Genomic DNA, 55441 nt, shown 5'->3' on the forward strand with positions numbered 1-55441 from the left:
CAACAGCCCGGACCAGGCGCTTGCGCAGGTCCTGCGACAGAGGTGCCGTCATCTCCAGCCTCGCTGCTCAACAACAGCGTCGAATCAGAACCCGCGAGTCTGTGCAAGCCGGAAATGCTCTAGCCTCCTGGCGGTGGTTCAGGGGGCGGGGCCTCCTGGGATGCCGCCATGGCCGGCACGCCACTGTTCCGGACCAGGTTGTGGATGAACTCCATCTTCTGGATCACGGCCGGCGACAGCACGAAGGGGTAGAGGTCCGGCTGGCCCATGGAGCGGTTCATGCTGTTCACCGCGAAGGCGAGCGGTAGCCAGTCCTGGATGATCCGCTGGAAGTCCCCTTCCTTGTAGGGATCGAAGTCGATCACGGCGTGCAGGTCGCCGGAGCTGTCGATGCGCGGATTGACGGTGAGGCCGAAGGCGGCAGCGGTTCCCAGCGTGTCCACGATGTGCAGGTAGTGCGCCCAAGTCTCCGCGAAGTCCTCCCAGGGATGGGTGGTGGCATAGGCGCTGACATAGTGATCCTGCCAGTCGGGCGGCGGGCCTTCGTTGTAGTGGCGCTGGAGCGCGGCCTCGTAGCTCTGGCTGTCGTCGCCGAAGACCGCGCGGCAGGCTTCCAGCTGGCCGCCGTCGCGCACCAGCCTGTCCCAGAAGTAGTGGCCGACCTCGTGGCGAAAATGGCCCACCAGGGTGCGGTAGGGCTCGCCCATGTTCTTGCGCATCCGCTCGCGCTCGGCGTCGTCCGCCTCCTTCAGCGCGATGGTGATCAGGCCGTTGTCATGGCCGGTCATGACCTTCGGGCCGCTGGGGTCGGCGGAATCCGCCAGGAAGTCGAAAGCCAGTCCCTCCGGGTCCTCGTTGCGCGTGGGCATGGGCAGGCAGAAGCGGACGAGGCTGTAGAACAGGCGGTGCTTCGCCAGTTCCAGCAGGCGCCAGGCCTGCATGTTCTCCGGCACCGAGGTATCGGGGATGAGATGGTTGTGGCGGCAGGCCGCGCAGTAGCTGTCCGGCGAGTCCGCGGGGATGGTCCAGTTGCAGACGTCGAATTCCGCGTTCGCGCAGAAGCGGCGCTGCGTCTCCGGCGCGGCAAGGGGCTTCCAGTTGTCGCCCTCCGGCTCCAGCGCGGAGAGGATGGCACCGTCCGGCAGGTAGCCAAGGCGGTACTTGCACCGTTCGCAGTGCGTGTTCTCGAAGTAGAGGAGTTGTTCGCAGTTCTGGCACTTGAACAGCCGCATGCGCCGGGCCCCCGGGAAAGGATCGCGTGCGGTGCAACGCGGCCCTTCCCCTTCTGTTGCAGGATTTACAGGCGGCGCAGCAACTCGGCCTTTTTGGCAGTGAATTCCTCGTCCGAGAGGACGCCCTTCCCGCGCAGATCGGCCAGCCGCTCAATCAAGGTGAGCGGGTCGCTGGTTTCGGAGGGCGCGGGCGAATGGGGCGGGGCGCTGGGCGCCGGGGCAGGAGGCGCCGAGGCGGCACCTTCCGAGGCTTGCAGCCGGCGAAGGTCCTCCAGGCGCACGGGGCCGCGGTCCGACGAAAGGGTGAGGACCTGGCTGCCGCCCTGTTGCTGCGACACGCCGCCGATCCGATGCTCCGCCGTGTCGTACAGGGCGACCTGCCCGCCCGCCGACACGGCCAGCCGGTTGGAGGCGGGAAAATAGGCGTAGCGCATGTCGTTCTGCGCCCCGCTCCAGGCCGGGCTGCCGAGTTCGGCGGGCCACCAGGAGGATGCAGCGGGCGTGCTGCCCGCCTGCCACGGGCCGTTGCCGCCGAAGAGCGCTGATAGCTCCGTGCAGAGCGCGTCCACGCGCGCCTTCAGGGCGGTGTTGAACATGTCGCCCACCATGATCATCCCGCCGCGGGACCACTGGCCCATGCCGCCCAGCTCGGGGTGGCTGAACTGAGCCATGGTGCCGCCGCCGGCGGAAAGGGCGCGCAGGAGGGTCATGGCGGCGTCGGGGCTCACGCCGTGCCGGGCGGCGATCTCCTGCACGCGTTCCTGCGCCTCGGGCGTGATGTCCTGCATGATGGGGCCTCGAACCGGGTGGTGGTTCCCCCACAACGCCGGTTCAGGCCAGCAGGTCGCGCTCCTCGGGATGCCGCTCGATATAGGCGGCGACGAAAGAGCACTCGGGCACCACGCGCAGGCCCTGCGACCGGATCATGGCCAGGGCCCCGCGCACGAGCCGCGACCCCGCGCCATGGCCGGAGGCCTCCTCAGGCACGATGGTATGGACGAGGGTGATGCGGCCGCCGTCCCGCCGATAGGCGATGAGGGCGGGTTCGCTCGTGCCCACCTCCAGCTCGAAGCGGTGGCGGGCGGTGTTGTCGGTCACGTCGCTCATCTGTCAGGCCCGGTCATTGAGGAAGGGGTTGGACCGGCGCTCCTCGCCAAAGCTCGAGCCGGGGCCGTGGCCGCAGAAGAAGCGGATCCCGTCGCCGAGCGGCAGCAGCTTGTCCCTGATCGCGGCGATCAGCGCGGCACCGTCGCCATAGGGGAAGTCCGTGCGGCCGACCGAGCCGCGGAACAGCACGTCCCCCACCACCGCGAAGCCGAGATCGGCGGAGACGAAGGCCAGGTGGCCCGGCGTGTGGCCGGGGCAGTGCAGGACGGCAAAATCCTGCCCGGCGATGGAGATCGTCTCGCCCTCCGCGAGCCAGCGGTCGGGAGTCACGTTCTCCAGCCCTTCGATCCCCAAGCGGGTGCCCTGCTCGGCCAGGCCCTCCAGCAGGAAGGCGTCGCGGCTGTCCGGGCCCTCGATCGGCACGGCCGTGCCCTGCCGCGCCTGGAGCTCCCGCTTCAGCGCGGCGGCGCCGCCGGCATGGTCCAGATGGCCGTGGGTGAGAAGGATGCGGTCCACCGTGAACCCGGCCTTGTCCAGCGCGGCGAGGATCTGCGGCACGTCGCCGCCGGGGTCGATCACCGTCCCGCGCCCCGTCTCCGCATCCCAGATCAGGGCGCAGTTCTGCTGGAAGGGCGTGACCGGGATCTGGGCGGCCTGGAGCTGGGGCATGGCACCGGGCGTGCCATGCGTGGCCATGGGGGTCAACGGCCGGCGATCGCCGGCCGGGTGTCAGGCGCGGCGCGTCAGGCCGCCGCCTCACGCCGCGCGCGCATCTTGCGGAACAGGGCGATGATCGGCGTCACCGTGAGCGCCAGCAGGATCCCGCCGCCGATCAGCAGGGTGATGGTGCGGTTCCACAGCATGTTCAGCGCCATGTCCGTCGTCGCCAGCTCCGGGCGCGCGGGATCGGACAGGACGGTGACGGTGTAGTTGCCGGAATGCACGTCGGCGAAGATGTAGTTCACGTCGCGGGAGACGCGGCCCGACTTCGTCATGATGGAGAGGGTGGCGTCGCAGATATTGAGCATCAGGCGAGAGCTGCAGGAGCCTTCCGTCACGCGCCCGTCGGCCACCGGCTCCGCGGTGCTGCGCACCTGCCAGTCCGTGACGAGGTTCGGCACGGTGTAAATGGAGAGCGCGACGAGCATCGCGCCGAACATCACCGTCCCCAGGAGGGAGAAGAAGGTCTCCCGCCAGCCGCCAGTGGCGGGTGGCAGGGTGAGCTGGCGCGGGGGTTCGGTCTGAGTCTGCATGGGGCGATCCTAAACGGGGCGTGGAGGGTGGAAAGTCACACGCCGGTTACACGTGCCGTCTCGTTTCGCCCTGCCGTCTCCTCGGCGAGAAGGCGGCGGGCAAGGTCCGCCTGCCGGTAGCGGCCGATCAGCTCGGCCAGCCCCTGCGCCTTCAGGCCGCGCGGCAGGCCGGAGCGGAGGGTGACGATGCGCTGCTTCACGTCCAGCTTCACGCGGCGGCCGGCGCCGGGGAGGCGGGCGGGGAAGGGCGCCTCCGGCGGCAGGAGGATCCGGGTCACGATGGCGCCGCGGTCCAGCGTCATGTCCAGGTCCGCGATGTCGGCCCAGGCGATTGGGCGGTCCAGGCCGGGGATCTCCATCGTCTCCGGCCGCAGGACGAGGAAGGGGCGGTCGTGCCGGCGCAGCATGAGGTATCCGGCAATGCCGAAGCCGAGGGCCAGGACGCCCGCCGAGCCGCAGATGATTCCCTTCTCCTGGGTGCCGAAGCCCGGCACCTCCACCGCCATCACGAAAAGGATTGCGGCAAGGAGGATGGCGCCGAAGCAGAGGAGGAAGATGCCGCCGCCCCGGGTGTTCTCGCCCAGCACCGCGGCCTCCGGTGCCACGCCCGCCGCCGCCTCCTTCAGCGCGTCCTGCCGGGCGCGGAGGTTGCTGTGGACCGCCGCGAGGAAGTCCTCCGTCGCCGCGCGGCAGAGGGCTTCCGGCGCCGCGAAAAGGGCGCCGAGGCGGTCCATCGCCTCGGGCGGAGGAGCCGCCGAGGCCTCGGCCAGCAGGGCGGCATCCGGCTCCCGGCCCAGCGCGGCGATGCGCTGGCGCGTGGGTGGGTGGGTATCGGTGGGGTGGGGCTGCTCCTCCTCGAGGTACTTGGCGGAGTCGTCCAGACCCCTCTCGGCCGCGAGGCGGAAGGTGGCGTCGACCAGATCGAGCGGGGCATGGGCGGGCGCCTCCGCGGCGGCGTCCAGCACGGCCTCGATCCTCGGATGGACCGCCGAGGTGCGCAGCAGGGCGCGGGCCGCGGCGTCGGGCGAGGTGACGCCCGCCCCCGCCGCGTCGGCCGCGAACTCGCGCAGCCGGCTCCAGTAGCGGACCGCGTGATGGAATTGGTCCATGACGAAGACGCCCAGCCGCAGCGCCGGCCGGATCAGGGGCGAGACGGAGCCGTTCACGTCCGCCCCGGCGGCCACCACGGCATCCAGGGAGCGGGAGACGCCGGCATAGATCGGCACGAAGCGCAGGCTGTACTCCGTGTCGCCGCCGGAGAAATGGGCGAGTTCATGCCCGATGATGGTGGCCACCTCATCCTCCCGCAGCAGGGGGAGGTAGGGCAGAGGCAGGTAGAGGGTGCGGCCGCCCAGCGCCGCATTGGAGGGTTCCAGCAGCTTCGGGCCGGAGCTGACGAAGAAGCCGCCGGTGAGGCCAACCACCACGTTGTCCGGCCGCAAGGCGCCCAGCCGGCCGGCGAGGTCGTCCAGCAGGCGCCAGAGGCCCGGCGCTTCTTCAGGCGTGACGGGGCGGCCGAGGATCGGCAGGGGATCGGGGGTGAAGAGGTCCAGCGCCCGGCGCAGTTGCATCACGGCCTTGCCCGCCACCCAGAGGCTGGCCCCGACGACGAGGGCAAGGATGCCCAGCAGCTTCGCTTCCCCGGAGGAGAGGTTGCCGGCTTCCAGGATGCCCAGCGCCTCGAAGCCGGTGAACGCGACGACGGCGAGGGCGACGAGCACCACCTGCGCGCCGAGCACCCCGGGCAGGGCGCGGCGGATCACGGAGAAGCCGCGTAGAAGGGCTTCCCGCGAGGCCCGGCCGGCCCGGCCCAGCAGCGTCGCAGCCAGGAGAACGATGACGGAGAGGGCGGCGGCGAGGCCGCCGGAAAGCATCACCACGGGCGGCAGATAGGCGCGGATGCGGGAGAGGGTGACGGCCCGCTCCGCATCGCCCAGCGCGTCCCGTGCCTGGTCCAGCGCCAGGGGGCCGACATAGGTCTGGCCGTTGCGGCGGAACTGCATGCCCATGTCCAGGCGGCCATTGGCCGGGGCAGGGCGCGATTCCAGCACCGAGACGGCCTTGGCGGCGCGGGCGCGATCCAGCTCGACGGCCGCGCCATCCGCCTCGGCGCGCACCGCCTCCCAGTAGCCGAGCCCCAGCACGGCCAGGGGCAGAAGCACGGTGGTGACAAGGAGGCTCAGCGCGGCGCGGGCGCGCCCTGTCGTCGTCGAAATAGGCCCGTTCCTCCCTGCCGGCGCGCCGAGGCGCTTGCTGCAGGTTAGAACCGCCGAATCCCCGGCCGGAAAGGCCCCGCGGCGCTGACCAAGGAGACGTGATCGCCCCGGGCGAAAAGGCCGGGCCCTGCGGCCTTTCCGCGCGCGGGCTGTCCGGACGCCCTACCGCCCGCCCGGGGTCGCGGCCTCTGCCCGGGAGGCGACGAGGATGGGCGTGACCGCGACGGGCGCGGTTCCGCCGGCCATGCCAAGCTGCAGGGCAACGGCGGGGCTGAGGTCCATGATCCGGCGTCCCCGGTTGGGCCCGCGGTCGCGCACCTGCACGACGACGCTCCGCCCGTTCCGCAGGTTCGTCACGCGGGCATGGCTGCCGAGCGGCAGGGTGCGGCTGGCCACCACGCTTGCGCCGGGATCAAAGCGGGTGCCATCGGCCATGGGCCGCCCGGCGAGGCTGCGGGCGTAAATGGAGGCGTGCCCGCGCTGCGTCGGCGCGCCCGCCTGCGCCGCGGCGTTGCGGGAATGGTGCCGCGCCGGCCGGTGAGCCGCGTGGCGGTGGGTGTCACGATGTCCCGCCGCATGGCGACCTGACGCATGGTGATCGGCCGCGCGCTTCTGCCCGTGATGGGCGGGGCGGGCCGCTGCCGTGCCCGCGGTGGCGACAAGCATGGCGGCGAGGCCGACGGCACAGACCAGGCGAACCCGCAGTCCTCTCAATCTCAATCCTACTCTCCCCGGCTCAGACCCGATCCAGTTCGCGCCATGGCGCGCCGCCGGCCCGGAAAGGGGGAGGGCCGCGGTGATCGGGCAGCGGGAAGATGCGGGAATGCGTGGCGGCCGGGGATCACGATCGCGCTTCCGCCGGATGTGTTGATCCGGGCTGGCGGCGGGTGCGGCCGGCCGCCGCGGGCTCTCAGCCCCCGCCGTCCTCTGCTGTCCCGGCAAGGAAGGCCCTGTTCTCCGCCCTGATCCGGGCCGCTTCCTCGTCGTAGAGGAAGGGTAGGGTCGCGTAGCGGCGGCCCCGCGTCACCCGCGTCGCCTCATGCAGGAGGGAGCAGGAAAAGACGACCGCGCCGCCGATCGGCGCCCGGAAGCGCCGGCTCCCGAATTCCGGGAACCAGAGTTCGCCCCCTTCGAAATCGTCGTTGAGGTTGATCGTCACCGCGAAGCGCCGGTGGGCGGTGCCCTTCGTCGTGTTGTCGCGATGGGCGCGGAAATGGCCGCCATCGGCGGCGTCGTAGCAGGCGACGATGTAGCGCTCGATCCGGGTGGCCTTGAACTGGAAGGCCCGCTCGATCTCCGGCAGCAGGCGCCGCTGGATCCCGCCGCGCAGGGCGGCGCGCACGGGTTCCTCCACGATCTCGTGGTCGCGCCGGCGCTTGTGGGAGGCGTCCACCATGCCGACGGTGCGCCCGCCCACCTCCCGCATGAAGCCGCTCTCCTCGCCGCCGTGCCGTTCGTAGAGGGCGATCAGTTCCTGGCAGAATTCAGGGTCGAGCACGCGCGGCAGGGTCAGGACGGGCGCCATCATCTCCTCCCCGGCGTGCCGGTCCGGCGGGGGAAGGCGGCGCAGGCCGTCGAGCAGCCCGGCCATGAGGTGCAGGGGTGCGGCGGAGAGGACCCGCAGGGCCGGGTCCAGCAGCAGGGCGAAGCCATGATAGTTCACCCGCCCCTCGCCCGCCGGCACGCAGGCCCCGAAGAGGCCGCTGACGGCCAGGTCCCGGTCCCGGAACACCCGCAGCCCCGGGTAGTGGTCGCGGACGGCGCCGGGCAGGGTGCTGCCGGCATCCGGCGGGGGCGGGTCGGCGGTGATGACGAAGGCACAGGCGCGGTTGTCGTCCAGCAGGCCCTCCGCCTGGGCGGACCGCAGCGCGCCCCAGGCCGCTTCCGTTTGGGCATGGGCCCGGACGGAGCCGAGGAAGGCCAGGACCACGTAGCGCCCGGCGACGCTGTCGAAGGCGTAACGGGGATTGCGGTCGGTGGCCGCATGGAACCGGGGCACCGGGTCGCCCGGGCGGAAGCGCTGAAGGGGGGAGAGGTCCGGGGGCATTGGGGACGCTTCGGGCATGGCGGGGGAGATTCCTGGCCGGCGCTTGCCGTCGTTGATCGGTCGAGGTGCCAGATATCCGAAATGGGGCCATTCGCCCCGGGGGGTCTGGCGGGAACGGGATAGCGCCGTCCCGATGCCTGGCGCCTGGCGCGCCTCCTCGAAGTGGCGTGCCCGGAGGAAGGGTGGCGGCGAGCTCCAGCTGGTACGTCTCCCGGTCTGGCCGGACGAGTGAGACGTCGCGCCGGAACGGAAAAGAAAGGTGGGTGGTGTCCCCGACGGGATTCGAACCCATGGCCCCGGGATTAGGAATCCCGTGCTCTATCCTGCTGAGCTACGGAGACACGCCCCGATACCCTAGCGTCCCGCCGGCACCGGGCAAAGCCCCGGACGTACCCCTTGAGGTGCGCCGGGAACCGCCCTCAACTGGCCGCATGCCGCAAGACCCCCGCCTGGATCCCGAAATGGCCGCCTTCACGGCGATGATGGCCGAGCGTGCGGCGGGCTATCCGCCGCAGCGGCTGGAGCGCCCCCTGGATGCCTCCCGCGCCGTGAACGACGCGCTGAACATGACCCTGTTCAGCCCCGAGCCCCGCATGGCCGAGAGTGTCGACCGCTGGGTGCTGGCGAATGGCCGCCGGGTGCTGTGCCGCCTGCACCGCCCCCGCACGGACACCCCTCTGCCGGTGCTGGTGTACCTGCATGGCGGCGGCTGGGTGTGGAACAGCGTGGACACGCATGACCCGCTGATGCGCAGCTACGCCGAAGCCGCCGGTTGTGCCGTGGTCGGCCCGGACTACGCGCTGAGCCCCGAGGCGGCCTTCCCCCAGGCGCTGGAGGAGATGGCGGCGGTGGTGCGCTGGCTGGCCGCGCATGGTGGGGAGTGGGGGCTGGACGCTTCGCGCATCGTGCTGGGCGGGGATTCGGCGGGCGCCAATGTGGCGTTGGGCGCGGCGCTGCTGCTGCGGCAGACCGATCCTGCCCTCACGCTTCGCGGTTTGCTGCTGAACTACGGCGTCTTCGACGACCGCATGGCCACCCCCAGCTACGCCGAATTCGCCGACGGCTACGGGCTGACAGCGGAGCGGATGCGCTTCTACTGGGACTGCTACGCACCCCGCCTGGCGGACCGGGCCTCGCCCTTCGCGGCGCCCATCCGCGCCGACCTTCGCGGCCTGCCACCCTGCCTGGTGCACATCGCGGAACTGGACGTGCTGCGCGACGAGAACCGCGACATGGTCCGCGCCCTGCGCGACGCCGGGGTCGCCGTGGAGGACGCGACCTTTCCCGGCACGCTGCACGGCTTCCTCCGCGCGCGGAACCATGTCTCGGCGGCACGGCGCTCGATCGCGGCGGCGTCGGACTGGCTGCGGCGGACGGCCTGAAAGGTCCGGCACCAGGAGCCTGAGGCTCCTGGACCGCATCGGATCAGGGAGTGCCGGCGACGGGAACCTCGTCGGTCTGCACGGCAAAGGTGCTGAGCAGGTTCGGCCCGAAGGTGGTGGTAATTGCCACGTCCGTGGCATCCCGCCCGCGCGCCAGGAGGATCCGGCCGATCCGCGGCACGTTGTTGCGGGCATCGAACACGTGCCAGGCACCGCCGAGATAGACTTCGAACCAGGCGGCAAAGTCGGGCACGCCCCAGGGCGGCGGCGTGCCCATGTCGCCGAGATAGCCCGTGCAGTAGCGGGCGGGGATGTTCAGGCAGCGGCAGAAGGTGATCGCCAGGTGCGCGTAGTCGCGGCAGACGCCCGTCCCCTCATGGTAGGCCTCGGACGCGGTGCGGGTGGAGCGTGCGGCCTGGTAATCGAAGGCGATGTGCTCGTGCACGTAGTCGCAGATCGCCTGCACCCGGTCCCAGCCGGGCGCGAGGTGGCCGAAAAGCCGGAAGGCCGTCGCGGACATCAGGTCCGTCTCGCAGTACCGGCTGCCGAGCAGAAACCCGACCGCCTCGTCCGGCAGGTCTTCCACCCGATGCTGGATCGCGCCGGGGCTCAGCTTGTCAGGCAGGCCGGTGTCGCGGACCAGGGCGCTGCTGGAGAGGGTGAACTGGCCGGGCGGCGCGAGGAGGCGCGTTCCGACATTGCCGAAATTGTCCCGGTACGCGGCCGCCTTCACGGGCGGATCGAAGACGGGGGCTTCGGCCACGAGGATGTCGTCCATACGGCTCGGATGTATGGTCAGCATCAGGATCATGGGCGTGACTTGGGGGAGCTCGAAGACGAGCTTGTACCCGACCTGGATGTGCAATTTGGGTCTTTCACATGGCTTGACCGCGCAGGTTCTGCGAGACACGGGCGCGGGCAACGCGTCGGCACGGGCGTAGATTTCGTTTAGCCCGATCACCGGGCCTGCGTCGAAGACTTTAGAGGCAGGCTTGTCCGGCTGCGGGGCGGCAGCCTGTCGGGCCGGTCATTCGGCCGCGACAACGGCGGCTGAGAAATGCCGGTCCTGTTGGGGCTCGATCCCGACTTCTATTTGTCCCGTGGATTGCAGGCATCCACCACCTGCGTTGGAGTTCGCGGTCACCCAGGGTCATCTTCTGGTCAAGGGAGAGCGGCACCCCGCCGCCCCATCCACCCAGGACATGCCATCATGATGAACTTCCGCACCCTCGCCCTCGCCGCCGCGCTGATCGGCTCCCTCGCCGCCCCGGCCTTCGCCGACCAGGACCGCGTGCCCGAGGGCGCCACCGCCTCCCGCCGCTGGACCGCCGCCGAGAGCCGCACTCCGCTCGCCAGCCCCGCCGCCAACCCCCAGCAGAATTTCCTGGCGCTGAGCGGTGCGACCGGCGGCTTCGGCCAGCACAGCTAATTCAGGAGCCCAGGCGAGGCCTGGGCCTTTGGTCCGAGAGGGGCCGCCGGAGACGTCCGGCGGCCCCTCTTCCGTTTCAGGCCGGACAGAGAATCCCGTTTGCCCGCGATCCGGCCAGTGGCTGCGGGCCTGGAGAAAGCCGCGCCTCAGAACCCCGGCGGCCGCCGCCGGAACCGCTCCACAGCGGAGACCAGCGCGGTTCGCACGCCCGGTTCGAGGGCGGAGTGCCCGGCATCCGGCACCACGGTGAGCCGCGCCATGGGCCAGGCCTCCGCGAGCTCGAAGGCGGAAGTGGGCGGGCAGACCATGTCGTAGCGGCCCTGGACGATCTCGGCCGGCACATGGGCAAGGCGGTCCATGCGGGCCAGCAGGCCTTCGGGCGGCAGGAAGAGATCGTGGGCGAAGTAGTGCGCCTCGATCCGGGCGAGGCCGAGAGCGGAACGGTCCTGCGCGAAGGATGCGACCGTCTCCGGGCTTGGCAGCAGGGTGCTGCACAGGCCCTCGTAGTTGCTCCAGGACCGGGCGGCTGCGAGGTGCACCGCCGGGTCCGGGTCCGTCAGGCGGCGAAGATAGGCGGTGAGGAGATCGCCCCGCTCCGCCGGCGGCACATGCTCCGCGAAGGAGGCCCAGGCATCGGGAAAGACGCGCCGCAGGCCGTAGAGGAACCAGTCCACCTCGTCCGCGCGGCCGAGGAACACGCCGCGCAGCACGCAGCCCGCCACGCGGTCCGGATGCGCCTGGGCATAGGCCAGGGCGAGGGTGGAGCCCCAGGAGCCGCCGAAGAGCAGCCAGCGGTCGATCCCGAGGAAGCGGCGCAGCGTCTCGATATCCTCCACTAGCTTCGGGGTGGAGTTGTCGCGCAGCTCGCCCAGGGGACGGGACCGGCCGGCGCCGCGCTGGTCGAAGATCACCACGCGCCAGTGCAGCGGGTCGAAGAAGCGGCGGTGGACGGCGCCCGCCCCGGCGCCCGGGCCGCCGTGCAGGAAAAGCACGGGCTGGCCCCGCGGGTTCCCGACCTGCTCCCAGTACATGACGTGCGCGGGCCCGCCCGCCCCGGAGTGGGAAAGGGGGAGAAGGCCCGTCTCATAGGGCGCGATGTCGGGGAAAAGGTCGCCACGCGGCATGGGCCCTGTTTGGCGCATGGCGCGGGCGGGATGCAACGGGGCTGCCAGGGGGTTGCGGGTGCAACCCCGGCGTTTTCCCGCGCGCGCGCCCTTCGCGCGGCGCCCTCCAGCGCCTATTTTGGAGGATCATGTCCCGCCCCACCCCTGGCCCTCCCGTTGGCCGCAACGGTCCGCAGCCCGCCTCCCGCGCGGGTGGGTCCCGCAGCGCCGACGTGCGCTGCGCCGTCTGCGGCACGGAGAGCCGGCAGTCCCGTTTCCGCCCCGTGCCGCCGGAGGGGGCGCCGGACCTCGACCTGCGCCCGGGCGAGCCGCTGCGGGGCACCATGGCCGCCTGGCTGCAGCAGTGCCCGCATTGCGGCTACGTGGCGCCGGAGATCGCGCGCGCCCATCCCGCGGTGATCGAGGCGGTGGGCACCGCGCCCTTCCGCGCTCTGATCGCCGATGCGACCCACCCGCCGCTGAGCCGCCGCTTCCTCGCCTATGCCTATGTGCTGGAGGAGACGGGAGCGCTGCACGCGGCGGCGGAGGCCACGCTGCAGGCGGCCTGGGCGGCCGACGACGCCCGCAAGCCGGAACTGGCCCGCGCCTGGCGGGGGGAGGCGGTGGCGCTGTGGCGCGCCGGCCCGCCGCTGGACACGGAGCAGACGGTGCGCGTGGTGGACGCGCTTCGGCGTTCCGAAAACTTCGAAGATGCGGGCGCCACGGCGGAGCAGCTGGCCGCATCGCACCCGCCGGAGGCGGTGGCGGGGGTGATCGCGCTGGAGCAGCGGTTGATCGCGCTGCGGGATTCCGGCCGCCACACGGTGGCCAGCGCCTTGCCGCCCCCTGCGCGGCGGCCGCACGCCACCCAGTCCAACATCGCCCGCAGGGACGGGGCGGGATGGTGGGAGCGGCTTCGTCGGATCTTCCGGCGGAAATAGCGCCGTTTTCCACCTTGCGACGGCTTCATCGGGATGCTCTACGTTATGTTATAACGTAGTGAGTTCCTGATGCAGCGCCGCATGCTCCTCGCCGCCACCCTGGCACTTCCCGCCATCCGCACCGCGGCGGCGCAGTCTGCCCTGCCGGTCGTGGCGAGTTTCTCCATCCTCGGCGACATGGTGCGGCAGGTGGCAGGGGAGCGGCCGCTCGCCCTTTCCGTTCTTGTCGGGCCGGACGGGGACGCGCACGATTTCCAGCCCCGGCCTTCCGACGCCGAAGGACTGCGCGCCGCCGCGCTGCTGGTCCGCAACGGGCTGGGCTACGACGACTGGCTGAACCGGCTGGTCGGCGCGGCGGGGTTCCGGGGCGTCGGTACGACGGCGGCCGAAGGGGCGGCCACCCGCGCCGCGGGAGCGGGAGGGCACGCGCATGGCGGGCGGAACGGGGCTTCCCGCGCGCCCGATCCCCATGCCTGGGGCGACCCGCGCAACGGCCGGATCTACGCCCGCAACATCGCGGCCGGGCTCGCGGCGGCGGATCCGGGGAATGCCGCGCTCTATGCCCGCAATGCGGAGGCCTTCTCTGCCCGCTTGGCGGCGCTGGACGCCGAGGTGAGGGCGGCGGTGGGCACGGTGCCGGAGGCGAGGCGCCGGGTGATCACCAGCCATGATGCCTTCGGCTACTACGGCGACGCCTACGGCATCACCTTCCTGGCGCCGCAGGGAATGAGCACCCATTCCGAGGCCTCGGCCTCCGGCGTGGCCCGGCTGATCCGCCAGGTTCGGGCCGAGGGCATCACCGCGGTCTTCCTTGAGAACATGGCCGAGGGCACGACGCTTGAGCGCCTCTCGCGGGAGGCGGGGGTGCGGGTGCGCGGGCGGCTCTACTCCGATGCCCTCTCCCCGCCGGGTGGTCCGGCCGCGACCTATGAGACCCTGATCCGCCACAACACGGACCTGCTCGTGCCGGCCATGCGCGGCGAGGGGTAGCTGGCCGCCTCGGAAGGCGGAGGCAGCACCGGCCGGCGTTCCATCGGGGGATGAGCAGGCGGGCGGAAAGTTACGTTATTACATTACGTTCTCTTCGGTGCCGACCTTCTGGCGGGCGCCGGGATGCAGAGGGTTCCATGACGATCTCACACCGCGCAGCACTCCTGGCCACCGTCGCGGGGCTTGCCTGGATCGGGACAGGGAAGGTGGCGCCGGCGCAGGAGGCGGCACCGGCAGCCGTGCCTTCGACCGCCACGGCGCCAGTCTCCATCCCATCCGTCTCGGTCACGGCCAGCCCGATCGACACGGACCAGCTCGGCAGCTTCCTGCCGGTGACGACACTCGATCAGCAGCAGATCACGGCCGGGCCCGCCCGCAACCTCGGCGACGTGCTGTTCACGGAGCCGGGGATCACCGCCAGCACCTTCGCCCCCGGCGCCAGCCGGCCCATCATCCGCGGCCTGGAGGGTGTCCGCGTCCGGCTGCAGGAGAACGGCTTCCTCTCCGGCGACGTTTCCACCCTCGGGGAGGACCATGTCGTGCCGCTGGACCCGCTCTCGGCGGAGCGGATCGAGGTGGTGCGCGGCCCGGCCTCCCTGCGTTGGGGATCGCAGGCGATCGGCGGCGTGGTGAACGTCATCAACAACCGCATCCCCACCACCCTGCCGGACCGGGCCGTGCAGGGCCGCGTCTCCGGCGGCTGGAACAGCGGCACCCGCGGCTGGGATGGGGTGGGCACCACCGATGTCCGCGTGGGCAACTGGGTGGCGCATTTCGACGCCTTCGGCCGCTACGACAGCGACTACCGCATCCCCGGCGGCCGCCGGCAGGAGAACAGCGGCGTGCGGACGGACGGCAAGTCCGCCGGCCTTAGCTACATCTTCGACCAGGGCTTCATCGGCACCTCGGTCTCCCATTTCCGCAGCCTCTACGAGATCCCCGGCGGGGAGGAGGCCGAGGCCCGCACCGCGATCCGCGCGGAGCAGCTCCGCTGGTCCAGCCGCGGCGAGTATCGCCCAGGCAGCGGCCCCATCCAGCGCATCAGCGGCTGGCTCGGCTTCACCACCTATCACCACGAGGAGATCGGGGCGGAGCACGACCACGATCATGACCACGACCATGGCGAGGAGGAGATCGACCCCGCGGGCGGCCGCGTGGTCCATGGCGGGTTCCGCAACCGCAGCTGGGACGCCCGGCTGGAACTGCAGCACGTTCCCATCAGCACGGGCATCGGCCCGCTGAACGGCACTTTCGGGTTCTCCTTCGAGCAGGAGCGGCTGCGGACAATCGGCGAGTTCCTGGAATTCCTCCCGCCCGCCCGCACCAACCGCTACGCCGGATATCTGTTCGAGGAGCTGACGCTCACGCCCCGCGTGCGGCTGCAGGCCGCCGGGCGGGCGGAGTTCGCGCGCATCACCGGCTCCACCGCGAGTTTCCCCGGGGACAACCTGCCCATCGATCCCGACGCGGAACTGGAGAACACGGGACGGTGGCGCAGCTACACGCCCTTCAGCGTCAGCCTCGGCGCGCTCTACGACCTGCCCTGGGCGGTGCAGGCGCGCGTGACCGGCCAGTACGTGCAGCGCGCCCCGAGCGCCGCCGAGCTCTTCTCCCGCGGGGCGCATGATGCCTCCGGCACGTTCGACATCGGCGATCCCGGCCTGCGGAAGGAGCGGGCGGCGACGGCGGAGCTGGGCCTGGCCCGCACCGCCGGTTCCTTCCGCTTCGACACCAGCGCCTTCTATTCGCACTTCGACGACTTCATCTTCCGCTCCCTCACCGGCAATAGCTGCGGCGAGGAGTTCGGCTCCTGCGCGGCGGGGACGGGCGGGGAATTCCTCCAGACCGCCTATGGCCAGCGCGATGCCCGCTTCTACGGCGTGGAGGCGAAGGCGGAGAGGGACCTGTTCCAGCTCTGGGACGGGACCGTGGGCGTCTCTGGCCGGTATGACTTCGTGCGGGCGCAGTTCGAGGGCGGCGGCGGAAACCTGCCGCGCATTCCGCCGCACCGCCTGGGCGGCGGCGTGTTCTGGCGCGACGGCAGCGCACAGGGCAGCGTGGACTACCTGCACGCCTTCGACCAGAACCGCGTCGGCGAGAACGAGACGCCGACCAAGGGCTACGAGCTGCTGAACGCCCGGATCGGCTACACGGCCCGGCTGGACGATCTGCGGAGCGCGAACTTCTCCCTCGTCGGCACGAACCTGCTGGACTCCGACATCCGCAACGTCGCCTCCTTCAAGAAGGACGAGGTGCTGCTGCCCGGGCGGACCGTGCGGCTGCTGATGACCGTCTCCTTCTGAGCCACGGGGCGGCGGGCCCTTCCCAAACGCCGCCCCGGCCCCAGATGCGCGGCAGTTCAGGGAGTGCCGCGCATGCCTATCTTCGCTTCCCTTGCCCTGTCGCTGACAGGGCTGAGCATCGGTGTCCCGCTCGGCATGGCCGCGGCGGGCGGGCTTCTCCTCGCCGGCAAGGCGGCGCGGATGGCCGGGGGGCGGATGTGATGCTGCTCAACCCGTTCCGCCCCGCGGTGCTCGGCCTGCACGCCGGTGCGGTGCTGGCGACCCATGTCATGGCCGGCGCCCTTCTGGGCGCGCTGACCGTCGCGGCCCTGGCGGGCGCGGCGGGCAGCGTGATGGCGAAGAAGGGGATGCGCTAGCGGATCGGCGGTGCGTAGAGCAGGCCCCCCTGGCTCCACAGGGCGTTCAGCCCGCGCTTCAGGCCGATGGGGCTTCTCTCTCCGAGATGCCGCTCGAAGATCTCGCCGTAATTCCCCACGGCGCGGATGGCAGTGAGGGCCCAGCGGCGGTCCAGGCCGATGGAGGGGCCGAAATCGCCGGTCACGCCGAGCAGGCGGCGGATGTCGGGGTTGGGGCTTTCCAGCATCGACTCCGCATTGGCCTGGGTCACGCCCAGCTCCTCGGCCAGGATCAGCGCGTAGATCGTCCAGCGCACCACGTCGTACCATTGCTGGTCGCCCTTGCGGACGGCGGGGGCGTGGGGCTCCTTGCTGATGACGTCCGGCAGGATGATGTGCTCGTTCGGGTCCGCGAAGGTCGTGCGGAAGCCCGCGAGCTGGCTGGCATCCAGGGAATAGCTGTCGCAGCGGCCTGAGGCATAGGCCTTGCGGGTGTCCTCGTTGCTCTCGAAGACCAGGGGGCGGATGGCGATGCGGTTGGTGCGCGCCCAGTCCGCCAGGTTCAGCTCGTTGGTCGAGCCGGCGGAGACGCAGATCGTGGCGCCTTCCAGCTGCGACGCGCGCTCGATCCCGGTGGCGCGACGGACGATGAAGCCCTGGCCGTCATGGAAGGTGATGGGGCCGAATTGCAGGCCGGAGGATGTCTCCCGCGCCATGGTCCAGGTGAAGGTGCGGGCCACCACGTCCACCTGGCCGGACTGCAGCGCGGGGATGCGGGACTGGCTGGTCAGCACCGTGAAGCGGACCCTGGACGGGTCGCCGAGCACGGCGGCGGCGATGGCGCGGCAGAAATCCGGGTCCATGCCACGGTGTTCCCCCCGGCTGTCCGGCACGCCGAAGCCGGCGGAGCCGGGATTGGCGCCGCAGTCCAGGTAGCCCTTGGACCGGATGGAGGAGAGCATGGGGCCCGGCGAGACCTGGGCCCCGGCCGCCATGGGCAGGAGCAGGCCTGCCGCGGCCAGGGCCGCCCCCATCCAGCGCCGCGCACGATGCTTCGCCATCCCGCCTCTCCCCATACCCCGGGCGGAAGGTTCCGCCGGGGTTACGGAAGCAAGCGTCGCGCCGCGCCTCAGCGCAAGCTCTGGCAGAACTCCTGGACCCGCGCGCAGCCCTCCCGCAGGTCGTCGGGGTTGATGGCGTAGGAGATCCGCACATGCGGGCTCATGCCATAGGCAGCGCCGTAGACGGTGCCGACATGCGCTTCCTCCAGCAGGGCCATGGCGAACTCGGCGTCCGTGGTGATGCGGCGCCCGCCCGGCGTGGTGCGGCCGATGCAGCCGGAGATGTCGGGGAAGACGTAGAAGGCGCCTTCCGGCTTGTGGCAGGTAACGCCCCGCGCCTCGTTCAGCAGATCCACCACCAGGTTGCGGCGGATGCGGAAGGATTCGGCCCGTTCCGCCAGGAAATCCTGCGGCCCGTCCAGCGCCGCCACCGCCGCGGCCTGCCCGATGGAGGAGGCGCCGCCGGTGGACTGGCCCTGCATGTTCGTCATGCCCTTGATCAGGGCGCGGGGGCCGCCGCAGTAGCCCACGCGCCAGCCGGTCATCGCGTAGGTCTTGGACACGCCGTTCACCGTCAGCACCCGGTCGCGCAGGGCGGGCTCCACCTGGGCGATCGTGCAGAACTCGAAGCCGTCGTAGAGCAGGTGCTCGTACATGTCGTCGCTCAGCACCATCACCTGGGGATGGCGCAGGATGACGTCGGCGATGGCGCGCATTTCCGCCCGTGTGCAGGCGGCGCCGGTGGGGTTGTTGGGGAAGTTCAGCACCACCCAGCGCGTGCGGGGGGTGATGGCGGCCTCCAGGTCCTCGGGCCGCAGCTTGAAGCCGTTGGATTGCGGGCAGTCCACGGGCACGGGGGTGGCGCCGCCGAGGCGGGCCATGTCGGCGTAGCTGATCCAGAAGGGGCGGGGGATGATCACCTCGTCGCCCGGGTTCAGCGTGGCCATCATGGCGTTGTAGAGGATCTGCTTTCCACCATTGCCGACAAGGATCTCGTCCGCCTCGTAGTCCAGCCCGTTCTCCCGCCGGAACTTGCGGCGAATGGCCTCCTTGATCGGAGCGGTGCCGGCGAGAGGCGGGTACTTCGTCTGCCCTTCCAGCGCGGCGCGGTGCGCCGCCTCGATGGCGTGGGGTGGGGTGGGGAAATCCGGCTGGCCCTGGGTGAGGGCAATCACCTTGTTGCCGGAGGCCGCCAGTTCCCGCGAGCGCTGGGTCATCACCACCGAGGCGGAGGGGGCGACGGCGTCCAGGCGGCTGGCGAGGGTGATCATGGCGGCGGCGATCTTCCGGGCAGGGAGGGTAAGGGGATAGGAGGCGGCCCGGTGCCCCGCAAGCGGCGTGCCTCCCTTCGGGCAGCGGGTTCTGCTAATCCTGGGGCATGTCACGTCTCTTCATCGCGGCCGGCGCCCTGGCCGGGCTGCTCGCCGTCGGCCTCTCCGCTTATGCGGCGCACGGGCTGGCGCTGGACCCCGCCCGCACGCGGATGATCGACAACGCTCTGACCCAGCAGGGCTGGCACGCCCTGGCGCTGATCGCCGCCGGCATCCTGGCGGAACGCTGGGGCGGCTGGGCGATCAACGGCGCGGGACTGGCTTTCCTGGCGGGGATGATCCTGTTCTGCGGTGCCGTCTGGTACGTCGCCACCACGGGCCGCAGCCTCGGGCCGGTGGCGCCGACAGGTGGAATGCTGCTGATGCTGGGCTGGCTGCTGCTGGCCGTGGCCGCGCTGTTCCAGCGGGCATGATCCGCTCCGCCTACCTCGCGGCCGAAGGCTTCGAGCCGGAACTGACCGAGGACCTGCGCCGTGCAGGGCGCCGGATCGATGGCTGGCACGGTCCGCTCGCGCTCTCGCCCGATCCCGTGCCGGAAGGGCCGAACGTCACGCCCTGGGCGCTGGATGTCTGGAACGATCCGCGTGAGTTGCCCGTGCCCTCTATCAAGGCGGCCGCCGACGCGATGCGGGCGATCCAGCGCAACTGGGCCCTGCTGGACGTGGCGCACCACCGCCGGGCCGCGCTGATCCGCGATGCCCTGCCGGTGCTGCGGCCGAAGCCGATCGTCTTTCCGGCCCTGCCGCCCTCCTCCCATCTCGGCGGCTGGACGCTGCTGGCGCCGGACCGAATGCTGGCGAGCCCGACCAAGAGCAGCCCCTTCGTCAACGGTGCCCCCGCCTTCGTGGAGGACCGGGAAGGGCCGCCGAGCCGCGCCTACCTGAAGCTGTGGGAAGCCCTGGTCCGGATCGGCCGCTGGCCGCAGCCGGGCGAGCACTGCCTGGACCTCGGCGCCGTGCCCGGCGGCTGGAGCTGGGCGCTGGCGCAGCTTGGGGCCAAGGTGACCGCGGTGGACAAGGCGGAGATGGATCCGCGCGTGGCCGCCATGCCCGAGGTGACCGTGCGCCGGGAGAGCGCCTTCGGGCTGGAGCCCTTCCCCGTGGACTGGCTGTTCAGCGACGTGATCTGCTACCCCGCGCGCCTGCTCGGGCTGGTGCGCCGCTGGATGGAGGCGGGGGCGGCGAGGAACATCGTCGTCACCATCAAGTTCCAGGCGCAGACGGACCATGAGACGGCGGCCGCCTTCGCCGCCATCCCTGGCGGGGCGCTGTTCCACGGGGCGCACAACAAGCACGAGCTGATGTTCGCGTGGTCTGCCGGGGGCGGGGGGTAGGGGCCGGCTAGGGCGCGTCCGCCCCGATCGGAGCCGAGGCGCCGCGCGCGGGCATCCGGCCCTTCCAGGCGCCCTCCCGCGCGGCCCAGGCGCGGGTGAACTCGGCACCCAGCAGGAAGACCTGGGCGGAGTAGTAGACCCAGACCAGAACCACGATCAGCGCGCCCGCCGCGCCGTAGCTCCGCGTCATGCCGCTGCCGCCGATGTACCAGCCGATCACGGTCTTCCCGATGCTGAAGAGGAAGGCGGTGATGACCGCGCCCACCGCCACGTCCCGCCAGGCGAGGTGCCGGTCCGGCAGGATCTTGTAGATGGCGCCGAAGAGCAGGGCGGTGAGGCCGACGCCGACGACGAAATTCACGGCCTTCAGCAGGATCTCCAGCGCCGGTACGAAGCCCGTGATCCAGGACCCGAAGGCCGAGAGCAGCGCGCTGACCATGAGGGAGACGAGCAGCAGGAACCCCGTGGCCCCCACCAGCCCGACGGAGAGGGCGCGCGCCTTCACCAGCGCGCCGACGGAGACGGGCTTCGCCTCGGCCTGCCAGATGACGTTCAGCGCCCCTTGCAGTTCCGCGAAGACGCCGGAGGCCGTAACGAAGAGAATACCGAAGCCGACCAGGGCGGCGACGCCCTTGCCGCTGGAACTCTCCTGGCTGCCCTTCATCACCTCCACGATGGCCTTCCCGCCCTCCTCCCCGACAAGGCCGGTGAGCTGGGCGGAGACGGCCTCGCTCACCGCGTCCCGTCCGAAGAAGAAGCCGGCGATGGCGACCGCGAGGACCAGCAGGGGCGCGATGGAGAAGAGGGTGTAGCAGGCGATCGCCGCGCCCCGCGTCATCGCCTCGTGGTCCACGAAGCCGAGAACGGCGTCCTTGATGAGGCGCCAGGCCCGCCCGAACATGTGTCTTTCCCATCCCGCAATGCGATTGAAAGGCGGCCGGGGCCGGGCGGGTTTCAGCGCGGAAGCGGAACGGGCGCGCCGAAGGGCGGCTGAGGGGAAAGTTCCGCAGAGGGTGCGTTTTGGGTAATCATGTTGCGTGAATCGGCCATGCAGGTGGCACTGCTTGCTCAGGCCTGCTGGCTGGGCCTATGGGCCGGGTTGAACCGAAGGGGAGGCCCGCCATGTCCGTCCAGATCGTCCGCCGCAGCCTGCTGGGTGCGGCCCTGGCCCTGCCGGCCCTGCGCAGCGCCTCCGCCCAGGACGCCTGGCCCGCGCGGCCGGTGCGGCTGCTGATCCCCTTCCCGCCGGGGCAGGCGACCGACACGATCGGGCGCGTGCTGGCCGAGGCGCTCTCCGCCAGGTGGCCGCAGCGCGTGGTCGTGGAGAACCGGGCCGGTGGCGCGGGGGTGGTGGGGACGGAAGCCGGGGCGCGGGCGGCGCCGGACGGCTACACCCTGGTGGCCTCCACCAGCGGGACGAACGGGATCAACCCCAGCGTGATCCGCAACCTGCCCTATGACGCGGAGAAGGACTTCAACTACGTCACGCTGATGTTCACCGTGCCGCTGATGATCGTAGCACACCCCTCCTTCGCGCCGAACGACATGGCCGGGCTGATCGCGGCGGCGAAGGCGGATCCGGGCGGCATCTCCTACGGCAGCGGCGGGCCCGGCACCTCCCAGCACATGTCGGCGGAGCTGTTCTGCTCCAAGGCCGGGGTGAAGCTGACGCATGTTCCCTATCGCGGCAGCGGGCCGGCCATGGCGGACCTGCTGGCCGGCAACATCCCCATGATGTTCGACAGCGTGGCGAGCGCCCTGCCGCACATCCGCGGCGGCCGGATCAAGGCGCTCGGCGTCACCTCCGCCGCGCGCGCGCCGCAGCTGCCGGAGGTGCCCGCCATCGCCGAGGCGATCCCGGGCTACGAGGCGATCGGCTGGGCCGGGATTGCCGTGCCGGTGGGCACGCCGGAGGCGGTGGTGAACCGCGTGAACGCCGATGTCACGGCTCTGCTGCGCGATCCGGCCTTCGCCGCACGGGTGGTGCAGCTCGGCGGGGCGCCGGCGCCGCAGACGGTGGCGGAGGCGAACGGCTTCGTCCGTGCGGAGATCGCGAAATGGCGGGAGGTGGCACGCAACGCGGATGTCCGGCTGGACGGGTAGGGGGCTGTTGCCCGGCCGCCACAACCGGCCGCGGGATCGCAGGGCGTGGCCGCGGATCGGTGCGGGATGGGGCAGGATAGGAGCCATGGTCCGGTTCTGCTCCTTCGCCCCGCTCCTCGGCCTCGGCCTGCTCGCCGCTTGCGCCGGCACGCCAGCACCGTCTCCGCAGGCCTATGCGCCGGAGGCTGGCTACGACACAGCCTCCGCCGCGCCGTCCACCGATGACCGCGCGGCCAGCCGGGCCGCGGCCCGGGCCTATCGGGCCGCGGCCGCAAGGCGCCGCTATCGCGTCCCCGGACCCTCGGGCGATCCCTGGGGTCCGCATATCCGGGAAGCCGCGAACCGCTTCGGCATTTCCGACGGCTGGATCCGCGCGATCATGCGGCAGGAGACGGGCGGGCGCATCAATGGCTCCGACGGGCTGCCCATCACCTCGCCGGTGGGCGCCATGGGCCTGATGCAGGTAATGCCCCGCACCTATGAGCGCCTGCGGGACCTGAACGGGCTGGGGGACGACCCCTACGACCCGCGCGACAACATCATGGCCGGCGCCGCCTATATCCGGGAGATGTCGGACCGCTTCGGCGCGCCGGGCTTCGTGGCCGCCTATAATGCGGGGCCGCTGCGGGTGGAGGGCGTGCTCTCCGGCGCGATGATCCTGCCGGATGAGACGGTGAACTACCTGGCGCGGGTGGTGCCGAGTCTCGGCACCCCCGTGGCGATGGACGGGGTCTGGGCGGAGGCGGCGGGGTCCTCCTCCGGCGGCTACGGCTCGGGCGGTTACGGGGCCGGGGTGATGGCCGTCTCCGACGATCCCAGCCTTCGCGCCTATGAGGGCGGCGGGCTGGTAACGCCGAACGCGCCCACGGGGACGACTTACTAGGATCGTCCGCCAGACGCCCTAGGTGCCGGCCGCGGGCGCGAGGCGGCCGATGAAGATCACCGGCCCGGTTGGGCGCCCCGTGGGGGAGCCGCCGGGCGGCTCGACGCTGATCTCGATCAGCATCCCCGGCTCCGGCCGGATCACCCCTGGTGCCACGGTTGCGCGCCCCTCGGCCGGGATGATGCCCAGCGAGACGGGCGCGGTGGCACCGGGCGCCAGGGCCCAGAGCTGCTGCACCCGGCCCGGCTCCAGCGGGCGCGGCGTGAGGCTGGCCAGCCGCAGCCCGCCGCCCTCGGTCTCCACCAGCCAGGCCGGCTGATCGCGGCTGCTGAGGAGGACGGTGGTCATTCGCGGCGGCTCGGCCGGGCGCAGGACGAGCAGGGCGGCCAGACCGGCGGCGATGGCCGTGGCGCCGGTGGCCCAGGCCTTCCAGAGCCGGCCGGTGCGGAGCGGCACCACGGGCGCGGCCGGGCGGCCGGCGACCGAGGCCTCGATCCGGTCCCAGAGGGCCGGCGGCGGTGCGACGGGCGGCGCCAGCGCCGTGAGGGACCCGAGCCGTGCCTCCCAGGCATCCACGGCATCGCGCAGCGCGGCATCCACGGGCAGGGCGCGGCGCACCGTCTCCGCCTCCCGCGCATCGAGGGTGCCCAGCACGTACTCGGCGGCCAGGGCGTCCAGCATCTCGGGGTCGGAGGGGATCACGCGAGGCACCCCTTCAGCCGTGCGAGGCCCCGGCGGATCCAGGCCTTCACCGTGCCCAGCGGCTCGTCCAGCCGCGCCGCGATCTGGGCATGGGAGAGCCCGTGGACGAAAGCGAGCACGATGCCCTCCCGGTTGCGGGCCTCCAGCGCCGCAAGGCACTCGCGCAGGCGGCCGGACTGCTGGGCCTCCGCGATCCGCTCCAGCGCGTCCGGTGCGATGGCGGCATCGCCGAGATTCGGATCGTCCGTCGGCAGTTCCCGGCCGCGGGCACGGGCGAGGTCCAGCGCGGCGTGGCGGACGATGCCGCCAAGCCAGGGCCCTGCCTCCCCGCGAAGGGGATCGAACTGGGCGGCGCGGGAGGCGACCTTCAGCATCGCGTCGTGCAGCGCGTCCGCCGCCGCGTCCCGGTCCCGCAGGATCGCCATGGCGATGCCGAAAAGGCGGGAGGCCTGGGCCTCATAGAGGCGGCGCAGCGCGCCGGCCTCCCCTGCCGCGACGGCGAGGATGGTCCCCGCATCGTCCATTCCCGGATTCGTCTCGCCCATTCACGAAGGTTACAGCGGCACGCGGCCGGGCGCATCAGGCGCGCTGCGCGGCCGGGGAGGGATCCCCGGCCGTGACGGGCCACCTCAGCGCGGCATGAGCACGCGGTCGATGACGTGGATCACGCCGTTGGACTGGATCACGTCGTAGGTGCCGATCCCCGCCACAGTCCCCGCCGCATCCTTCAGGACAATGTTATGCGGGCCGTTCATCATCGCGGTCAGGGTCTGGCCGTTGACCGTGGTGAGGCTGGCCGTGCCGCCGCCCGCCCGGATCCGCTCCGCCAGTCTCATGAAATCCAGCCGGCCGGGCACGACGTGGTAGGTGAGCACGCCCGTCAGCATCGCCTTGTTCTCGGGGCGTAGCAGGGTGGGCACCGTGTTCGGCGGCAGGGCGGAGAAGGCGGCGTTGGTGGGCGCGAAGACGGTGAAGGGGCCTGGGCCCTTCAGGGTCTGAACCAGCCCGGCGGCCTGGACGGCGGAGACCAGCGTGGTGTGGTCGCGCGAGTTCACCGCATTGTCCACGATGTCGCGGCTGGGCAGCATCGGCGCGCCGCCCACCTCCACGCTGCCGGCCATTGGGCCAGCCATCGCGCCGCCCGCCATCGGCATCGACTGCATTCCGTCGGCGCAGCCGGCGAGGAGCGCCACCCCGAGCAGGGCCGCGGAGGAGTGCAGGAAGAGTGCTTTCATGGCCGTCCAATCCGTGGTCGACGGGACCGGCCCATCGTTCCGCGGCCCCGCTTCTCGCCAAGACCTGCCGCGCTACGGGGCGGCAGGCCCGCTGGACGCAGCAGGACTCCGATATGGACGCGTTGTAAGGGAAGAGGCCGGGTTACCCGGCCTTCTTCCGGCGCGGCGCCCCGCGCGACGCCGTGCGGGTGGAGCGCTTGTCCGGGTCGTAGCCGCCACCGCCCGGGCCCAGCGGCTTGGGCTTCCAGTCCGCCTTGGCGCGCGCCTCATGGCCGGAGGGAGGGGGGGCGTCGAGGCCCAATTCCAGGTTCTCCAGCCGCTTGATCTCGTCGCGCAGGCGGGCGGCGGTCTCGAACTCCAGGTCGGCAGCCGCGGCCCGCATCCGGCGCTCCAGCTCCGCGATGCTGGCGCGCAGGTTGTGGCCGATGAAGTGGGCGGAGGCGTCGTCCTCCACCGCCTCCACCGTGACGTAGTCCTGCTCGTAGACGGATTGCAGCACGTCCGCGATGTCACGGCGGATGGTCTGCGGGGTGATGCCGTGCTCCGTGTTGTAGGCCACCTGCTTGGCGCGGCGGCGATCCGTCTCCTCGATCGCACGGCGCATGCTGTCCGTCATGCGGTCGGCGTAGAGGATCACCCGGCCCTCCGCGTTGCGCGCGGCGCGGCCGATGGTCTGGATGAGGGAGGTGGTGGAGCGGAGGAAGCCTTCCTTGTCCGCGTCCAGGATCGCGACGAGGCGGCACTCCGGGATGTCCAGTCCCTCGCGTAGCAGGTTGATTCCCACCAGCACGTCGAAGACGCCGCGGCGCAGGTCGCGGATGATCTCGATCCGCTCCAGCGTGTCCACGTCGGAGTGGAGGTAGCGGACCTTGATGCCCGTCTCCGTCATGTACTCCGTCAGGTCCTCGGCCATGCGCTTCGTCAGCGTGGTGGCCAGCACGCGGCCGCCCTTGGCAATCACGTCGCGGCACTCGGCCAGCAGGTCGTCCACTTGGCCCTCCACGGGGCGGATCTCCACGGGCGGGTCGATGAGGCCGGTGGGGCGGATGACCTGCTCGGCGAAGGTGCCGCCGGTGCGCTCCATTTCCCAGGCACCGGGGGTGGCGGAGACGAAGAGGGTGTCCGGCCGGAACTGCTCCCACTCCTCGAAGCGGAGGGGGCGGTTGTCCATGCAGGAGGGCAGGCGGAAGCCGAAATCAGCGAGCACGGATTTCCGTGCGAAGTCGCCGCGCGCCATGCCGCCGATCTGGCCGATGGTGACGTGGCTCTCGTCCACGATCAGTAGGGCGCCTTCCGGCAGGTACTCGAACAGCGTCGGCGGCGGCTGGCCGGGGCCGCGGCCGGAGAGGTAGCGGGAGTAGTTCTCGATGCCTTTGCAGGCGCCGGTCGTCTCCATCATCTCGATGTCAAAGGTGGTGCGCTGCTCCAGCCGCTGGGCCTCCAGCAGCTTGCCCTCGGATTGGAGGCGGGCGAGCGTTTCCTTCAACTCGGCCTTGATGTCGCGGATGGCCTGGATCAGCGTCGGGCGCGGTGTGACGTAGTGGCTGTTCGCGTAGATCGCGATGCGCTCCATCTCGCCGGCCACCTCGCCCGTCAGCGGGTCGAACTCGCGCAGGCCGTCGATCTCATCTCCGAACAGGGAGATGCGCCAGGCGCGGTCCTCAAGGTGGGAGGGCCACACATCCACCGTCTCGCCGCGCAGGCGGAAGGTGCCGCGCTGGAAGGCAGTGTCGTTGCGGCGGTACTGCAGCTCCACCAGCGCCTTCACCAGCACGTCGCGGTCGATCTTGCCGCCAACCTCCAGCTTCACGGTCATGTTGCCGTAGGTCTCGACCGAGCCGATGCCGTAGATGCAGGAGACGGAGGCGACGATCACCACGTCCCGCCGCTCGAGCAGCGACTGCGTGGCCGAGTGGCGCATGCGGTCGATCTGCTCGTTAATCTGGGCGTCCTTCTCGATATAGGTATCGGTCCGAGGGACGTAGGCTTCGGGCTGGTAGTAGTCGTAGTAGGAGACGAAGTACTCCACCGCGTTCTCCGGAAAGAAGGACTTCATCTCCCCGTAGAGCTGGGCCGCCAGGGTCTTGTTCGGCGCCAGGATCAGCGTCGGGCGCTGCACCGCCTCGATCACCTTCGCCATGGTGAAGGTCTTGCCGGAGCCGGTGACGCCGAGCAGCACCTGGTCGCGGTCGCCGCGCGCGCGCAGCCCTTCCACGAGATCCGCAATGGCCGTGGGCTGGTCGCCCGCCGGTTCATAGGGGGAGACAACCTTCAACGGCTTGCCGCCCGCCGGGGCGGGGCGGCGGATCGGCTGGAAGAGGACGGGCGGCAGGATATCCATTGCCCGGGAACATAGGGTGGACAGCGGCCGGTTACAGCAGGATTCCGAACCGCCGGCGCGGCTACGGCCACGCGCGGGGATGACGCGTCCGTGACCCCGGGCTAAAGTGTTGGTGGAGTGGCGTCCCCGCACCAGGCCGGCCCGGTAGGCCGGCATGGCAGGGCGACGTTGCGACCGTGCGGTCCCGTAAGCCGGGACATCCGGGCACGGGCCGGGTTAGCACAGCGGTAGTGCAGCGGTTTTGTAAACCGAAGGTCGGGGGTTCGATCCCCTCACCCGGCACCACCCCTTCTCTTCACCGCTGCCCCTGACACCCGGGAATATCCCGGGCGTGGGAGGGTTCAGGCCTCGTGCGGGATGCGCGGCAGGCGGCGAAGCTCCTCGAAATGCCCGAGCGAGACGCGGGCAACAATCTGCGCGGCCACGAGGCCGGCGAGAGCGAGGGCGGAGACGATCAGCATGGGACAGATCCTTTTGTCTGTTCCTCCCTATCCCTGCGCTCAAGGTGGATGCTGCACCGCAGCATGTCCAGTCCGTCATGTATGCGTCGCGCAGAGGGCTGGCGTGCCGCCTGGGTCGGGCCGGCCTCTGGGCCTAGTTCAGGCATTCCCGACGGTCGCAAATCCGTCCCGGTTCGTCGCCCGCACCACGGCCGCGAAGAGGCGGAGCGCCTCCGGACCGCCCTGGTCCAGGAGGGTGCCGCCATCCATCTCCGCGGCCAGGAGTTCCGCGTGCTCGGCCAGTGTTTCCGCCGCGCGCCGCAGGGCCTCACGCGAAAGGGTGAGCTGAAGGTCGTCCGGCAGGTCGTGCCAGGCGCTCGGGACGGGCGGAGCCTCCCCGAGGCGGCGGGAGTTGGGCTGCATGAAGGGTTTCCTCCTCCGGAAAGCCCTCCTGGCACGGTACCGCCCCTCTCGGGTGCTGGGGCCAGTCTGCGCCGGCCCTGGTTAACGCCGAGTAATCAAGCCCGGCGCAACTCGTAGAGCGCGACGGCGGCAGCCGATGCCACGTTGAGGCTCTCCATCGCATCGGTGATCGGCAGGCGCACCAGCTCGTCGCAGGTCTCGCGCTGCAGGCGCCGCAGCCCGCCGCCCTCGGCACCCAGCACGAGGCCCACGCGACGATCGGTGGGCTTCGCCTCCGCCAGCGTCCGGCCGGCATCCCCGGCCAGGCCCAGGACCCAGGCGCCACCATCCTGCAGGTGCCGGATGGCGCGGGCGAGGTTCACCTCCCGCACCATCGGCACGAGCTCCAGCGCGCCGGAGGCGGCGCGGGCCAGGGCGCCAGTTTCCGGCGGGGCATGGCGGTCCTGAACCACCACCGCGGCGGCGCCGAAGGCGGCGGCGGAGCGGAGGATGGCGCCCACGTTGCGGGGGTCCGTCACCTGGTCCAGCAACAGCACCGGGCCGTCCGAGGCCTTCAGCGCGTCGTCCAGCCCGATGCCCGGCAGGGGCTCGGCCAGGAGGGCGACACCCTGGTGCACCGAGTCCTCGGGCAGGAAGGTATGAAACCTGGCCCGGTCCTCCACCCGCTCCGGCTGGATCTTGCGGGCGGCGAAGGTTCCCTCCGGCAGGCGCTCCTTCAGCGCGGCCTCGGCATCGGCGGTCACCAGCAGGCGGCGCAGGCGTCGGCGGGGGTTCACCAGCGCGGCGGCCACCGCGTGCAGCCCGTGCAGCCACAGGGTGTTGGCGGGGGGGCGATCCTCCTCGCGCCGCTCAAGGCGGGGCGCCTCGGGGCGGCCGCGGGGCGGGGAAGCGGGGTCGCGGCGCGGCGGGCCGGACTCGAAGCGCGCGGCCTCGTGCCTGGCAGAATCGGTGCGAGGGCCGGGGCGGGCCTGTCTCGGGGCGACGGGCGGCTTGCCGGGGGCTCTTTCCCCGGGGCCAGCTGGCGGCTCGCCGCCCTTCCAGCCCCGCTTGCTGTCGAAGGCGCGGGGACGGCTTGGCTTGCCCGTGCCGGGGCCGCCGGTGGGATTGGACGAACGGGGGCCTTGAGGCCTGCGGGGCGGTGACATGGCGGCATCCTGCAAATCGCGGCGCCCGCCGCAAGGTAAGCTTGAACACGCCGGGCATGATCCACATGCGTTGACAGGTCTGCCCCATCTCGGATAGTCCCCCGGCTCCCGCCCGTCAGGGTAGGGGACACCCTGTGGAGGGGTGCCCGAGTGGCTAAAGGGGACGGACTGTAAATCCGTTGGCTCGCGCCTACGTTGGTTCGAATCCAACCCCCTCCATGTGTCCCATCCCCCTGCTGGTGCGGTGCGCGCGCGGCGGTCCATCCCGGGCCGCCTATCAAGGACTGGCGGGTCCGGTCGGCGGGTGTAACTCAATGGTAGAGTTCCAGCCTTCCAAGCTGGCTATGCGGGTTCGATTCCCGTCACCCGCTCCAACCGCGCTGCATGGCGGCCCGGCCTTCCCGAAGGCCTGAAAAGCGCCGCCCCGATCACCACCTAGCGATCATCACACCGCCTGCACCCGCAGGCAGGGGTCTCACGGCCCCTGGACAGGATAGGACGCGACGCGAATGGCGAAGGCGAAGTTCGAGCGGAACAAGCCGCACTGCAACATCGGGACGATCGGCCATGTTGATCATGGCAAGACGTCTCTGACGGCGGCGATCACGAAGGTCCTGGCGAAGACGGGCGGCGCGTCCTTCACGGCCTACGACCAGATCGACAAGGCCCCGGAGGAGCGCGCGCGCGGCATCACGATCTCGACGGCCCATGTCGAGTACGAGACGGCCAACCGGCACTACGCGCATGTGGACTGCCCCGGCCACGCCGACTACGTGAAGAACATGATCACGGGCGCGGCGCAGATGGACGGCGCGATCCTCGTGGTGTCGGCCGCCGACGGCCCGATGCCGCAGACCCGCGAGCACATCCTGCTGGCCCGCCAGGTCGGCGTGCCCGCGCTGGTGGTGTTCCTGAACAAGGTCGACATGGCCGACCCCGACCTGCTGGAGCTGGTCGAGATGGAGGTGCGCGAGCTGCTCTCCTCCTACCAGTTCCCGGGCGACGACATCCCGATCATCCAGGGCTCCGCGCTGATGGCGCTGGAGGACAAGTCCCCCGAGATCGGCGAGCAGGCGATCCTGAAGCTGATGGAGGCGGTCGACGCCTACATCCCGCAGCCCGAGCGCGCGGTTGACCTGCCCTTCCTGATGCCAGTCGAGGACGTGTTCTCGATCTCCGGCCGCGGCACGGTGGTGACCGGCCGCGTGGAGCGCGGCATCGTCAAGGTGGGCGAGGAAGTCGAGATCGTCGGCCTGAAGGACACCGTGAAGACGACGGTGACCGGCGTCGAGATGTTCCGGAAGCTGCTGGACAGCGGGATGGCCGGCGACAACATCGGCGCGCTGCTGCGCGGCACCAAGCGCGAGGACGTGGAGCGCGGGCAGGTTCTGTCCAAGCCCGGCGCGATCACGCCGCACACGCAGTTCAAGGCCGAGGCCTACATCCTGACGAAGGAGGAGGGCGGTCGCCACACGCCGTTCTTCACGAACTACCGGCCGCAGTTCTACTTCCGCACGACCGACGTGACGGGCGTGGTGAAGCTGCCGGAAGGCGTGGAGATGGTGATGCCGGGCGACAACGTGGCCATGGACGTGGAACTCATCGCCCCGATCGCCATGGACCAGGGCCTGCGCTTCGCCATCCGCGAGGGCGGCCGCACCGTCGGCGCTGGCGTCGTCGCCAGCATTCAGAAGTAACCCGTCGCCGCGAGGCGCCGGAGCGAGGGGGCGGGCTGCCGAGGGGCAGCCCGCCCTTTCTCGTTTTCGCGCCCGCTGCCAAGTTGGAAGCATGGTGGAGCACCCCCCCTTTCCCATCCTTCCCGGCGTGCCGCTCTCGCAGGGAGCGCTCCACGACGCCGCCCGGCAGGCCGCGCGCGACATGGCGGCCTTCTGCGGGCTCGACATGCGCCACTTTCGCTACCCCGGGCGCGAGCGCGACCCCGCCTACGAACCGGCGACGCTCGCGGAGAGCTGCGAGGTCGTAGACCTCTTCGGTGCGCTCGGCCCGGGAAACGGGCGGCACGGCCGGGACGAGGCGCTCCACGGCAGGATAGAGGCCGCCTACGGCCACCGTGTCTGGGTGGCCCACTACAAGGCATTGAACGCCGCCTTCCTGGCGCATGGAGAGGGGCGGAGCATCCCGTCCCCGCTCTCCGGGCGGGACGCGCAGATCCTCGGCAGCGTGCCCATCCAGCACCTGCAGCTCATGCCTTGCCTGGATGGGGACCGCCTGATTCTGCATATCGGGATCGGCTACATGCCCGTCGGCCTTTTCTACCCGGCGGAGCGATTGTTCCTCGTCCTCACGGGGTTCGGGCTGAACATGCGGGGCACGCTGCGGAGCGTGCTGGAAGCCTTCCTCAAGGCGCCCCTGCCATGGGCCGAGTGGCTGCGCCGCGCGTTGCGGAAGGGGCTGCGGCGCGCCTTCCTGATCGGCGACAACCGCCCGAGCCATTACATCCGTCAGACCCTTGCCTACCTGGACGAGGAGGAGGGCGCGATCCTCGGCTTCGCGGAAAAGGGCGGCATGATCGCCGTGGCGCCGGACCTTTGCGCGATGGATCCCTTCGCGGTCTTTCCCAGTCTGGCGCCGTTGGACCGGCTGAGCGTCCACAGCGAGCGGCTGACGGAGGCGGTTCTCGTCGCGGGGCTGGACGCACACCGCGTGTATCGCTTCAACAGGCCACAGAACGGCGCCTGGCTCCGCAGGCGGCTGCAAGCCTTCATCGAGGCCGCGCCGGCGACGCCACCCGGGCGCTTCCGCGTGATGATCTCCCTCGATGCGGAGCGGCAGCGCGTGGTGAATGCGGTGGAGGCGTTCCGCTACGTTCTCGGCCGGCTGGGTTCTGCCTGCGCGGCCTCCGGGCGGGAGTTGGAGGTGGTGTGGGACGGCTGGACCGTTTCCGGTCCGCCCACGGCCCACGACAGGGAGGTGATGGGGCGGATCGAGGGCCTGATCGCCGCGATCACCGAGGGGCTGGAGGTCCCTCTTGCGGCGCAGTTCCGGATCTTCGGCGCGTCGGCGCTGGAGAAGGTGCCGGTCCTCGCCGGCTGCGGCCTGGCAGTGACCACGAGGGGGGCCGGGGCCATGATCTCGTCCTGGCTGCTGCGTCGGCCCACCATCACCTATCGCGCTCCTGCCAACGACTCGAGCTGGGACTACATGGACCGCGACAGCGTCACTGAGATGGACCCAGCCGCCATTGGGGAGCCGCCGGCGGACGACCCGCTGGCCGCGCGACACCGGCGCTTCACCCTCGCCCTCTGGGGGTTGGAGGAGGCAATGGGCCGGGCGCTGGAGGGGCAGTTGACGCTGCCGCCCGTCCAGCCGCTGCGCTAGTCCCCCGCCGCCAGCCGGATGCGCGGGCGGGTCTCGGTCCGCATCCGCTCGAACAGGGCCTCGTAATCCGCCGCCATGCGGTTGGCGGTGAAGCGCTCCTCGAAGCGCGCGCGGATCTTCGACCGGTCCAACTCGCCCAATCGGGCAACCGCCGCGGCGGCCTCCTCCTCGTTGTGGACGATGAAGCCGGTCAGGCCATCCTCCACCACCTCCGGCACGGAGCCGGCCGGGTAGGCGATCACGGGGGTGCCGCAGGCCATGGCCTCGATCATCACCAGGCCGAAGGGCTCCGGCCAGTCGATCGGCAGCAGCAGGGCGCGGGCGCCGGAGAGGAAGTCGGACTTCCTGCCGTCACAGATCTCGCCAATGAAATCGACCTCCGCGCCGCCGAGCAGGGGCTGGATCTCCTTCGCGAAGTAGTCGGCATCCACCTTGTCCACCTTCGCGGCCATCTTCAGCGGCACGCCGGAGAGGGAGGCGATCCTGATGGCGCGATCCGGCCGTTTCTCCGGGCAGACGCGGCCGAGGAAGGCGAGGTAGCCGTCGGACCCGTTGCCGGATGGGCTCCCCTGCGGCGTCAGGAGGTCCTGCGGCAGGCCGTGATGGATGGTCGCGGCCCAGTTGGCGCGGGGCAGGGGGCGGCGCTGGGCGTCGGAGATGGAGACCACCCGCGCCTCGGGGAAGGCATCGAAGACCGGCTCCAGCTCCGGCAGGTCCAGGCGGCCATGCAGCGTGGTCACCCAGGGCACGGACTGCCGGCTGAAGAGGGAGAAGGGCAGGTAGTCCAGGTGGAAGTGGATGACGTCGAACTCCGCTGCCCGGCGCGCCACCGTCTCCAGCATCAGCATGTGCGGGGCGCAGCAGTCGCGCACGGTGGGGTCCAGCCGAAGCGCCTTGTCCCGGATGGGGACGAGGTTCGCCTTCGTCACGGCGTCACCGGTGGCGAAGAGCGTTACCTCGTGGCCCCGCTCCACCAGCGCCTCCGTCAGGAAGGACACGATCCGCTCCGTCCCGCCGTAGAGCTTCGGGGGGACCGCCTCGTGCAGCGGCGCAACCTGGGCAATACGCATCACGGCTTCTCCTGCAAGGGACGCCTCCCCGGGCTTAACTTTTGTCTCTTTTTCCCGAGAACGCAGGGATTGGGGCTGAAAAGGGGCAAGCGCGTCCAGATCCCGCCAGAAACCCCCGTCCTCCCTGGCGTTCTGACCGGACACAGGGTCCGCCAAGGGCCGGCCCGGCCGCGTGCGATGGCCGGGGAGGGGAGGTTGAGCACCGTCTCACGGAAGGATCGCGTCCCGGCCCCGCCGGGAGCGGGCGAGAAGGAGCTGGCATGTCGGCAACCGTCTTCGGCGCATCCCGGACCACCCGGCAGGGGAGCCCATCCCAGGCCCGCGCATCGGATTCCCGGGACGAGAGGATGGCCCTGCTGCCTTATGCCGAGCGGCCCATCGCCTTCCTGCTGCGCTACGTGCTGCTGCACCGGGTGGCACATGCGGTGGTGCTTCTGGCCGTGCTGGCGGCCGTGGGCTGCTCCGTGGGATCGCAATACGCGGTGAAGCACCTGGTGGACACGCTGGCGGCCGGCCCCGGCGCGGGTGGTGCGCCCTGGATGGCGCTGGGGGTGCTGGCGACCATCGTGGCGGGCGACAACCTGCTGTGGCGGCTGGGCGGATGGATCGCGGCGGACAGCTTCACCCGCGTCACGGGCGACCTGCGCTCGGACCTGTTCCATCACCTGTCCGGCCACGCACCGGACTACTTCGCGGAACGCTCCCCGGGGCTGATGGCCGGGCGGATCAGCGCCACGGCGAATGCGGCCTGGACGGTGCTCTCCACCATCACCTGGAACGCGCTGCCACCAATGGTCGCGGTCTGCGTCGCCATCGCGTTCCTGGCGGGCGTGGATGCCGTGATGGCGGGGGTGCTGTTCACGATCGCGGCGGGCATGGCCGCGCTGCTCACCTGGGCGGCCGGGCGCGGGCGCGACCTGCACCATGACTACGCGGCCAAGGCGGCGGCCGTGGATGGAGAGCTGGTGGACGTGGTCCAGAACATCGGCCTCGTCCGCGCCTTCGGCGCCACGATCCGGGAACGCCAGCGCTTCGGTGCGACAATCGGGCAGGAGGTCGCCTCCCGCAAGCGCAGCCTGCGCTATCTGGAGAAGCTGCGGCTGGCCCATGCCGTGGCGACGGTGGCGCTGACGGTGGGGCTGCTCTGCTGGGCGCTGCTGCTCTGGCAGGCCGGGCGGGCGACCACGGGCGACGTGGTGATGGCCTGCGGCCTGGGCTTCGTCATCCTGCACGGCACGCGGGACCTGGCGGTGGCGCTGGTGGAACTGACCCAGCACGTCGCGCGCCTCTCCGAGGCCGTGAAGGCGCTCCTGGTGCCCCATGCCCTGGCGGACCGGGAGGATGCGGCGCCGATCCGGCCGCGCGGCGGGGCGGTGGCCTTCCAGGACGTCTCCTTCGCCTATCCTGGCACCGGGCATGTGCTGCGCCACTTCGACCTTTCCATCGCGGCGGGGGAAAGGGTGGGGCTGGTCGGGCGCTCCGGCTCCGGCAAGTCCACGGCGCTGGCGCTGCTGCAGCGGCTGGGGATGCCGGGTTCTGGCCGCATTCTGATCGACGGGCAGGACATCGCCGGCGCGACCCAGGCGAGCCTCGCGGCGGTGCTGGCGGTGGTGCCGCAGGACGTGTCGCTGTTCCAGCGCTCCGTGCTGGAGAACATCCGCTACGGCCGCCCGGACGCCACGGATGCCGAGGTGCTGCGTGCCGCCGAGGCCGCACACTGCCGGGAGTTCATCGAGGCGTTGCCACAGGGCTTCCGGACGGAGGTGGGGCAGCGCGGCGCCCGGCTTTCCGGCGGGCAGAGGCAGCGGCTGGCGATCGCGCGGGCGCTGCTGAAGGACGCGCCGATCCTGCTGCTGGACGAGGCCACCTCCGCCCTGGACACGGAATCGGAGGAGGCCGTGCAGGCGGCGCTGGAACGGCTGATGCGCGGGCGCACGGTGATCGCGGTGGCGCACCGCCTCTCCACCCTGCGCGGCTTCGACCGGATCGTGGTGGTGGGGGAGGGGCAGGTGCGGGAGCAGGGGTCGCCCGCCGAGCTGGCCGCCCGGCCCGGGCCATGGCGCGCCCTGCTCGAGATAGCGGAGCCGGTGGGCTGACGGGCGGAGCGGCGGGCGAGGGGACTGACGGCAAGGGCTGGACAACCCATCCCCCGCCACGGAGAAAGGGCGGGGTGGAGGGCGGCATGTCCGAACGGCGCGGGGTGGAGCTGGCGGATTTCTGGTCGCGCACCGCGGCGCAGCTGATCGACGCAGCCTGGATGCTGGTTTTGGGCTTCGTCCTCGTGAACCTGGGGGAAGGGCTGCGCGGCGGGCGTGACCTTTCGCAGGGGGCGGACCTGCTGCTCCAGCTCATCTCCGCCCTCATCATCCTGCATTTCTGGGCCACGCGGCAGGCCACCCCCGGAAAGATGCTCATGCGGCTGCGGGTGGTGGACGCGGATACCGGCGGCATGCCGCCCTTCCCGCGGCTGGTGGCCCGCTACGCCGGCTACATCATCTCCGGCCTGCCGCTCGGCCTGGGCTATCTCTGGATGCTCTGGGATCCCCGCCGGCAGTGCTGGCACGACCGGCTGGCCCGCACCCTGGTGGTGCAGGACCCCCCACGAGGCTGAGGCGGGCCGTGCCCCTGATCGACGAGTCCGCGCTGGCGATCCCCGAGGGGGCGGCGCTGGAGGCGGTCTTCTGGAAGGGGCGGACGGATTTCTGGCCACTGGTCCGCAAGATGGCGCGCGAGACCTGGCGCGTGGCCGACCCCATGCCCGCCATCCGAATCCTGCAGGGCGTGACACGCCCGACCTGGACCATGGCGCACCGGGTGGAGGCGCCGGAGTACCGGATCCTCCGGGACGGCGTGGTGGATGTGCTGGCGGCCGCCAATGCGTCCCTGCTGCTGCACTCCCCGCATGAACCCCTGCCCGCCGATGGAGCGGAAAGGCCGCCGGTGCGGCTGACCTGGCACAGCAACGGCAAGTCCGCGGGGCGCTGGCACTACAAGGCGGGCGCGCTGCCGCACACTCTCTCCTTCGACAGGCTGGGCTATTCCGGCTGGTCGGAGCTGGCGGGGCTGGAACGGCGGGACTTGCTGGCGGTGGACGCGGCCACCGCCGAAGCCTTCCACGCGGAACGGACCCTTCCCTGGCTGGCGGAGGGGCGGTCCAAGTACCGGCAGGACGCCTCGGTCGCTGTTGAGGGGGAGGGGTTCGTCTTCCTGCCGCTCCAGCTCCCGAACGATTCGGTGATCGCGCTGAAGCTTTTCGAGGCGCCCTACCTGGAAGGGGTGCGGCGGATGGTCGCGGCCCTGGCCGGGGCGGGGATCCCCGTGGTGATCAAGCGCCACCCGCACTGCACGGACCCGGCGGTGACCCGCTTCCTGGAGGCGCTTCCGGCCGGGCCCATCTCCGTCAGCCGCGCCTCGGTCCATGCGCTGATCCCGCGGGCGCGGGCGGTGCTCACCGTCAATTCCGGGGTCGGGTTCGAGGCGCTGCTGCACGGGCGGCCGGTGATCGCGGCCGGGCGTGCCGAGTACCGGGTGGTGGCGACGGAGCTGACGGAGCCGGAGGGGGCGCCCGCCGTGCTCTCGGCGGCGGAGGCGGCGCATGATCCCGGCCTTGTCCGGCGCTACCTTTTCCTGGCGCTGCGCCAGTACGGGATCGACCTGCGCGACCCCGTCGCCTTCCAGCGGGCCGTGCTGCGCGTGCTGTGCCAGGACTACATGGAGAGGCTTCCGCGCTGAGGATGGAATTCCGCCACGTCATCCCCCTCGGGTCCCGCTGCCGAACGACCCATAACCTGCGCCTGCACTTCGGGGAGCCGGGGAAATTTCCCTTCGACTGGTTCATTCTGCCCCTGGCGGGCCTGATCACCTGCCTGGAAGAGGGGATGGACGCCGCGAAGGTCTTCGACCCCGCCCATCTCAAGCCCGTGCTGGACGAGAAGGGGGTGATCCAGACCATTCGGAACACGCGGCTGGGGATCCTGCACCAGCACGATTTCCCCTCCGGCGTTGGCCAGCCGATCCTTCCGGGCTGGGAGGAGCACATCCCCGGCGCGATCGGCCGATTCGCCAATGTGGCGGCCCGGATGCGGGCGGCAGCGGCGGCGGGGCCGGTCCTCTATGTGCGGGAGCGGTACAAGAGCGACGACCCGACCACGCTCCTCAGGCTCCGGACGGCGCTGGAGGCGGTGGCGCCGCGCGGAACCTTCCACCTGCTGGCCGTGAACTATCCGCCGGACAGCGTGCCCCAGGGAGTCGAGGCGATCACGGTGGAGGAGACGGAAGGGCATGGCTGGCGCGGTGACGCCGCCGCCCGGGGTTCCGCGCTGGGCGCCACGGGACACCGCCTGGCCGTTCCGTGACCACACCCTCTCGACAGGCCGCGCAGGTTGCCGTAAGGCACGCCCCCTGCGCGGTCCCGCCTTAGGGGCGTAGCTCAATTGGCTAGAGCGCCGGTCTCCAAAACCGGAGGTTGGGGGTTCGAGACCCTCCGCCCCTGCCAGGGCGGGCCGCGCATGACCATTTTCGGCATGGCGCCGGACCGTCCCTGGGCCTCACCAGAGGGCCCCGCGCCCGGGAGGGGGCCTGACGTGGCCGGTTTCAACCCTGTGGGGTACTTCCGTGACGTCCGGCAGGAGATCGGCCGCGTTACGTGGCCGAGCCGGAAGGAGACGCTGATCACCACAGGTCTGGTGCTCGGCCTCTCGGCGCTGGCGGCCGTGTTCTTCCTGGTGACGGACTGGTTGATCCAGCTCGGAATGCGCCTGCTATTCGGATTTGCCTGACGGCAGTTCATCCGCGCCGCGCCGGAGGCCTGGGGACGCCCCGGCCGGAGGCTGCGGCGCCTCAGATCGGGAGTTCACGGCCATGGCCGACAAGAAGTGGTACGTGGTCCACGTCTATTCGGGCTTCGAGAAGAAGATCGCCCAGCAGATCAAGGAACAGGCCGCCCAGAAGGGTCTAGCCGACCGGATCGAGGACGTGCTCGTCCCCTCCGAGGAGGTGGTCGAGGTGCGCCGCGGGCAGAAGGTGAACGCCGAGCGCAAGTTCTTCCCCGGCTACGTGCTGGTGAAGATGGAGATGACGGACGACGCCTGGCACTTGGTGAAGGACACGCCGAAGGTCACCGGCTTCCTCGGCGCCCGCAACAAGCCCAGCCCGATCCCTGAGCGCGAGGCGATGCGGATGCTCCAGCAGGTGCAGGACACCGTGGAGAAGCCCCGCCGCCCCGCCATCACCTTCGAGGTCGGCGAGAACGTGCGCGTGGCGGACGGCCCCTTCACCAGCTTCAACGGCGTGGTGGAGGAAGTGGACGAGGAGAAGGGCCGGGTGAAGGTCTCGGTCTCGATCTTCGGGCGCGCGACGCCGGTGGAGCTGGAGTACGGACAGGTCGAGAAGGCCTGATCCACGGGGCCTCGCCCCAGGATTTCCGAAGGGCCGCGCCGGGTATCCGGCGCGGCCCTTTCGATTCCGGCAGGATGCTTGCTTGACGGGGCGGAGGCACCGTGGTGCCCAGGCTTCATCCCCTTCAAGGCAGGTCCATGCGCGTCCCCACCCCGAACCCTCCGCCCGGCATCATCGGCCATAACCGGACGATGCTGACGCCGAGCTACTGCGTCTTTCCGCCCGAGGGGATCATGGACAGCCTGTTGCCGAACTGGCCGGGCGTGACCGTGCGGTTCCAGACCAGCCGGCAGATGGGCGCGCGCTTCGCCCAGGCCATGCTGATCCTGCCGCCGGGCACCGGCAGCGCCGGGGTGGTCGATGACGGGGTTCAGGCCTTCCTCTACGTCCAGGCCGGAGCGCTGAAGGTGACGGTGGAGGGGGTGGCCCATACGCTGGAGACCGGCGCCTATGTCTACGTGCCGCAAGGCGTTCCCTATGCCGTGCGGAATTCCGGGGAAGGGGAGGCGCGGGCAATCTGGGTCCGAAAGGCCTACCAGCCCGCCGCCGGGGTGCCGGCGCCGAAGGTGATCGTCGGCCATCGGGACACGGCGCTGAAGGAGGAGAGCGGGCCGCGCTGGCGGCACTGCCTCATCGGGCTGCGCGACATGCCCATGGACTTCGAGATGAACATCATGTGCTACGCGCCCGGCGCCCATTTCTGGTGCATCGAGACGCATGTGATGGAGCACGGGATGGTCATGCTCCAGGGCCAGGCCCTGCAGCTCCTCGGGCGGGACTGGCACGAGATCTGGACCGGCGACTTCGTCTGGATGGGCCCCTATGTGCCGCAGCAGATCTACGCGACGGGGAACGAGGTCTGCGAGTACCTGCTCTACAAGGACGTGAACCGCGACGTGATCTGAGCCGGCGGGGCGGGCCCGCAGACCGGGCGAAACTATTTCTGGACTCGCCGCTCACCCCGCCCTATAAGCCGCCCCCGCGCCGGCCGGGCTGGGGGTTCCCCGCCCGGCCGCCGCGCGTTTTCAGGAACGCGGGAGGCCATCGCCCCGACTTGTGGGGCGGGCCGCCGGTACCGCGGGCCTCTGATCAGAGAGGTGCCAGAGATGGCGAAGAAGATCGTCGGCTACATCAAGCTGCAGATCCCCGCGGGCAAGGCGAATCCGTCCCCGCCGGTTGGTCCGGCGCTGGGTCAGCGCGGCCTGAACATCATGCAGTTCGTGAAGGAATTCAACGCGGCCACCCAGGGCATGGAGCCCGGGACCCCGACGCCGGTGGTGATCACCGCCTATTCGGACCGCACCTTCTCCTTCATCACCAAGACCCCGCCCAACACCTACTTCCTGCTCAAGGCGGCGAAGATCGAGAAGGGTAGCCAGACCCCGGGCAAGGGTGGCGTTGTCGGCCGCGTGACGAAGACGCAGCTGGCCGAGATCGCCAAGGTGAAGATGAAGGACATGAACTGCGAGACCGAAGAGGCCGCGGTTCGGATGCTGGCCGGCTCCGCCCGCGCCATGGGCATGAGCGTGGTGGAGGGCTGATCGATGGCCAAGCAGGGCAAGCGTCTCCGCAAGATCGCCGAGGGCACTGACCTCGAGAAGAACTACGCGCTGGCCGAGGCCATCGCGACGGCCAAGGCTAACGCCAACGCCAAGTTCGACGAGACGATCGAGATCTCGATGAATCTCGGTATCGACCCGCGCCATGCCGACCAGATGGTTCGCGGCGTGGTGGGCCTGCCGAACGGCACGGGCAAGACCGTGCGCGTGGCCGTGTTCGCCCGCGGCCCGAAGGCCGACGAGGCGCGCGCTGCCGGCGCCGACATCGTGGGCGCCGAGGACCTGATGGAGACGGTCCAGGGCGGCACGATGGACTTCGACCGCTGCATCGCCACCCCGGACATGATGGGCCTGGTGGGCCGCCTTGGTAAGGTTCTCGGCCCGCGCGGCCTGATGCCGAACCCGAAGCTTGGCACCGTGACCATGGACGTGAAGGGTGCCGTGACGGCCGCCAAGGCCGGCCAGGTGGAGTTCCGCGCGGAGAAGGCGGGCATCGTGCACGCCGGCATCGGCAAGGCGAGCTTCGAGTCCGAGAAGCTGCTCGAGAACGCCAAGGCCTTCGTGGACGCCATCCAGCGCGCCCGCCCGACGGGCGCCAAGGGCACCTATGTGAAGAAGGTCGCCGTGTCCTCCTCCATGGGCCCTGGCCTCAAGGTGGACGTGACGAGCCTCACGGCCTGATGTGACGCCGCCGGCCCCGGCCGGCGGCCCGAGATTCGTCCGCCTCCGCGGAGGCGGGCGGGCAGGGCGGGGAAACCCGCCCGACCTGTCCGAGACCCGGTGTGCCCATTCGGGCTTGATGGGCGAGAGCCCGCAACGGGGAGACGGGGTGCCAGAGACGATGACGCCGGTTCTCACCGGCGGGCTTGGCTTGGCGTCCGGCTTCAATCTGACAGGCGAACCGGGGTGGTCCCTTCTGGGGCTGCCCCCGTGTGAACCGGCCGGCGCCCCTCCACCAGGCACCGGCTTTTCGTAGGAGACGGGAATGGACCGTACGGAGAAGCGCGAGTTCGTCGCCACCCTCGGTTCGGTGTTCGCCGATACCTCCTTCGTGCTCGTCGCCCAGAACAACGGGCTGACGGTCGCGGCGGTGGATGATCTGCGGCGCCGGATGCGGGCGGCCGGTGCGACGTACAAGGTCGCGAAGAACCGGCTGGCCAATCTCGCCCTCGAAGGCACCCGCTTCCAGGGCATCTCGCCGCTGCTGAAGGGCCCGACCGCGCTCGCGTGGTCCCGGGATCCGGTGGCCGTGGCGAAGACCGCCGTGGAGTTCGCCAAGGGTAACGACAAGTTCGTGATCCTGGGCGGGGCGCTCGGCACCCAGACCCTCGACGTCAATGGCGTCAGGGCTCTGTCCGAGCTTCCCTCGCTCGAGACGCTGCGGGCGCAGCTGCTGGGTCTGCTTCAGACCCCGGCGACGCGCATCGCGGGCGTGCTGCAGGCTCCGGCCGGGCAGCTGGCGCGGGTGTTCAAGGCCTATGCCGACAAGGATGGGTCTGCTTCAGAGGGCGCGGAAGCCGCCTGAAACGCCGTATCCCCGGGTGGGTTGCCCATAAAGGCGGCATCCGGGGTTGCAAACGTCAAGTCAAGCCATTAGATCGAAGGATATCATCATGGCCGATCTCGCGAAGCTCGTTGACGAGCTGTCCTCCCTCACCGTCCTGGAGGCCGCCGAGCTCTCCAAGATGCTTGAGGAGAAGTGGGGCGTTTCCGCCGCGGCGCCCGTCGCCGTGGCCGCTGCTGCGCCCGCCGGTGGCGGCGCTGCCGCTGCCCCCGCTGAGGAGCAGACCGAGTTCACCGTGATCCTTGCCGCCGGTGGCGACAAGAAGATCAACGTGATCAAGGAAATCCGCACCATCACCGGCCTGGGCCTGAAGGAGGCCAAGGATCTGGTCGAGGGCGCGCCGAAGACCGTGAAGGAAGGCGTTTCGAAGGACGAGGCGGAGAAGATCCGCAAGGTCCTCGAGGAGAACGGCGCCAAGGTTGAGGTCAAGTAAGACCTCGATCGGCTATCCCCTGCCCCTCGGGGCAGGGGAAGAGAGTGGTTAAGGGCCGGGCGGAGACCTTCGGGTTTCCGCCCGCGCCCGCTTTTCGCCGGAGCGCAGGTGCGGTCCGGTGGTGATGCGGGGAGGGCGGGGCGCGCGGCGGCGCCTGGGTCTCCCTGAACGGCGAGAGGACGCAGGGCTGGCATGAACGCGATCTCGAAGGGTGGTTTCGAGGGCAGGGGCCTCACGGGGCGGAAGCGCATCCGCAAGTCGTTCGGGCGGCTGCCCGAGGTGGCGCCGATGCCGAACCTCATCGACGTGCAGCGCGCCTCCTACGAGGCATTCCTGCAGATGGAAGTGGCGCCGGAGATGCGCTCCTCCTCCGGCCTGCAGGAGGTTTTCAAGAGCGTCTTCCCGATCAACGATTTCGCCGGCCGCGGCAGCCTGGAATTCGTACGCTACGAGTTCGAGGAGCCGAAGTACGACGTTGAGGAGTGCATCCAGCGCGGGCTGACCTATGCCGCCCCGCTGAAGGCCCATCTGCGCCTGATCGTCTGGGATATCGACGAGGACACGGGCAGCCGCTCCATCCGCGACATCAAGGAGCAGGGCGTCTACATGGGCGATATCCCGCTCATGACGGATAACGGCACCTTCATCGTCAACGGGACCGAGCGCGTCATCGTCTCGCAGATGCACCGTTCCCCCGGTGTGTTCTTCGACCACGACAAGGGCAAGACGCACTCCTCCGGCAAGTACCTCTTCGCCGCTCGCGTCATTCCCTATCGCGGCTCCTGGCTGGACTTCGAGTTCGACGCCAAGGACATCTGCTACGTCCGCATCGACCGGAAGCGGAAGCTGCCGGCGACGACGCTCCTTTATGCCCTGGACTCCGCCGAGACGCAGGAGAAGCGCGCCGGGCGCGACACGCCGCTGGAGCCGGGCGAGGTGCGCGGCATGGACGCGCAGGAGATCCTCGGCACCTTCTACAACCAGGTTCTCTTCACCTTCGGAAAGCAGGGTTGGTCCCGTCCCTATGAGCCCGAGGCCTTCCGCGGCCTGAAGCTGACCGAGGACTTGGTGGATGCCGCCACCGGGCAGGTCGTGGCCCCCAAGGACACGAAGCTGAACCCGCGCGCCGCCCGCAAGATCGCGGAGGAGGGCACCAAGGAGGTGCTCGTCTCCCGCGCCGACCTGCTGGGCCGCTTCGTGGCCGAGGACCTGGTGGACATGACCACCGGTGAGATCCACGCCGAGGCCGGCGAGGAGCTGACCGAGGCGAAGCTCGCGGCCGTTGAGGCGGCGGGCTACGACCGCCTGCCGACCCTGGCGATCGATGCCTCCGTCGGGCCCTGGATGCGCAACACGCTGGCGGTCGACAAGAACGCCAACCGCGACGACGCGCTGATGGACATCTACCGCGTGATGCGCCCGGGCGAGCCGCCGACGCCGGAGACGGCCGAGACGCTGTTTCGCGGGCTGTTCTTCGATGGCGAGCGCTATGATCTGTCCGCGGTGGGCCGCGTGAAGATGAACATGCGCCTCGGCTTCAGCCTGAACGACGTGCCGGATACCCAGCGCACCCTTCGCAAGGAGGACATCCTCGCGACGGTGAAGACCCTGCTGGAGCTGAAGGACGGCAAGGGGCAGATCGACGACATCGACAACCTCGGCAACCGCCGGGTGCGTTCGGTCGGCGAGCTGATGGAGAACCAGTACCGCGTCGGCCTGCTTCGCATGGAGCGCGCCATCAAGGAGCGGATGGGTTCGGTCGACATCGACACGGTGATGCCGACGGACCTGATCAACGCCAAGCCCGCGGCGGCCGCGGTGCGCGAGTTCTTCGGCTCCTCCCAGCTGTCCCAGTTCATGGACCAGACCAACCCGCTGTCCGAGGTGACGCATAAGCGCCGCCTCTCGGCGCTTGGCCCGGGCGGTCTGACGCGTGAGCGCGCCGGCTTCGAGGTGCGCGACGTGCACCCGACGCATTACGGCCGCATCTGCCCGATCGAGACGCCTGAAGGCCCGAATATCGGCCTGATCAACAGCCTCGCCACCTTCGCCAAGGTGAACAAGTACGGCTTCATTGAGACGCCGTACCAGATGGTGAAGGACGGCAAGATCACGGGCGAGCCGCGCTACCTCTCCGCCATGGAGGAGGAGAAGCTCGTCGTCGCCCAGGCCGATGCCGAGGTGGACCGCGAGACGGGCGAGTTCCGTTCCGAGCTGGTCTCCGTGCGCCAGTCCGGCGACTTCCGGCTGGTGAAGCCGGAAGAGGTGACGGCGATCGACATCTCGCCGAAGCAGCTGGTCTCCGTGGCCGCGGCGCTGATCCCGTTCCTCGAGAACGACGACGCCAACCGCGCGCTGATGGGCTCCAACATGATGCGGCAGGCCGTGCCGCTGGTGAAGTCCGACGCCCCGCTCGTGGGCACGGGCATGGAGGCCGCGGTCGCGCGCGACTCCGGCGCCAGCATCGTGGCGCGCCGCGACGGCGTGGTGGACAGCATCGACGGCGCGCGCATCGTGGTGCGCGCGACGGCGGAGGACGGCACGACCCAGGGCGTGGACATCTACCGCCTGAGGAAGTTCCAGCGCTCCAACCAGTCCACCTGCATCAACCAGCGCCCGCTGGTTCGCGTGGGGGATGAGGTGGGCGCCGGCGACATCATCGCCGACGGCCCCTCCACGGAGCTGGGCGAGCTGGCCCTTGGCCGGAACGCGCTCGTCGCCTTCATGCCGTGGAACGGGTACAACTTCGAGGACTCCATCCTGATCAGCGAGCGCATCGCCCAGGATGACGTGTTCACGTCGATCCACATCGACGAGTTCGAGGTTTCCGCCCGCGACACGAAGCTGGGCCAGGAGGAGATCACCCGCGACATCCCGAACGTGGGTGAGGAGGCGCTGCGGAACCTCGACGAGGCCGGCATCGTCTATATCGGCGCCGAGGTACAGCCGGGCGACATCCTGGTGGGCAAGGTAACGCCGAAGGGCGAGAGCCCGATGACGCCGGAGGAGAAGCTCCTCCGCGCCATCTTCGGCGAGAAGGCCTCCGACGTGCGCGACACGTCGCTGCGCCTGCCGCCGGGCGTTTCCGGCACGATCGTCGACGTGCGCGTCTTCTCCCGCCGCGGGGTGGACAAGGACGAGCGCGCCATGGCGATCGAGCGCGCCGAGATCGAGCGCCTGGCGAAGGACCGCGACGACGAGCGGGCCATCCAGGAGCGGTCCTTCACGGGGCGGCTGCGCGAGATCCTGCTGAACCGCAAGGCGGGTGGCGGCTTCAAGGGCGTCAAGCAGGGCACGGTCATCACCGACGAGGTGCTGGACGAGTTCAACCGCATGACCTGGCGCCAGATCTCCGTCTCGGACGATGCGGCCCAGGCGCAGCTCGAGGCGCTGAAGCGCGAGTTCGACGCGGCGGTGGAGCGGCTGCAGAAGCGCTTCGAGAGCAAGGTCGAGAAGCTGCAGCGCGGCGATGAGCTGCCGCCCGGCGTGATGAAGATGGTCAAGGTCTTCGTGGCGGTGAAGCGCAAGCTGCAGCCGGGCGACAAGATGGCCGGTCGTCACGGCAACAAGGGCGTCGTCTCCCGCGTGGTGCCGATCGAGGACATGCCGTTCCTCGAGAGCGGCCAGCCGGTGGACCTCGTGCTGAACCCGCTGGGCGTGCCCTCGCGCATGAACATCGGGCAGATCCTCGAGACGCATCTTGGCTGGGCCTGCGCGAATATCGGGAAGCAGATCGGTGAGGTGGTGGAGGACTACCGCCGCGCCGGTGCCGCCCGGGACGCGCTGGTCGAGAAGCTGCGCGACATCTACGGGGACGAGATCACGGACCGTGACATCGTCAACATGAGCGAGGAGCAGCTGCTGGAGCTCGGCGAGAACCTGAAGGGCGGCGTGCCGATCGCGACGCCGGTCTTCGATGGCGCGCGCATCTCGGACATCGAGAACCTGCTGGTGAAGGCGGGGCTCGACACCTCCGGCCAGATGCAGCTGGTCGATGGCCGCACCGGCGAGCTTTTCGAGCGCAAGGTGACCGTCGGCTACATCTACATGCTGAAGCTGCACCACCTGGTGGACGACAAGATCCACGCCCGCTCCATCGGGCCCTACTCGCTCGTTACCCAGCAGCCGCTGGGCGGCAAGGCGCAGTTCGGTGGCCAGCGTTTCGGCGAGATGGAGGTCTGGGCGCTGGAGGCTTACGGCGCCGCCTACACGCTGCAGGAGATGCTGACGGTGAAGTCGGACGACGTGTCCGGCCGCACCAAGGTCTACGAGGCGATCGTCCGCGACCAGGACAGCTTCGAGGCCGGCATCCCCGAGAGCTTCAACGTTCTCACCAAGGAGCTGAAGAGCCTTGGCCTGAACGTGGACCTCGAGAACCGCAGCAACTGATCATCGACAGGATCGCGCCGGCCCCTTCCCAGCGGGGCCGGCCGCTGATGATGCCATGCGAGAGCGTGGCAGGCTGGACTTGAGAAGGAAGGCCCCATGAACGAGCTGATGAAGATCCTTGGCCAGACCGGCCAGGCCGTCACCTTCGATCAGATCAAGATCACCATCGCCTCCCCGGAGCAGATCCGCTCCTGGTCCTACGGCGAGATCAAGAAGCCCGAGACGATCAACTACCGCACCTTCAAGCCGGAGCGGGACGGGCTTTTCTGCGCGCGCATCTTCGGTCCGATCAAGGACTACGAGTGCCTGTGCGGCAAGTACAAGCGGATGAAGTTCCGCGGCATCATCTGCGAGAAGTGCGGCGTCGAGGTGACGCTGGCCAAGGTGCGCCGTGAGCGCATGGGCCATATCGAGCTCGCCTCTCCCGTCGCCCATATCTGGTTCATGAAGTCCCTGCCCAGCCGCGTCGGCCTGATGGTCGACATGTCGCTGAAGGAGCTGGAGAAGGTTCTGTACTTCGAGAGCTACGTCGTTCTCGAGCCCGGCCTGACGGACCTCAAGCTGCACCAGCTGCTGACCGAGGACGCCTACCAGACGAAGATGGACGAGTTCGGCGAGGACGCGTTCACCGTCGGGATCGGCGCCGAGGCCGTGAAGCAGATGCTGACCGGCATCGAGCTGGACAAGGAGAGCGCCCGGCTTCGCGGTGAGCTGAAGGAGACCACCTCCGAGGCGAAGCGCAAGAAGCTCGTCAAGCGCCTGAAGCTCATCGAGAGCTTCAACGAGGGTGGCGCGCGCCCGGAGTGGATGATCCTGGACGTCGTGCCGGTGATTCCGCCCGAGCTTCGGCCGCTGGTGCCGCTGGACGGTGGCCGCTTCGCGACCTCTGACCTGAACGACCTGTATCGCCGCGTCATCAACCGCAACAACCGCCTGAAGCGGCTGATCGAGCTGCGCGCGCCGGACATCATCGTGCGCAACGAGAAGCGCATGCTGCAGGAGGCGGTCGACGCGCTGTTCGACAACGGCCGCCGCGGCCGCGCGATCACGGGTGCCAACAAGCGCCCGCTGAAGTCGCTTTCCGACATGCTGAAGGGCAAGCAGGGCCGGTTCCGGCAGAACCTGCTCGGCAAGCGCGTGGACTACTCCGGCCGTTCGGTCATCGTGGTGGGTCCCGAGCTGAAGCTGCACCAGTGCGGCCTGCCGAAGAAGATGGCGCTCGAGCTGTTCAAGCCGTTCATCTACTCGAAGCTCGAGAAGTACGGCCACGCCACCACCATCAAGGCCGCCAAGCGGATGGTGGAGAAGGAGCGTCCCGAGGTGTGGGACATCCTTGAGGAGGTGATCCGCGAGCACCCGGTGATGCTGAACCGGGCGCCGACGCTGCACCGCCTGGGCATCCAGGCCTTCGAGCCGATCCTCGTCGAGGGCAAGGCGATCCAGCTGCACCCGCTGGTCTGCACCGCCTTCAACGCGGACTTCGACGGCGACCAGATGGCCGTGCACGTCCCGCTGAGCCTTGAGGCCCAGCTGGAGGCGCGCGTGCTGATGATGTCCACGAACAACATCCTCAGCCCCGCGAACGGCAAGCCGATCATCGTGCCGTCCCAGGATATCGTTCTGGGCCTCTACTACCTGAGCCTCGAGACGCCGGAGTTCCGCGCGAGCAAGACCGAGATCGAGGCCAAGCGGGCCCTGATCGCGGGCATGTCGGGCAAGTCGGCCGACAAGCTGACGAGTGACGAGCGGGCCGCGCTCTCCTTCCGCCCGACCGTGTTCGACGGGCTGGGCGAGGTGGAGCAGGCGCTGGCCGCCGGCGCCGTGACGCTGCACACCGCGATCCTGGCCGCCGTGCCGGGCTTCAAGGACGGCAAGCCGGTGCGCGAGACGGTAATCACCACGCCGGGCCGGCTGATGATGGGCACGCTTCTGCCCCACCATCCGAACGTGCCCTACGACATCATCAACCGGCAGCTGACCAAGCGCAGCATCTCCGACGTGATTGATGCCGTGTACCGCCATTGCGGCCAGAAGGAGTCGGTGATCTTCGCCGATCGTCTGATGGGCCTTGGCTTCCGGAATGCTGCGAAGGCTGGCATCTCCTTCGGCAAGGACGACATGATGATCCCGGCCTCCAAGGCCGAGATGATCGATCGCACCAAGGGCGAGGTGAAGGAGTTCGAGCAGCAGTACCTCGACGGCCTGATCACCGCCGGCGAGCGGTACAACAAGGTCGTCGACGCCTGGTCGCGCGCCACGGAAGAGGTGGCCGGCGCGATGATGAAGGAGATCTCCCGCCAGGAGATGGGCAAGCAGACCAACTCGGTCTGGATGATGTCCCACTCCGGTGCGCGTGGGTCGCCGGCGCAGATGCGCCAGCTGGCCGGCATGCGCGGCCTGATGGCCAAGCCGTCGGGCGAGATCATCGAGCAGCCGATCATCTCGAACTTCAAGGAAGGCCTGACCGTCCTTGAATACTTCAACTCCACCCACGGTGCCCGCAAGGGCCTCGCGGATACGGCGCTGAAGACGGCGAACTCGGGATACCTGACCCGCCGCCTCGTGGACGTGGCGCAGGATTGCATCATCGTCGACCGGGATTGCGGCACCGAGCGCGGCATCACGGTCCGGGCCGTCATGGACGGGGGCGAGGTCGTCTCCTCCCTCTCCGAGCGGATCCTGGGCCGGACGATCCAGCGCGATGTGCTGACGCCGGAAACCGGCGAGGTCGTGGTCGCCCGCAACACGCTGGTTGACGAGGTCATTGCCGACAAGGTGGAGCAGTCCGGCGCGGAGGAGGTCTATATCCGCTCCGTCCTGACCTGCGACGCGCGCCAGGGCGTCTGCGGCATGTGCTACGGGCGCGACCTTGCCCGCGGCACGCCGGTGAACACCGGTGAGGCTGTCGGCGTCATTGCCGCCCAGTCCATCGGCGAGCCGGGCACGCAGCTGACGATGCGCACCTTCCACATCGGTGGTGCGGCGCAGCGCTCGGCCGAGCAGGCCCATGTCGAGGCGACCAGCGATGGCACCGCACGGGTGCTGAACAAGCAGGTCGTCACGAACAGCGAGGGCGTGACGATCGTCATGAGCCGTAACTGCGAGGTCGTGCTGAGCGACGCGCAGGGCCGCGAGCGTGCGCGCTACCGCGTGCCCTACGGCGCACGGCTGCTGATCGGCGACACGGCCGAGGTGACCCGCACGCAGAAGCTGGCGGAGTGGGACCCCTTCACCCTGCCGATCATCATCGATCGGGCAGGTACGGTCGAGTACACGGACCTGATTGAGGGCTTCACCCTCTACGAGGAGACGGATCCGGTGACGGGCCTGTCCTCCAAGGTGGTGCGCGAGCCGGTGGAACGGGCGAAGAACGCCAATCTCCGCCCCAGCATCGTGCTCCGCGAGGGCGGGAAGGTCGTGGCGCAGTTCGCGCTGCAGCCGGCCTCGATCCTGAACGTGGAGAATGGCGCAACGGTCCATGCCGGCGACATCATCGCCCGCCTGCCCCGCGAATCGTCGAAGACCCGCGACATTACGGGCGGTCTGCCGCGCGTGGCGGAGCTGTTCGAGGCGCGCCGGCCGAAGGATGCTGCGATCATCAGCGACATCGACGGACGGGTGGAGTTCGGCAAGGACTATAAGGCCAAGCGCCGCATCGTGGTCGTGCCGGAGGCTGTCGGCGACGAGCAGCCGACCAACCGCGAGTATCTGGTGCCCAAGGGCAAGCACGTCTCCGTGCAGGAGGGCGACTATGTCCGCGCCGGTGACCCGCTGGTGGACGGCCCGCGCGTGCCGCACGACATCTTGCGCGTGCTGGGCGTCGAGGCTCTCGCGAACTACCTCGTGAACGAGATCCAGGACGTCTATCGACTGCAGGGCGTGAAGATCAACGACAAGCACATCGAGGTGATTGTTCGCCAGATGCTACAGAAGGTCGAGATCATCGAGCCCGGCGACACGACCTACCTGATCGGCGAGCAGGTGGACCGCATCGAGTTCGACATCGAGAACGAGAAGCGGCTCTCCGTGAAGGAGCGGCCCGCTCGGGCCGAGCCGGTGCTTCAGGGCATCACCAAGGCGAGCCTGCAGACCAACTCCTTCATCTCCGCCGCCTCCTTCCAGGAGACGACTCGGGTGCTGACGGAAGCGGCCGTGGCCGGCAAGGTGGACCGTCTGGAGGGGCTGAAGGAGAACGTCATCGTCGGGCGCCTGATCCCGGCCGGAACGGGCTCCGTCATGAACCGGCTGCGGTCGCTGGCCGCCCAGCGGGACAAAGGACGGCTCCCTGCGGGACAGCCGGCCCTACCTGGTGGCGAGCAGCAGGCCGCCGAGTAAAGGCCTGCCAGAGCAGGAATCCCGGCCGTCCCTCGGGGCGGCCGGATCCATGTCGGGCGGGGCAGGGAGGCGATCCCGGTCCCGCCCGACTCAATACTGCAAAACGCTTGACTCAGGGGGGTAGGGGGGGTAGGTGTCCGCCCCTCTAAGGGCCCTATCGGCCTCGCCCCCTGGGTCGAGTCATAGGTTCCAACGGGTTTGGACGACGACATCTAGCGTCGCCGTAGCCTCCGCCTTCCAAGACGAACACGGCCCAATGAGGCCTGGTTCAATGGGCGGGTCAGGCCGGGGACGGGGAGTAGCCCGCAGGGCCGCAGACGCGGTTCGGCGGGCGCCTTCGCTTGGGATGAAGTCGGACACATAGGGTTCACGAAGGGGCGTCATGCCGACGATCAACCAGCTTATCGCGCAGGGGCGCGAGCCGAAGCCGAGCCGCAACAAGGTGCCGGCCCTGCAGAGCTGCCCCCAGAAGCGCGGCGTTTGCACGCGCGTCTACACCACCACGCCGAAGAAGCCGAACTCGGCGCTTCGTAAGGTCGCCAAGGTGCGCCTGACGAACGGCTATGAGGTGGTGAGCTACATCCCCGGTGAGGGGCACAACCTTCAGGAGCACTCGGTCGTCCTGATCCGCGGTGGCCGCGTGAAGGACCTTCCGGGCGTTCGCTACCACATCCTGCGCGGCGTGCTCGACACCCAGGGCATCGCCAAGCGGCGCCAGCGCCGTTCGCTGTACGGCGCCAAGCGGCCGAAGTGAGGAACTGAGAGATGTCGCGTCGTCACCGCGCAGAGAAGCGCGAGGTCCTGCCGGATCCGAAGTTTGGGGATCTCGTTCTCAGCCGTTTCATGAACGTGCTGATGTACGACGGCAAGAAGAGCATCGCCGAGGGCATCGTGTACGGCGCCATGGACACGCTGAAGAAGCGTGGCGGCGCCAACAGCGATCCGCTGCGCCTGTTCCACGAGGCGATGGACAACGTGAAGCCGGCCGTCGAGGTTCGGTCCCGCCGCGTCGGCGGTGCCACCTACCAGGTGCCCGTCGAGGTTCGCCCGGAGCGGCGTCAGGCTCTCGCGATCCGCTGGATCATCGAGTCGGCCCGCAAGCGCGGCGAGCACACGATGGAGGATCGCCTCTCCGCCGAGTTGATGGACGCGGCGAACAACCGCGGGTCCGCCGTTAAGAAGCGCGAAGACACTCACCGGATGGCCGAAGCCAACAAGGCCTTCAGCCACTACCGCTGGTAACCCATAGAAGACCCATCCGGGCAGAGGCACGACAATGGCGAAGGCGAAGTTCGAGCGGAACAAGCCGCACTGCAACATCGGGACGATCGGCCATGTTGATCATGGCAAGACGTCTCTGACGGCGGCGATCACGAAGGTCCTGGCGAAGACGGGCGGCGCGTCCTTCACGGCCTACGACCAGATCGACAAGGCCCCGGAGGAGCGCGCGCGCGGCATCACGATCTCGACGGCCCATGTCGAGTACGAGACGGCCAACCGGCACTACGCGCATGTGGACTGCCCCGGCCACGCCGACTACGTGAAGAACATGATCACGGGCGCGGCGCAGATGGACGGCGCGATCCTCGTGGTGTCGGCCGCCGACGGCCCGATGCCGCAGACCCGCGAGCACATCCTGCTGGCCCGCCAGGTCGGCGTGCCCGCGCTGGTGGTGTTCCTGAACAAGGTCGACATGGCCGACCCCGACCTGCTGGAGCTGGTCGAGATGGAGGTGCGCGAGCTGCTCTCCTCCTACCAGTTCCCGGGCGACGACATCCCGATCATCCAGGGCTCCGCGCTGATGGCGCTGGAGGACAAGTCCCCCGAGATCGGCGAGCAGGCGATCCTGAAGCTGATGGAGGCGGTCGACGCCTACATCCCGCAGCCCGAGCGCGCGGTTGACCTGCCCTTCCTGATGCCAGTCGAGGACGTGTTCTCGATCTCCGGCCGCGGCACGGTGGTGACCGGCCGCGTGGAGCGCGGCATCGTCAAGGTGGGCGAGGAAGTCGAGATCGTCGGCCTGAAGGACACCGTGAAGACGACGGTGACCGGCGTCGAGATGTTCCGGAAGCTGCTGGACAGCGGGATGGCCGGCGACAACATCGGCGCGCTGCTGCGCGGCACCAAGCGCGAGGACGTGGAGCGCGGGCAGGTTCTGTCCAAGCCCGGCGCGATCACGCCGCACACGCAGTTCAAGGCCGAGGCCTACATCCTGACGAAGGAGGAGGGCGGTCGCCACACGCCGTTCTTCACGAACTACCGGCCGCAGTTCTACTTCCGCACGACCGACGTGACGGGCGTGGTGAAGCTGCCGGAAGGCGTGGAGATGGTGATGCCGGGCGACAACGTGGCCATGGACGTGGAACTCATCGCCCCGATCGCCATGGACCAGGGCCTGCGCTTCGCCATCCGCGAGGGCGGCCGCACCGTCGGCGCTGGCGTCGTCGCCAGCATTCAGAAGTAAGAACCATGGCATCCGACGCACAGAATATCCGGATCCGCCTCAAGGCGTTCGACCACCGCGTGCTGGATGGCAGCACGCGGGAGATCGTGAACACCGCGAAGCGGACCGGCGCTCGGGTGCGGGGTCCTATCCCGCTTCCGACGCACATCGAGCGGTTCACCGTGAACCGTTCTCCGCACGTGGATAAGAAGTCGCGCGAGCAGTTCGAGATTCGGACCCATCGCCGTCTTCTGGACATCGTCGACCCCACCCCGCAGACCGTGGACGCGCTGATGAAGCTCGACCTCGCCTCCGGCGTGGACGTCGAGATCAAGATCTGAGTTCGAGGGGCGCACACACCATGTCCGCGAAAGATGGCCGCACCGGCCTGATCGCCCGGAAGCTGGGCATGTCCCGGCTGTTCAACGAGGACGGCTCCACCGTGCCGGTGACGCTGCTGCACGTGGATGACGTTCGCGTCGTGGCGGTGCGCTCCGCCGAGAAGGACGGGTACACGGCCGTTCAGCTTGGCGCCGGGCATGCCAAGCCGAAGAACGTTTCCAAGCCGAACCGCGCGCACTTCGCCAAGTCCGGCGTCGAGGCGCCGATGAAGGTGATGGAATTCCGCACGGCCGCCGATGCGGTGCTGGAGGCGGGCGCCAAGCTCTCCCCGGCCCACTTCGTGAAGGGCCAGAAGATCGACGTCACCGGCGTCACGAAGGGCAAGGGGTTTGCCGGCGCGATGAAGCGCTGGAACTTCAGCGGTCTCGAGGCGTCGCACGGCGTTTCGATCAGCCACCGCTCGCACGGCTCCACTGGTAACCGCCAGGATCCGGGCAAGACCTTCAAGAACAAGAAGATGGCCGGCCATCTCGGCGTTGAGCGCGTGACGACCCAGAACCTGGAGATCGCCGGTGTGGACGTGGAGAAGGGCCTGCTCTTCGTGAAGGGCGCCGTTCCCGGCGCCGCGAATGGCTGGGTGATGGTGCGCGATGCCGTGAAGCGGAAGCGCCATGCCGACGCGCCGTATCCGGCCGCGACGGCCTGAGGATCGAGTGATGCAGGTGAAGGTCATCACGCTCGACAACGCCGAGGCCGGCGAGATCGAGCTCCCCGCGGAGGTGTTCGGCGCTGAGCCGCGCGCCGACATCATGGCGCGCGTCGTGCACTGGCAGCTGGCGAAGCGCCGGGCCGGCACGCACAAGGTGAAGGGCATGGGCGAGGTCTCCGGGACCACGAAGAAGCCCTACCGCCAGAAGGGCACGGGCAATGCCCGCCAGGGCTCGTTGCGCGCGCCGCAGTTCCGCACCGGTGGCGTTGTCCACGGTCCGGTGGTGCGCAGCCACGAGTACAGCCTGCCGAAGAAGGTCCGCCGTCTGGGCCTGATCAGCGCGCTCAGCGAGAAGGCCGCGAACGGTAAGCTGGTGGTGCTCGACGCCGCCGCCCCGGGCGAGGCCGCGAAGACGAAGACTCTCGCCGCGCAGGTGAAGGCTCTCGGCTGGACCAGCGCGCTGCTGTTCGACGCGACGCCGGATGCGGGCCTGCTCCGCGCCGCGCGGAACCTGCCGCGGGTCCAG

At 70.0% G+C, this 55441-nt stretch carries 52 protein-coding genes and 5 tRNA genes (1 of these 57 cut by a window edge); 36 read left to right on the forward strand and 21 right to left on the reverse strand.

What is annotated here, in order from left to right; all coding sequences use genetic code 11:
• Positions 1–119 precede the first annotated feature (119 nt).
• The 9 genes from J5Y10_RS16140 to J5Y10_RS16180 form a co-directional block, all read right to left on the reverse strand.
• Positions 120–1232: a zinc-binding metallopeptidase family protein gene (locus J5Y10_RS16140; RefSeq protein ID WP_209375075.1), complete on the reverse strand. Its 1113-nt coding sequence runs from the start codon at positions 1230–1232 to the stop codon at positions 120–122.
• 65 nt (positions 1233–1297) lie between these two features.
• Positions 1298–2020 carry an SHOCT domain-containing protein gene (locus J5Y10_RS16145; RefSeq protein ID WP_209375076.1) on the reverse strand — a complete coding sequence of 241 codons (723 nt, stop codon included), beginning with the start codon at positions 2018–2020 and terminating at the stop codon, positions 1298–1300.
• A 43-nt stretch (positions 2021–2063) separates the two neighbouring features.
• Entirely contained in the window at positions 2064–2339 is a 276-nt protein-coding gene (locus tag J5Y10_RS16150; RefSeq protein WP_209375077.1) for a GNAT family N-acetyltransferase, read from the reverse strand.
• A 3-nt stretch (positions 2340–2342) separates the two neighbouring features.
• Entirely contained in the window at positions 2343–3035 is a 693-nt protein-coding gene (locus J5Y10_RS16155; RefSeq protein WP_280855335.1) for an MBL fold metallo-hydrolase, read from the reverse strand.
• 47 nt (positions 3036–3082) lie between these two features.
• The gene (locus J5Y10_RS16160; protein ID WP_209375078.1) at positions 3083–3592 is read right to left on the reverse strand and encodes a hypothetical protein; all 510 of its coding nucleotides are present in this window, start codon (positions 3590–3592) and stop codon (positions 3083–3085) included.
• Positions 3593–3627: 35 nt separating this feature from the next.
• Entirely contained in the window at positions 3628–5754 is a 2127-nt protein-coding gene (locus J5Y10_RS16165; protein ID WP_209375079.1) for a M48 family metalloprotease, read from the reverse strand.
• A 216-nt stretch (positions 5755–5970) separates the two neighbouring features.
• The gene (locus J5Y10_RS16170; protein WP_209375080.1) at positions 5971–6522 is read right to left on the reverse strand and encodes a septal ring lytic transglycosylase RlpA family protein; all 552 of its coding nucleotides are present in this window, start codon (positions 6520–6522) and stop codon (positions 5971–5973) included.
• 196 nt (positions 6523–6718) lie between these two features.
• Positions 6719–7873, reverse strand: coding sequence for a 2OG-Fe(II) oxygenase (locus J5Y10_RS16175; RefSeq protein WP_209375081.1), 1155 nt, complete (start codon positions 7871–7873; stop codon positions 6719–6721).
• 246 nt (positions 7874–8119) lie between these two features.
• Positions 8120–8196, reverse strand: a tRNA-Arg gene (locus tag J5Y10_RS16180).
• 120 nt (positions 8197–8316) lie between these two features.
• On the opposite strand from J5Y10_RS16180, the gene J5Y10_RS16185 reads away from it, so the two are divergent.
• Complete coding sequence (locus J5Y10_RS16185; RefSeq protein ID WP_245214789.1) at positions 8317–9237, forward strand: alpha/beta hydrolase; 921 nt, start codon at positions 8317–8319, stop codon at positions 9235–9237.
• Positions 9238–9280: 43 nt separating this feature from the next.
• Here the strand turns inward: J5Y10_RS16185 and J5Y10_RS16190 are convergent, their stop codons facing one another.
• Positions 9281–10039, reverse strand: coding sequence for a transglutaminase-like domain-containing protein (locus J5Y10_RS16190; RefSeq protein WP_342452941.1), 759 nt, complete (start codon positions 10037–10039; stop codon positions 9281–9283).
• Between the two features lie 408 nt (positions 10040–10447).
• On the opposite strand from J5Y10_RS16190, the gene J5Y10_RS16195 reads away from it, so the two are divergent.
• Positions 10448–10666, forward strand: coding sequence for a hypothetical protein (locus J5Y10_RS16195; protein WP_209375084.1), 219 nt, complete (start codon positions 10448–10450; stop codon positions 10664–10666).
• Positions 10667–10812: 146 nt separating this feature from the next.
• Here J5Y10_RS16195 and pip read toward each other — a convergent pair whose 3' ends face one another.
• On the reverse strand, positions 10813–11790 hold the full coding sequence (pip, locus tag J5Y10_RS16200; RefSeq protein WP_209375085.1) for a prolyl aminopeptidase: 978 nt from the start codon (positions 11788–11790) through the stop codon (positions 10813–10815).
• Positions 11791–11918: 128 nt separating this feature from the next.
• Between pip and J5Y10_RS16205 the strand changes: the two genes are divergently transcribed.
• From J5Y10_RS16205 to J5Y10_RS16220, 5 genes are all read left to right on the forward strand, one after another.
• A complete protein-coding gene (locus tag J5Y10_RS16205; protein WP_209375086.1) occupies positions 11919–12710 on the forward strand; it encodes a hypothetical protein in 792 nt (263 codons plus the stop codon).
• A 69-nt stretch (positions 12711–12779) separates the two neighbouring features.
• The gene (locus J5Y10_RS16210) at positions 12780–13700 is read left to right on the forward strand and encodes a metal ABC transporter solute-binding protein, Zn/Mn family (RefSeq protein ID WP_209375087.1); all 921 of its coding nucleotides are present in this window, start codon (positions 12780–12782) and stop codon (positions 13698–13700) included.
• A 137-nt stretch (positions 13701–13837) separates the two neighbouring features.
• Positions 13838–16003 carry a TonB-dependent receptor gene (locus J5Y10_RS16215; RefSeq protein WP_209375088.1) on the forward strand — a complete coding sequence of 722 codons (2166 nt, stop codon included), beginning with the start codon at positions 13838–13840 and terminating at the stop codon, positions 16001–16003.
• Positions 16004–16075: 72 nt separating this feature from the next.
• The gene (locus tag J5Y10_RS28495; protein ID WP_280855261.1) at positions 16076–16204 is read left to right on the forward strand and encodes a hypothetical protein; all 129 of its coding nucleotides are present in this window, start codon (positions 16076–16078) and stop codon (positions 16202–16204) included.
• Entirely contained in the window at positions 16204–16359 is a 156-nt protein-coding gene (locus tag J5Y10_RS16220; RefSeq protein WP_209375089.1) for a hypothetical protein, read from the forward strand. Before J5Y10_RS28495 ends, J5Y10_RS16220 begins: the two co-directional genes overlap by 1 nt.
• Here J5Y10_RS16220 and J5Y10_RS16225 read toward each other — a convergent pair.
• Together J5Y10_RS16225 and J5Y10_RS16230 are read right to left on the reverse strand one after the other, a co-directional pair.
• Entirely contained in the window at positions 16356–17399 is a 1044-nt protein-coding gene (locus J5Y10_RS16225) for an amino acid ABC transporter substrate-binding protein (RefSeq protein ID WP_245214791.1), read from the reverse strand. The genes J5Y10_RS16220 and J5Y10_RS16225 overlap by 4 nt on opposite strands.
• Before the next feature lie 68 nt (positions 17400–17467).
• Positions 17468–18670: a pyridoxal phosphate-dependent aminotransferase gene (locus J5Y10_RS16230; protein ID WP_209375090.1), complete on the reverse strand. Its 1203-nt coding sequence runs from the start codon at positions 18668–18670 to the stop codon at positions 17468–17470.
• A gap of 107 nt (positions 18671–18777) precedes the next feature.
• Here J5Y10_RS16230 and J5Y10_RS16235 point away from each other — a divergent pair, with 107 nt between their 5' ends.
• Positions 18778–19143 (forward strand): DUF423 domain-containing protein, encoded by a 366-nt coding sequence (locus J5Y10_RS16235; RefSeq protein ID WP_209375091.1) that lies wholly within the window; start codon positions 18778–18780, stop codon positions 19141–19143.
• Entirely contained in the window at positions 19140–20063 is a 924-nt protein-coding gene (locus tag J5Y10_RS16240) for an SAM-dependent methyltransferase (protein WP_209375092.1), read from the forward strand. Before J5Y10_RS16235 ends, J5Y10_RS16240 begins: the two co-directional genes overlap by 4 nt.
• A 7-nt stretch (positions 20064–20070) precedes the next feature.
• On the opposite strand, the gene J5Y10_RS16245 is transcribed toward J5Y10_RS16240, so the two are convergent.
• Positions 20071–20964 carry a YihY/virulence factor BrkB family protein gene (locus J5Y10_RS16245; RefSeq protein ID WP_209375093.1) on the reverse strand — a complete coding sequence of 298 codons (894 nt, stop codon included), beginning with the start codon at positions 20962–20964 and terminating at the stop codon, positions 20071–20073.
• Positions 20965–21185: 221 nt separating this feature from the next.
• Here J5Y10_RS16245 and J5Y10_RS16250 point away from each other — a divergent pair, with 221 nt between their 5' ends.
• Entirely contained in the window at positions 21186–22166 is a 981-nt protein-coding gene (locus J5Y10_RS16250) for a Bug family tripartite tricarboxylate transporter substrate binding protein (RefSeq protein WP_209375094.1), read from the forward strand.
• An 85-nt stretch (positions 22167–22251) separates the two neighbouring features.
• Entirely contained in the window at positions 22252–23049 is a 798-nt protein-coding gene (locus tag J5Y10_RS16255; RefSeq protein WP_209375095.1) for a lytic transglycosylase domain-containing protein, read from the forward strand.
• A gap of 18 nt (positions 23050–23067) precedes the next feature.
• Here J5Y10_RS16255 and J5Y10_RS16260 read toward each other — a convergent pair whose 3' ends face one another.
• The 4 genes from J5Y10_RS16260 to uvrB all read right to left on the reverse strand — a co-directional run bounded on the left by J5Y10_RS16260 (position 23068) and on the right by uvrB (position 27327).
• The gene (locus tag J5Y10_RS16260) at positions 23068–23751 is read right to left on the reverse strand and encodes an anti-sigma factor (RefSeq protein WP_209375096.1); all 684 of its coding nucleotides are present in this window, start codon (positions 23749–23751) and stop codon (positions 23068–23070) included.
• Entirely contained in the window at positions 23748–24275 is a 528-nt protein-coding gene (locus J5Y10_RS16265; protein ID WP_245214792.1) for a sigma-70 family RNA polymerase sigma factor, read from the reverse strand. Before J5Y10_RS16265 ends, J5Y10_RS16260 begins: the two co-directional genes overlap by 4 nt.
• Before the next feature lie 105 nt (positions 24276–24380).
• Positions 24381–24986: a fasciclin domain-containing protein gene (locus J5Y10_RS16270; RefSeq protein ID WP_408901586.1), complete on the reverse strand. Its 606-nt coding sequence runs from the start codon at positions 24984–24986 to the stop codon at positions 24381–24383.
• 142 nt (positions 24987–25128) lie between these two features.
• Positions 25129–27327 (reverse strand): excinuclease ABC subunit UvrB, encoded by a 2199-nt coding sequence (gene uvrB, locus J5Y10_RS16275; RefSeq protein WP_209375098.1) that lies wholly within the window; start codon positions 27325–27327, stop codon positions 25129–25131.
• A gap of 210 nt (positions 27328–27537) precedes the next feature.
• On the opposite strand from uvrB, the gene J5Y10_RS16280 reads away from it, so the two are divergent.
• A tRNA-Thr gene (locus J5Y10_RS16280) sits at positions 27538–27612 on the forward strand.
• A gap of 314 nt (positions 27613–27926) precedes the next feature.
• Here J5Y10_RS16280 and J5Y10_RS16285 read toward each other — a convergent pair.
• Both J5Y10_RS16285 and J5Y10_RS16290 read right to left on the reverse strand, forming a co-directional pair.
• On the reverse strand, positions 27927–28190 hold the full coding sequence (locus J5Y10_RS16285; protein WP_209375099.1) for a hypothetical protein: 264 nt from the start codon (positions 28188–28190) through the stop codon (positions 27927–27929).
• Between the two features lie 95 nt (positions 28191–28285).
• On the reverse strand, positions 28286–29335 hold the full coding sequence (locus tag J5Y10_RS16290) for a 23S rRNA (guanosine(2251)-2'-O)-methyltransferase RlmB (RefSeq protein ID WP_209375100.1): 1050 nt from the start codon (positions 29333–29335) through the stop codon (positions 28286–28288).
• A gap of 136 nt (positions 29336–29471) precedes the next feature.
• On the opposite strand from J5Y10_RS16290, the gene J5Y10_RS16295 reads away from it, so the two are divergent.
• The 4 genes from J5Y10_RS16295 (at position 29472) to J5Y10_RS16310 (ending at position 32674) form a co-directional block, all read left to right on the forward strand.
• Positions 29472–29554: transfer RNA gene (locus tag J5Y10_RS16295), tRNA-Tyr, on the forward strand.
• Positions 29555–29635: 81 nt separating this feature from the next.
• Positions 29636–29709 (forward strand) — tRNA-Gly (locus J5Y10_RS16300).
• 135 nt (positions 29710–29844) lie between these two features.
• A complete protein-coding gene (gene tuf / locus J5Y10_RS16305; RefSeq protein ID WP_209375101.1) occupies positions 29845–31032 on the forward strand; it encodes an elongation factor Tu in 1188 nt (395 codons plus the stop codon).
• 91 nt (positions 31033–31123) lie between these two features.
• Positions 31124–32674 (forward strand): hypothetical protein, encoded by a 1551-nt coding sequence (locus tag J5Y10_RS16310; protein ID WP_209375102.1) that lies wholly within the window; start codon positions 31124–31126, stop codon positions 32672–32674.
• Here the strand turns inward: J5Y10_RS16310 and J5Y10_RS16315 are convergent.
• Positions 32671–33744, reverse strand: a complete 1074-nt coding sequence (locus J5Y10_RS16315) for a glycosyltransferase family 4 protein (RefSeq protein WP_209375103.1) — start codon at positions 33742–33744, stop codon at positions 32671–32673. The genes J5Y10_RS16310 and J5Y10_RS16315 overlap by 4 nt on opposite strands.
• A gap of 347 nt (positions 33745–34091) precedes the next feature.
• Here J5Y10_RS16315 and J5Y10_RS16320 point away from each other — a divergent pair, with 347 nt between their 5' ends.
• The 20 genes from J5Y10_RS16320 to rplD all read left to right on the forward strand — a co-directional run.
• A complete protein-coding gene (locus tag J5Y10_RS16320) occupies positions 34092–35840 on the forward strand; it encodes an ABC transporter ATP-binding protein (RefSeq protein WP_245214794.1) in 1749 nt (582 codons plus the stop codon).
• Positions 35841–35926: 86 nt separating this feature from the next.
• Entirely contained in the window at positions 35927–36355 is a 429-nt protein-coding gene (locus J5Y10_RS16325) for an RDD family protein (RefSeq protein WP_209375105.1), read from the forward strand.
• An 8-nt stretch (positions 36356–36363) separates the two neighbouring features.
• The gene (locus J5Y10_RS16330; protein WP_209375106.1) at positions 36364–37476 is read left to right on the forward strand and encodes a capsular polysaccharide export protein, LipB/KpsS family; all 1113 of its coding nucleotides are present in this window, start codon (positions 36364–36366) and stop codon (positions 37474–37476) included.
• Positions 37477–37478: 2 nt separating this feature from the next.
• Positions 37479–38099, forward strand: coding sequence for a DUF1796 family putative cysteine peptidase (locus J5Y10_RS16335; protein ID WP_209375107.1), 621 nt, complete (start codon positions 37479–37481; stop codon positions 38097–38099).
• Between the two features lie 63 nt (positions 38100–38162).
• Positions 38163–38239: transfer RNA gene (locus tag J5Y10_RS16340), tRNA-Trp, on the forward strand.
• Positions 38240–38327: 88 nt separating this feature from the next.
• Positions 38328–38522: a preprotein translocase subunit SecE gene (secE, locus tag J5Y10_RS16345; protein WP_209375108.1), complete on the forward strand. Its 195-nt coding sequence runs from the start codon at positions 38328–38330 to the stop codon at positions 38520–38522.
• Between the two features lie 82 nt (positions 38523–38604).
• On the forward strand, positions 38605–39141 hold the full coding sequence (gene nusG, locus J5Y10_RS16350; RefSeq protein WP_209375109.1) for a transcription termination/antitermination protein NusG: 537 nt from the start codon (positions 38605–38607) through the stop codon (positions 39139–39141).
• 137 nt (positions 39142–39278) lie between these two features.
• Positions 39279–40046 carry a (S)-ureidoglycine aminohydrolase gene (gene allE / locus J5Y10_RS16355; protein ID WP_209375110.1) on the forward strand — a complete coding sequence of 256 codons (768 nt, stop codon included), beginning with the start codon at positions 39279–39281 and terminating at the stop codon, positions 40044–40046.
• 201 nt (positions 40047–40247) lie between these two features.
• Positions 40248–40682 (forward strand): 50S ribosomal protein L11, encoded by a 435-nt coding sequence (rplK, locus tag J5Y10_RS16360; protein ID WP_209375111.1) that lies wholly within the window; start codon positions 40248–40250, stop codon positions 40680–40682.
• A gap of 3 nt (positions 40683–40685) precedes the next feature.
• Positions 40686–41381 carry a 50S ribosomal protein L1 gene (rplA, locus tag J5Y10_RS16365; protein WP_209375112.1) on the forward strand — a complete coding sequence of 232 codons (696 nt, stop codon included), beginning with the start codon at positions 40686–40688 and terminating at the stop codon, positions 41379–41381.
• A gap of 304 nt (positions 41382–41685) precedes the next feature.
• The gene (gene rplJ / locus J5Y10_RS16370) at positions 41686–42225 is read left to right on the forward strand and encodes a 50S ribosomal protein L10 (RefSeq protein WP_209375113.1); all 540 of its coding nucleotides are present in this window, start codon (positions 41686–41688) and stop codon (positions 42223–42225) included.
• Positions 42226–42313: 88 nt separating this feature from the next.
• The gene (rplL, locus tag J5Y10_RS16375) at positions 42314–42697 is read left to right on the forward strand and encodes a 50S ribosomal protein L7/L12 (RefSeq protein WP_209375114.1); all 384 of its coding nucleotides are present in this window, start codon (positions 42314–42316) and stop codon (positions 42695–42697) included.
• 192 nt (positions 42698–42889) lie between these two features.
• On the forward strand, positions 42890–47086 hold the full coding sequence (rpoB, locus tag J5Y10_RS16380; protein WP_209375115.1) for a DNA-directed RNA polymerase subunit beta: 4197 nt from the start codon (positions 42890–42892) through the stop codon (positions 47084–47086).
• 96 nt (positions 47087–47182) lie between these two features.
• Positions 47183–51421, forward strand: coding sequence for a DNA-directed RNA polymerase subunit beta' (gene rpoC, locus J5Y10_RS16385; RefSeq protein WP_209375116.1), 4239 nt, complete (start codon positions 47183–47185; stop codon positions 51419–51421).
• A 382-nt stretch (positions 51422–51803) separates the two neighbouring features.
• Positions 51804–52175, forward strand: coding sequence for a 30S ribosomal protein S12 (gene rpsL, locus J5Y10_RS16390; RefSeq protein ID WP_073139794.1), 372 nt, complete (start codon positions 51804–51806; stop codon positions 52173–52175).
• Positions 52176–52186: 11 nt separating this feature from the next.
• Positions 52187–52663: a 30S ribosomal protein S7 gene (gene rpsG / locus J5Y10_RS16395; protein WP_209375117.1), complete on the forward strand. Its 477-nt coding sequence runs from the start codon at positions 52187–52189 to the stop codon at positions 52661–52663.
• 34 nt (positions 52664–52697) lie between these two features.
• Positions 52698–53885, forward strand: a complete 1188-nt coding sequence (gene tuf / locus J5Y10_RS16400) for an elongation factor Tu (protein ID WP_209375101.1) — start codon at positions 52698–52700, stop codon at positions 53883–53885.
• Between the two features lie 5 nt (positions 53886–53890).
• Positions 53891–54205 carry a 30S ribosomal protein S10 gene (gene rpsJ / locus J5Y10_RS16405; protein ID WP_209375118.1) on the forward strand — a complete coding sequence of 105 codons (315 nt, stop codon included), beginning with the start codon at positions 53891–53893 and terminating at the stop codon, positions 54203–54205.
• A gap of 20 nt (positions 54206–54225) precedes the next feature.
• On the forward strand, positions 54226–54912 hold the full coding sequence (rplC, locus tag J5Y10_RS16410) for a 50S ribosomal protein L3 (RefSeq protein ID WP_209375119.1): 687 nt from the start codon (positions 54226–54228) through the stop codon (positions 54910–54912).
• 10 nt (positions 54913–54922) lie between these two features.
• A protein-coding gene (gene rplD, locus J5Y10_RS16415; RefSeq protein ID WP_209375120.1) for a 50S ribosomal protein L4 crosses the window boundary here: on the forward strand, positions 54923–55441 show its 5' portion. It continues 102 nt past the right edge of the window; 519 of the gene's 621 nt are visible here — the first part of the coding sequence; it begins with the start codon at positions 54923–54925; its stop codon lies beyond the right edge, outside the window.

Origin of the sequence: Roseomonas indoligenes (assembly GCF_017813365.1) — a bacterium.
GTDB lineage: Bacteria > Pseudomonadota > Alphaproteobacteria > Acetobacterales > Acetobacteraceae > Roseomonas > Roseomonas indoligenes.

Coding starts and splice junctions, on each gene's coding strand:
- J5Y10_RS16140 (WP_209375075.1), bottom strand. CDS start 1,232: ATGCGGCTGTTCAAGTGCCAGAACTGCGAACAACTCCTCTACTTCGAG.
- J5Y10_RS16145 (WP_209375076.1), bottom strand. CDS start 2,020: ATGCAGGACATCACGCCCGAGGCGCAGGAACGCGTGCAGGAGATCGCC.
- J5Y10_RS16150 (WP_209375077.1), bottom strand. CDS start 2,339: ATGAGCGACGTGACCGACAACACCGCCCGCCACCGCTTCGAGCTGGAG.
- J5Y10_RS16155 (WP_280855335.1), bottom strand. CDS start 3,035: ATGGCCACGCATGGCACGCCCGGTGCCATGCCCCAGCTCCAGGCCGCC.
- J5Y10_RS16160 (WP_209375078.1), bottom strand. CDS start 3,592: ATGCAGACTCAGACCGAACCCCCGCGCCAGCTCACCCTGCCACCCGCC.
- J5Y10_RS16175 (WP_209375081.1), bottom strand. CDS start 7,873: ATGCCCGAAGCGTCCCCAATGCCCCCGGACCTCTCCCCCCTTCAGCGC.
- J5Y10_RS16185 (WP_245214789.1), top strand. CDS start 8,317: ATGGCCGCCTTCACGGCGATGATGGCCGAGCGTGCGGCGGGCTATCCG.
- J5Y10_RS16190 (WP_342452941.1), bottom strand. CDS start 10,039: ATGCTGACCATACATCCGAGCCGTATGGACGACATCCTCGTGGCCGAA.
- J5Y10_RS16195 (WP_209375084.1), top strand. CDS start 10,448: ATGATGAACTTCCGCACCCTCGCCCTCGCCGCCGCGCTGATCGGCTCC.
- pip (WP_209375085.1), bottom strand. CDS start 11,790: ATGCCGCGTGGCGACCTTTTCCCCGACATCGCGCCCTATGAGACGGGC.
- J5Y10_RS16205 (WP_209375086.1), top strand. CDS start 11,919: ATGTCCCGCCCCACCCCTGGCCCTCCCGTTGGCCGCAACGGTCCGCAG.
- J5Y10_RS16210 (WP_209375087.1), top strand. CDS start 12,780: ATGCAGCGCCGCATGCTCCTCGCCGCCACCCTGGCACTTCCCGCCATC.
- J5Y10_RS16215 (WP_209375088.1), top strand. CDS start 13,838: ATGACGATCTCACACCGCGCAGCACTCCTGGCCACCGTCGCGGGGCTT.
- J5Y10_RS28495 (WP_280855261.1), top strand. CDS start 16,076: ATGCCTATCTTCGCTTCCCTTGCCCTGTCGCTGACAGGGCTGAGCATC.
- J5Y10_RS16220 (WP_209375089.1), top strand. CDS start 16,204: ATGCTGCTCAACCCGTTCCGCCCCGCGGTGCTCGGCCTGCACGCCGGT.
- J5Y10_RS16225 (WP_245214791.1), bottom strand. CDS start 17,399: ATGGCGAAGCATCGTGCGCGGCGCTGGATGGGGGCGGCCCTGGCCGCG.
- J5Y10_RS16230 (WP_209375090.1), bottom strand. CDS start 18,670: ATGATCACCCTCGCCAGCCGCCTGGACGCCGTCGCCCCCTCCGCCTCG.
- J5Y10_RS16235 (WP_209375091.1), top strand. CDS start 18,778: ATGTCACGTCTCTTCATCGCGGCCGGCGCCCTGGCCGGGCTGCTCGCC.
- J5Y10_RS16240 (WP_209375092.1), top strand. CDS start 19,140: ATGATCCGCTCCGCCTACCTCGCGGCCGAAGGCTTCGAGCCGGAACTG.
- J5Y10_RS16245 (WP_209375093.1), bottom strand. CDS start 20,964: ATGTTCGGGCGGGCCTGGCGCCTCATCAAGGACGCCGTTCTCGGCTTC.
- J5Y10_RS16250 (WP_209375094.1), top strand. CDS start 21,186: ATGTCCGTCCAGATCGTCCGCCGCAGCCTGCTGGGTGCGGCCCTGGCC.
- J5Y10_RS16255 (WP_209375095.1), top strand. CDS start 22,252: ATGGTCCGGTTCTGCTCCTTCGCCCCGCTCCTCGGCCTCGGCCTGCTC.
- J5Y10_RS16265 (WP_245214792.1), bottom strand. CDS start 24,275: ATGGACGATGCGGGGACCATCCTCGCCGTCGCGGCAGGGGAGGCCGGC.
- J5Y10_RS16270 (WP_408901586.1), bottom strand. CDS start 24,986: ATGAAAGCACTCTTCCTGCACTCCTCCGCGGCCCTGCTCGGGGTGGCG.
- uvrB (WP_209375098.1), bottom strand. CDS start 27,327: ATGGATATCCTGCCGCCCGTCCTCTTCCAGCCGATCCGCCGCCCCGCC.
- J5Y10_RS16285 (WP_209375099.1), bottom strand. CDS start 28,190: ATGCAGCCCAACTCCCGCCGCCTCGGGGAGGCTCCGCCCGTCCCGAGC.
- J5Y10_RS16290 (WP_209375100.1), bottom strand. CDS start 29,335: ATGTCACCGCCCCGCAGGCCTCAAGGCCCCCGTTCGTCCAATCCCACC.
- tuf (WP_209375101.1), top strand. CDS start 29,845: ATGGCGAAGGCGAAGTTCGAGCGGAACAAGCCGCACTGCAACATCGGG.
- J5Y10_RS16310 (WP_209375102.1), top strand. CDS start 31,124: ATGGTGGAGCACCCCCCCTTTCCCATCCTTCCCGGCGTGCCGCTCTCG.
- J5Y10_RS16315 (WP_209375103.1), bottom strand. CDS start 33,744: ATGCGTATTGCCCAGGTTGCGCCGCTGCACGAGGCGGTCCCCCCGAAG.
- J5Y10_RS16320 (WP_245214794.1), top strand. CDS start 34,092: ATGGCCCTGCTGCCTTATGCCGAGCGGCCCATCGCCTTCCTGCTGCGC.
- J5Y10_RS16325 (WP_209375105.1), top strand. CDS start 35,927: ATGTCCGAACGGCGCGGGGTGGAGCTGGCGGATTTCTGGTCGCGCACC.
- J5Y10_RS16335 (WP_209375107.1), top strand. CDS start 37,479: ATGGAATTCCGCCACGTCATCCCCCTCGGGTCCCGCTGCCGAACGACC.
- nusG (WP_209375109.1), top strand. CDS start 38,605: ATGGCCGACAAGAAGTGGTACGTGGTCCACGTCTATTCGGGCTTCGAG.
- allE (WP_209375110.1), top strand. CDS start 39,279: ATGCGCGTCCCCACCCCGAACCCTCCGCCCGGCATCATCGGCCATAAC.
- rplK (WP_209375111.1), top strand. CDS start 40,248: ATGGCGAAGAAGATCGTCGGCTACATCAAGCTGCAGATCCCCGCGGGC.
- rplA (WP_209375112.1), top strand. CDS start 40,686: ATGGCCAAGCAGGGCAAGCGTCTCCGCAAGATCGCCGAGGGCACTGAC.
- rplJ (WP_209375113.1), top strand. CDS start 41,686: ATGGACCGTACGGAGAAGCGCGAGTTCGTCGCCACCCTCGGTTCGGTG.
- rplL (WP_209375114.1), top strand. CDS start 42,314: ATGGCCGATCTCGCGAAGCTCGTTGACGAGCTGTCCTCCCTCACCGTC.
- rpoB (WP_209375115.1), top strand. CDS start 42,890: ATGAACGCGATCTCGAAGGGTGGTTTCGAGGGCAGGGGCCTCACGGGG.
- rpoC (WP_209375116.1), top strand. CDS start 47,183: ATGAACGAGCTGATGAAGATCCTTGGCCAGACCGGCCAGGCCGTCACC.
- rpsL (WP_073139794.1), top strand. CDS start 51,804: ATGCCGACGATCAACCAGCTTATCGCGCAGGGGCGCGAGCCGAAGCCG.
- rpsG (WP_209375117.1), top strand. CDS start 52,187: ATGTCGCGTCGTCACCGCGCAGAGAAGCGCGAGGTCCTGCCGGATCCG.
- tuf (WP_209375101.1), top strand. CDS start 52,698: ATGGCGAAGGCGAAGTTCGAGCGGAACAAGCCGCACTGCAACATCGGG.
- rpsJ (WP_209375118.1), top strand. CDS start 53,891: ATGGCATCCGACGCACAGAATATCCGGATCCGCCTCAAGGCGTTCGAC.
- rplC (WP_209375119.1), top strand. CDS start 54,226: ATGTCCGCGAAAGATGGCCGCACCGGCCTGATCGCCCGGAAGCTGGGC.